We start from the raw sequence: 45,540 nt of genomic DNA on the forward strand, positions 1-45,540 counted from the left end.
GGGCCGGTCGCGTCCAGCATCCGGGCCATCGCCGCGGACGCGATGTTCTGGCTGTAGGCCAGCGCGTCCGACGGCGCGTAGGTGGAGAACGCGTCCGCCCGGCCGGTGGCGTCGCGCAGCGCGCCGACATCCACCAGCCACTGCAGATCCGGCCGGTCCACACACGCGCCCATGGCCACACCCATGTCCGCGCCGTCGTAGGTGTCCTTGTCCACGCCCGCGTCGCGCAGCGCCTCCCAGGCCGCGCCCACCCCGAAGGTCCCCGGCCGCAGCAGATGCCGCAGACCCACCGAGCCGGGCACCGCGTCCTCGAGGCGGAAGTCCTTCACCTCACCGGCGATCGTCACATCGAAACCGGTGGTGTCGATCGTCGTCAGCCGGCCTACCCCGCTGCGCCCCTCGACCAGTCCCCGCCAGGTGCTCGGCGCGTCGTTGCCCAGCGGCGTGACGGCGCCCACGCCGGTGATGACCACCCTGCGGCTCATCGCGGCGCCTCCGTCTCGTCAGGCCTCATGCCGTTTCGTCTCCTTCTGCTCGTGCCGTGTCCGTGGTGTGGGCGGGTGCGGTGGACGGGCCGGCCGGCCCGCACACCATGACGGCGTGCGCGACGGCCAGACCTCCGCTGTGACTCAGCGAGATGTCGATGGAGGCCATGCCCAGGGACCGGGCGACCGCCTCGACCTCTCCGTACAGCCGCACCCGGGGACGGCCGGCACGGTCGTTGACGACCTCGATGTCCGTCCACTCCATGCGCGGCCCCATGCCGGTCCCCAGGCTCTTGAGCACCGCCTCCTTGGCGGCCCAGCGGCCGGCCAGATGCTCACCGACCCGCTTGCGCCGATAGCAGTAGGCCAGCTCACGAGCGGTGAACACCCGCTCGCGCAGCTCGGGCTGAGAGCCCATCAGCTCCTCCACCCGCGACACCTCGGCCAGGTCCATACCGGTGCGCACCCGCAGCGGCGGCGGGGCGGCACTGTCCGGTGACCGCCCCGCGCCCTGCCTACGCGGCGGCCGCGGCGAGGGCGGCACGCTCGGTCACCAGGTCCGTCAGGTTCTGCACGGTGAACAGGGACAGCACCTCGTCGGCCGTGATCTTCCCGGCCAGCTCCTCCACGTCGATCTGCGGCAGCGACTTCTTCAGCTGCGCCAGGCCGACCTCGTTGATGATGTCGTTCTCGTCGGCGAACTCCTCGTCCGGTATCCCGCCCTGCAGCAGCTCGGCGATGTCCGCGACCTTGATCTTCACGTCCGCGGCCTTCTCGATCCGAAACAGCACATCGAGCAGGTCGATCGACTCCGCGTCCAGGTCGCCCAGCAGCGTGGCGTCGGGAACGACCTCCTCGAGGTCGATGCCCAGCGCGTCGGCGACCGCCTCCTGGACGATGGAGCCGAAGTCCTTGTCGTCGTACGACATGTCTCTTTCACCCTTCGTAGAATTGCTGGAGAGGAACGAACCGGGGCCCCGCGGCCCCCGGTTCGCGCGACGTCAGGACGCCACCGGCTCCGGCCACGCCTGCGGGGCCAGTTCGCCGTACAGCGCCGTGAGCCGGCGCGGGTCTCCGGTGGAGCGGGTGCGGGCCTCTTCGAGCGTGCGGCGGGCCAGCCCGCTGAGCACCCGGCCGGGCCCGATCTCGGTGTACGCGCCCACCGGGTGCCGGGCCGCCGTCCGCAGCACCTCGACCCAGCGGACCGGGCCGGTGAGCTGACGCCGCAGCAGCTCCCTGGCCTCCTCGCCCGACCCGATGTAGGTGCCGGTGACCGAACTGATCACCGGCAGCACCGGATCGGCGAACGGATGGACGGCGAGCGCCTCGGTGAACTCCTCCTCCACCGCCGACATCAGCGAGCAGTGGAACGGCGCCCCCACGTCCAGCTTCACGACCTTCTCGGCGCCGGCCTCCAGCGCCGTGCGGCCCGCCGCCTCGACGGCCCGCGCATGCCCGGAGATGACCGTCTGCAGCGGCTCGTTGTAGTTCGCGACCTGCACCAGGCCCAGCTCCCCGGCACTGCCGCAGGCCGCCAGCACCTCCTCCGCGGGCAGCCCCAGCACCGCGGCCATCGCGCCGGGCACCTCACGGGCCACCTCGCCCATCAGCCGGCCGCGCAGCCGCACCAGCTCCAGGGCCGACTCCAAGGACAGCACCCCGGCGGCCACCAGCGCCGGATACTCGCCCAGGCTGTGGCCCGCCGTCGCCGCCGGCCGGTAGCCGGCCGACCGCAAAAGCTCCCACACCGCCAGGCTGGTGACGGCGATCGCGGGCTGGGTGATCTCGGTACGGCCGAGCTCCTCGGCGCTGCCGGTCACACAGATCTGCGACAGCGGCAGCCCCAGGATCTCGTCGGCCCGGGCGAACAGCCGCCGGGCCGAGGGATGGGCGTCCAGCAGATGCCCGGCCATGCCGGGCCGCTGCGATCCCTGTCCGGGGAACATGGCCAGGCAGCCGGTGTCAGCGCCGGGGCCGGTCCAACCGGTCATCGGGCAGTCCTTTCATGGGTCGGTGCGGGGGTGCGCTGCCAGCCGGCCGCGTCCGGCGCGGCGACCTGGGGCAGCGCGCTGTGCCAGCCGGCCGGCCGGCCCCAGCGGCGCGCGGCGACCGGCAGCGGATCCTGCTCCAGGCGGGCGCCGCGCAGCGCCGCGAGCACCACCAGCAGCCCCGCCAGCTCCTCCGGTGTCGGGTTGCCCCGCAGCACCGTCAGCCCCGCGGCCTCCGGCCCGCTCACAGCGGCTCGTTCCCGTGCTTGCGCAGCGGCTGCCGGGCCCGCTTGGTCCGCAGCATGTCCAGCGACTTGATCAGCACCCGCCGGGTGTCCGCCGGGTCGATGACATCGTCGACGTGCCCGCGCTGCGCGGCCACGAACGGGTTCATCAACTGCTCGGTGTACTCGGCGATCAGCTCCTTGCGCAGCTTCTCCGGGTCCACCGCCTCACGCAGCTGACGACGGAAGATGATGTTCGCCGCGCCGTCCGCGCCCATCACGGCCGTCTGGTTCGACGGCCAGGCGAACGACAGGTCCGAACCGATCGACTTGGAGTCCATCACGATGTACGCGCCGCCGAACGCCTTGCGCAGGATCACCTGCACCCGCGGCACGGTCGCCTCGCAGTACGCGTACAGCAGCTTCGCCCCGCGCCGGATGATCGCGTTGTGCTCCTGGTCGGTCCCGGGCATGAACCCCGGCACGTCCACCAGCGTCACCAGCGGGATGTTGAACGCGTCGCAGGTGCGCACGAACCGGGCGGCCTTCTCCGAGGAGTCGATGTCCAGCACCCCCGCCATCGCGGCCGGCTGGTTGCCCACGATGCCCACCGTGTGACCGTCCAGACGCGCCAGCGCGCACACGATGTTCTGCGCCCAGTTCTCCTGGACCTCCAGGTAGTCGCCGTCGTCGACGATGTGCCCGATGACCGTCCTGATGTCGTACGGCGTCCGGTCGTCGACCGGCACCAGCTTCAACAGCTCCTCGCACCGCCGGTCCGGATCGTCCGCCGGCCGGACGTAGGGAGCCGTCTCGGCGTTGTTCGACGGCAGGTACGACAGCAGCTCGCGCACGCTCTCGAAGCAGAACTCCTCGTCCGGCGCCACGAAACTCGCCACACCGGTGCGGTTGCCGTGCGTGTACGCCCCGCCGAGCTCCTCGTGCGTGACCTTCTCGCCCGTCACCGCCTGCACCACGTCCGGCCCGGTGATGAACATGTTGGCCATGCCCTCCACCATGAACGTGAAGTCGGTCAGCGCCGGCGAGTACACCGCGCCGCCCGCACACGAGCCGAGCACCACACTGATCTGCGGCACCACGCCCGAGGCACGCACGTTGCGGGCGAACAGCTTCCCGAAACCGGCCAGCGCGTCGATGCCCTCCTGGATCCGGGCACCGCCGCCGTCGTTGAGACCGACGACCGGCGCGCCGACGGAGTCGGCGAAGTCGAGCAGCTGATGGATCTTCGCGGCGAACGTCGCACCCAGCGCGCCGCCACGGACCCGGGCGTCATGGGCGAAGACGAAGACCGTACGGCCGTCGATCTCGCCCCAGCCCGTGATCACACCGTCGCCCTCGGGATGCGAGTCCTCCATCCCGAAGCCCACCGCCCGGTGCTCGGCGAACAGCCCCAGCTCGGTGAACGTGCCCGGGTCGAGCAGTTTCTCGATCCGCTGGCGGGCCAGCAGCTTTCCCTTGGAGAGATGCCGGGCGTCGGCGTCCGGGTCATGCCCGAAGTGTGCCTGCGCCCTGCGGGTGGCGAGCTCGTCGGCCAGTTCGGCCATCGTCGGTGCGCGCGCCGGTACCGGGGGACGGCGTTCCATGTCGGTCCTGCCGAGGTCCGGCAGCACGGCCTGGGGAGTGTCCGGAGGCGTCATTGCGGTCCCACTCCTTCCTGCCCTGTCGCGTAGGTGGCTTCGGATACGACTCTCCGCCACCCCCATGGGCGCGGGACTGGAGCGCGTCTTGACCGAGGGTGTAACCCCAGGTGAGCCCCCTCAGACCGACAGGTGCACGGCCGCCTCCAGCACGCCCGACCGCCCGGCGTCCAGCTCCTGGGCGAAGCTGCGCTGCAGCCCGTCGAGCCGGTAACGCGTGGGCAGATCGGCCCTCGCCGGCGCGGCCACACTCAGGAAATGCGCCTCCACCAGCTGCTCACAGGCGTCCTCGACGGCCGCGAAGTCCTTCCCCAGCACCGGGCACGCCCGGTGCGCGTCGAACTCGGCCACCGGCAGGTGCCCCAGACACCGCAACGCCTCCCGGGCGTCCTCGGGCAGCGCGTTGTACGAGGCGGTGAAACTGGCCCGCACGCTCAGCGAACTGTGCGCCAGCTCGTCCAGCCGCCGCCCCTGGTCGCTCAGCCGCTCCGCGTACCGGCTCAGCGACCAGTGCGGGCGGGTGTTGAGCCGCGCGGCCGCGGCCCGCAGCGCCAGCGGCAGCCCCCCGCAGTACCGGGCGATCGCGGCCGCCGCGGCCGGCTCCCGCTCCACCCGCTCCGCCCCCAGCATCCGGGCCAGCAGCCGCACGCTGTGACCGTGCGGCAGATCCGGCAGATGCAGCGCCCGGGCGCCCAGCGGCGTACTGAGCCGGCCCCGGCTGGTGACCAGCACCGCCACCTCCGCACTGCCCGGCAGCAACGGCAGCACCTGCGCGTCGTCGACCGCGTCGTCCAGCGTCAGCAGCAGCCGCCGCCCCGCCAGCGCCAGCCGGTACACCTCGCCGCGCTCGTCGGGATCGGCCGGAAGCCGGTCGGGATCCGTCCCCAGCACCCGCAGCAGCCGGCCCATCACCGCGTACGGATCCGCCGCCCGCGCACCACTGCCCCGCAGCGCCGCGTACAACTGCCCGTCGGGGAACGCCGACCGCAGCCGGTGCCCCAGCCGCACCGCCAGCGCCGTCTTGCCGACCCCGCCCCCGCCCACCACCACGACCGCCGGCGGCTGCGAGGCCGTGGGCTGCGTCAACGCCCGCTGCACCACGTCGAGTTCACGCTCACGCCCGGTGAAATCGGGCAGATCCAGCGGCAGCATCTGCGGCACCGGCACACCGGGCCGCTCACGCTCGACCACCCGCACCGCACCGGCACCGGACCCGGCCGCACCCTGCGGCCCACCGCCGCCCCGCTCGGCCGGCAACACCGGATCGGCCACCTCACCGCGCAGGATCGTCTCGTACAGCCGCTGCAGCCGCCGCGACGGATCCGTCCCCAGCTCCTTGGCGATCAGCCGCCGCATCGACTGGTAGTACTCCAGCGCGTCGACACTGCGCCCCTCCCGGTACAGCGCCAGCATCAGACGCTCGCACAGCTGCTCGGACAGCGGATCGGTCAGCAGCGCGGCCCGCAGCTCCGCGAGCACCACACCGGGACGCCCCAGCCGGATCTCGGCATCGGCCCACTGACTGAGCGCCTCGTGATGCGACTGCCGCAGCGTCTCGCGCAACCGGGCCGCCCAGTCGCCCTGCATCCCGCCCAGCGCGTCGCCCCGCCACATGTGCAGCGCCTGCTGCAGCAGCGCACTGCGTTCCTGATCGCCAAGACCCTCCTGCTGCGCACGCTTCACCAGCCGCCGGAACCGCACCAGGTCCACCGTGCCCGGATCGGCCGAAACCTGATACCCGGCCGGGGTCCGCACCAGACCGATCGGCTCGGCAAGACCGGCCGACGCACGGGCCAGCGCCCGCCGCAGCCGGGTGATGTACGTGTGGACCACATTGCGGACCCCCGCCGGCGGCTGGTCCCCCCACACCCGGTCCACCAGGGCCTCCAGCGGCACCGGCCGTTCCGGATCGACCAGCAGGACACCGAGAATGCTGCGTTGTCGTGCGGGGCCCAGATCGGCCAGGGCACTGCCCGTCCAGAGTTCTATCGATCCCAGTATCCGGAGCTCCATCGAAGATCACCCGTATCCCTTCAGTGTCCGGAAAACTAACCCCGCCCGGTGCAGCGCCCCTTGATTCCCGCTCTGCCGCCGCCGGCCCCCCACCGGCACGACCACGCACGTCACCCGCCCCGCGGAACACTCCACGGGGCGGGTGAGGGGGCAGCGCGTTTCGCACCGGCTGGAACCCGCCGCCGGGCCCCCGCCTCCGGCAGGCCCGTACGGCGCACCGGTCGCCCTACGCGGGCTGGGGCGCCGTCCAGCCGGCGAGGAGCCGCAGGGAGCGGGCGGTGGGGGAGCCGGGCTCGACGTTGTAGACGCACAGCGTCTGGTCGGTGTCGCCGGGGACCTGGAAGGACTCGTAGGAGAAGGACAGGTCGCCGACGAGGGGATGGCGGTAGTGCTTGGCGCCGTACGTCCGGCGCAGCACCCGGTGATCGTTCCACCAGGTGGAGAACTCCGGCGACTTCACGGTCAGTTCACCGATGAGGTCGGCGAGCCGGCGGTCGTGGGCCTCGCGCCCGGCCTCCAGCCGCAGGACGGCGACGGTCTCGGCGGCGATCCGCTCCCAGTCGCCGACACGTGAGCGGACCTCGGGGTCCAGCAGGTAGTAGCGGGCCAGGTTGCGCCGCGGCGCGGGCAGCGCCTCGAAGTCGGTCAGGACCTCACGGGCCAGCCGGTTGGAGGCCAGGACGTCGGTACGGCGGCCGAGGACGAAGGCGGGCACGTGTTCCAGGGTCTGCAGCATCAGGTGCAGGCCGGGGCGCACCCGCTGCGGCCCGGCCGGGGCGCGCCGGACCCGCGCGGGCCGGTCCAGCAGATCGGTGAAGTGCTCGCGCTCGGCGGCATCCAGCCGCAGGGCGCGGACGAGGGCCTCGCGGACCTCCGGGGAGGGATTCTGCGCCCGGCCCTGTTCGAGCCGGGTGTAGTACTCGATGCTGACCCCGGCCAGCCCGGCGACCTCGGCACGGCGCAGCCCGGGCACACGCCGCGCGCGCCCGTCGTCGGGCAGCCCGGCCTGGGAGGGCGTCACCCGGGCCCGGCGGGTGCGCAGGAAATCGGCGAGCTCGCGACCACGGTCGTCCATGCCTCCCAGTGTGACGGCCGGGGGCGGGCCCCACGGGGGCGAAGGTGGTACCGCCGGTACCTCCCCCGGCGGTACCCGCCCGGTCAGGGCCTGCTGCGGCGCCCCGGAAGACGCCTGCGGCTGGTGTTCTGGTGAAGGGCCGCGGCACCGGGCCGCCCCCGCCCCATCCCACCTGCCTCGAAAGGCACTTCACATGACCACGCACCTTCCCGCCCACACCCTCTCCCGCCCCCTCGCCGGCCGTGTCGCGGTCGTCACCGGCGCCTCCAGCGGCATCGGCGAGGCCTCGGCCGCACACCTCGCCGCCCTGGGCGCCCGGGTGGTCCTCATGGCCCGGCGCGCGGAACGCCTGGAGCGGCTGGCCGCCCGGATCGGGAAGGACGGCGGCGAGGCACGGGCCCTGGCCGTCGACGTGACCGACCGGCCGGCGGTGCAGGCCGCGGCGGACGGGATCGCGTCCGAGTTCGGCACCGTGGACCTGCTGTTCAACAACGCGGGCGTGATGCTGCCGGCACCCGTGACGCAACGGGCGGCCGACCAGTGGCAGCACCAGATCGACCTCAACATCACCGGGCTGATGAACGTGATCGGCGCCTTCACCCCGCAGCTGGTCGAGGCGGCCGGCGAGCGCGGCGTCGCGGATCTGATCAACACCTCGTCGATCGCGGCGCAGAACATCTTCCCGAACTTCGCCGTCTACTCCGCGACCAAGGCGTACGTCACCCACCTCTCGCGCCACCTGCGGGCCGAACTGGGCGCCAGGAACGTCAGGGTCTCGGCGATCGAACCGGGCATCGTCGGCACCGAACTGCAGAGCCACGTCACCGACGAGGGCGCCCTGGCGTGGCTGGAAGGATCCAAGCGGACCATGGAGTGGCTCACCCCCGAGGACGTCGCGCGGACCGTCGGCTTCGTCGCGACCCTCCCGCCGCGCGCCAACCTCCAGCAGGTCACCCTCATGCCCACCGCCCAGCCCAACTGACCCGAGCACCACAGCCCCCGCCCCACCTCCACAAGTCCGCCTCCCCGCCCGCCGGACACACCGGACACGGCCGCGAAGCCCCGGCACTCGTGCCCCGGGCACGGACGCCCCCGGCCGCACCGGCCGGGGCGCGGACCCGGTCCGGGGCGGTCCGGGGCGGGCCGGACGGCTCCCCGGCCCCCGGCCGGGTGGCCACGGCCGGAGGCCCGTGACCACCCGGCGGGGGGCGCGCCCAGGCGTACCGGAGGTCCTCAGCGGTGGTCCGCGAAGCCCCGGTCCTCGGCGCTGAGGACGATCTTGCCCTGCAGATGGCCCCGTTCGGCGCGGAGGTGGGCGGCGGCCGCGTCGCGCAGGGGGAAGACGCTGTCGATGCCGACGCGCACCTTCCCGGCGTCGACGAGGGCGGCCAGCCCGGCGAGGTCCGGGCCGCTGGAACGCACCTGCCACCCCTCGGTGAGGGTGATCCCCAGCTCGGCCGCGCGCGTGCGGTGGTAGTCGCCGGGGAAGACGGGCGCGATTTGGCCGCCGCGCCGCATGACGGGCAGCAGGCGGTGCGCATGCGGGCCGCCGACCGTGTCGATCAGCAGGTCGACATCGCGGACGGCCTCCTCGGCCGGTGTGCGGGTGTAGTCGACGAACCGGTCCACGCCCAGGCCCCGCAGGAACTCCTCGTGCCGCCCGGAGGCCACCGCGACCACGCGGCGCGCGCCGGCCGCCCTGGCCAGCTGCACGGCGAAGTGGCCGACCCCGCCGGCCGCGCCGTTGACCAGGACGGTGCCGCCGACGCGGTCGCGCAGGTGGGTGAAGAGGTACTGGTAGGCGGTGAGGCCGGCCATCGGCACGGCGGCGGCCTCCACGTGCCCGAGCGCGGCCGGCCGGGAGGCCAGGTGGGCGGCGGGGGAGACCACGTACTCGGCGTACGCGGACCCGCGGCCGGGGAAGTTGACCAGGCCGAAGACCTCGTCGCCGGGCCGCCACCCGGTGACGTCCGGGCCGAGGGCCACGACCACCCCGGAGATGTCGCTGCCCAGGATCAGCGGCGGCGTCCAGTTCGGCCGGAGCTCCGCGGGGATGTTCCGAAATCCGCGCCGCGCGTACCAGTCCGGGGGGTTGACGCCCGCCGCGCACACCCGCACCAGCACCTCGCCCGGTCCGGGCTCGGGCCGGGCCACCTCTTCGTAGACCAGCTGCTCGGGCTCGCCGAAGGCGTGCAGCCGGACGGCCCGCATCGTCGCCGTATGCATGTGTCCCTCCCCGGGTTCCATGGCGGAGCACCCCGGATAAAATCCGGAGCACTGCTCCGGAACAGGAAAGCGGAGCAGTGCTCCGGTTGTCAAAGACGAGGTTTCGCATGTCCATCGAGTCGCGCCCCGACCACCCCCGCGCGCCCCGCGCCGACGCCCGGCGCAACCGCGACCGGATCCTGGAGGTCGCGGCACAGGTCGTCGCCGAACAGGGCACCGCGGCCTCCCTGCGGGACATCGCCCGCCGCGCCGGCATCGGCCTCGGCACGCTCTACCGCCACTTCCCCCACCGGGACGACCTGCTGGAGGCCCTGCTGCGCCGCCGCTTCACCCGCCTCGCCGAACGGGCCGACGCCCTGGCCGCCACCCCGCCCGAGCGCGCGCTGACCGAGTGGCTGTACGAGTTCACCCTCGGCGCGGGCGCCTACCAGGGCCTCCCGGCGACCCTGATGGCCACCCTGCACGATCCGCAGTCCCCCCTGCACGCCGCCTGCCTGACGATGCGCCAGGCCGGCGGCCGGCTGCTGGCCGCGGCCCAGGAATCCGGCACCATCCGCCCCGACGTGACCCCCGTCGACCTGTTCGCCCTGACCAACGCCCTCGGCTGGATCGCCGACCAGGCCCCGACCCTCGCCGAACGCCAGGAACACCTGTTCCGCCTGGTGATGGACGGCCTGAGGCCGCCGACACACCAGGCCTGACCCCCCGCGCGGCGGCCGGACACCGCCCTCCAGGCCCGGCGGCCGCCGCGAGCGCCCCCCGCCCCTCCGCGGCGGCCAGGCGCCGCCCCGCCGGTCCGGCGGGTCACCGTGAGCGACCCGCCCCGCGCGGCGGTCAGGCCGCCGCCCCACCGGTCCGGTGGGCCATCGCGAGCGCCATCCGCCCCCGCGCGGCGGCCGGACACCACCCACCGGCCCGGCGGGCCCCCGCGAGCCCCGCGCGGCCCGGGCGCGCGGGGCGGACGAGCCGGCCGCGGCCCTCGGCACGCGGCCCCGGCCGGCACACCCGCACCACACCCCCCGGCCCCCCGTCTCACTCCAGCCAGGCCCCGTCGCGCATCACGACCCTGCCCCGCAGTTCCGGCACCCCGCGCCAGGCGCGCACGGTCCGCGGCACGACGCGCAGGTACAGGTGGGGGGCCTCTTCCGTGCGCGGATCCCAGCCGAACTTGGCCAGGTACGCCTCCGCGGCGTCTTGCGGCACCTCCCGCGCGGGGTGGCACGTCGCCTCGCCCTGCAGCAGCACCACGTCCAGGGCGTCCGGCAGCGCCAGCCGCACCCGCGGCTCCGCGGCCGCGTTGCGCGCGGTCGCGGAGTTCGCGCCGGTGCACATCCACACCGCCCGCCCGTCCCACCAGAACCACAGGGGCACCTGGTGCGGGCCGTGGTCGGGGTGGGCCGTCGACACCCAGATGTCGCGCTCCGAGCCGAGCCGCTCCAGGGTGTCGCGCCTGCGCTGCGCCGTGGTCCGCCGGATGATCTTCGTATCTCGCATGGGCGCCGACCCTAGCCAGCGGGTGCACGGCGCGCCTGGGGCGCAGGTCCTAGGCCCGCAGACGGACCCGCCCCGCAGGCCCCCGCGGGACGGCCCCCCCGAGGAGGCCTAACTCCCGCTGACCTGGCGGGAATCGGGCACCGGCGAGGGCGCGACGAGCGCGGGCGCGAGCTCGCGCCACTCCCGCTCCGGCAGCGCGGCCGGATCGGCGCTCAGCACCTGCACGCAGACGTGGTCGGCTCCCGCGTCGAGGTGCTCCCGCACGCGGCGGCAAACCGCCTCGGTGTCGCCGTACGCGACGATCGCGTCCACCAGCCGGCGGCTGGGGCCGCCGGTAAGGTCCGCGTCGCCGAAGCCGAGCCGCCGGACGTTCGCCCGCTGGTGCGCCGCCGCCGCGACGTAGCCGGCGACGTGCGCCGTGGCCACCTCCCGGGCCCGGCCGAGGTCGGTGTCCAGGACGACGGCCTGCTCGACCCCGAGGAAGGCGTCCGGTCCCATGATCGCGCGGGCCCGCGCGGTGTGCTCGACGGGCACGAAGTAGGGGTGGGCGCCCCAGGCGCGCTCGGCGGCCAGCGCGAGCATCTTCGGGCCGAGGGCGGCCAGGACGCGGCGGGGGGCCGGATCGGGGACGGGGCCGTGGGCGGGGACGGCGTCCATGGCGTCGAGGTAGGCGCGCATCGTGGCGAGCGCCCTGCCCCGGGCCGGGACGGGGTAGCCGTCCACCTCGTGCACCGTGTCGTCGACCCGGTGCCCGCCCAGGCCGAGCAGATAGCGTCCGGGGAACGCCTCGCCGAGCGTGCGGGTCGCGCCGGCCATGGCGATCGGGTCGCGGAAGGCGATGTTGGCGATGCCGGAGGCGACGGTGATCCGGCGGGTCGCCGACAGCAGCAACCACGCCTGGCCCACCGTGTCGCGGCCGAACGCCTCGCCGTGCCAGATCGCCCCGTACCCCAGCTCCTCCAGTTCCGCGGCCGATTCCCGTACGCGTCCGGCGGGTTGGCCCTCGTAGGCGAAGGTCCAGATCCCGACCCGGCCGAGCCCGGTCCGCGCGTCGTCACTCATCGGTACTCCTCCAGGCGGCGTTCCGGAGAGGTTCTCCGTTTCTCGTCGGCTAGAATACGGAGAACCTCTCCGGTTTTCCATGGCGGGAGCCGACCGAAGGACGGGACGATGACGGACAGGCGGGCGCACCCCCCGCGGCGCACGGACGCCCGCCTCAACCGGGCACGGCTGGTGGCGGCGGCGCGCGAGGTGTTCGCCGAAGCCGGGCCCGGCGCCTCCCTCAACGAGATCGCCCGCCGGGCGGGGGTGGGCCCCGGCACCCTGTACCGTCACTTCCCCCACCGCTCGGACCTGCTGACCGCGGTGCTCGAGGACCGGATCGAGACCCTGTCCGCCCACGCGCGGCGGCTGCTCGCCGCGGAGGACGCCGACGAGGCCCTGGAGCAGTGGCTGCGGGCCTTCCTCGCCCACGCCCGCGTCAACCAGGGGATGGGCAGCGCCCTGCTGATGGAACCGGCCGGCGCGTCGGGCCCCGACTGCCACCGCCGCATCCTGGACATGGCGGCCGGCCTGCTCGCCCGGGCCCAACGGCACGGAACGGCCCGCGCCGACCTGACCGCCGACGACCTCCTGCAACTCGTCGTCGGCATCGCGCTGTCCACCGCCCACGGCGATGACCGGCCCGGACGGCCCGAGCTGCTGCTGGACCTCGTCCTGGACGCCGTGCACGCCCCACCACGCCGCAGGACCTGACCCCGCCCCGCCCGCCGACCGACGGGACGACGGGACGACGGGCCGGCGGCGCACCGGCCCCGCCCCGAAGAACCCCGGCGGAGCCGTCCGTTCAGCCCGGCACGCTCATTCCATGGGCCGGCTGGTGACGAAGACGGTCCGCAGGACGATGGCGGCGGACAGCAGCAGCAGGTTGCAGCCCATCAGCCCGTACAGCCCGAGGTTCTCGCTCACCCGCGGCCCGCCCTTCATCCCCAGCAGCTCAAGTCCCGCGAACCCCAGGAAGATCCCCACGAAGGCGTGCACCACCCGCCCGACCAGCTCGCCGACGACCCGCCGGTCACGGGCGTCGGCGAAGAGCCGCACGTTGACCCCGAGCCGCCCCTCCTCGAGCGCCCCGCCCAGGCGGTCGAGCCGGCGCGGCAGCCGCCGCAGCACGGGCAGCAGCGCGATCAGCTCGTCGCGGGCCGTGTCCCGGACGCTGCGCGGCCCCAGCCGGTCGACGAGCCGGGCCGAGGCGTAGGTACGGGACGCCTCCAGCATGTTGAAGCCGGGGGAGAGGCGCACCAGCGTGCCCTCCAGGGTGGCCAGGGCCCGGAAGACGGCCGCGATCTCCGGCAGCACCGCCAGCCGGAAGTCCGCCACGAGCCGGAACAGGTCGCCGAACATCTCCACGTCGGGCGCGGACCCGTGCCCCAGGTGGCGGGCGCTGAACTGCCCCAGCGCACGCAGCAGCCGCTGTTCGTCGATGTCCTCGGGACGGTCGGTGATCTCCAGCAGGGCCTCGCGCAGGGCGAGCGGATCCCCCCGGTCCACGGCGAGGAACAGGCCCCCCATCGCCTCGCGCAGCGAGGGGTCGATCCTGCCGACGGACCCGAAGTCGAGCAGGGCGGCCGTGCCGTCGGGCTGCAGCAGGATGTTGCCGGGGTGCGGATCGGCGTGGAAGACACCGTCCAGCATGATCTGGTCGAGCAGCGTGGTCAGCAGGGTCTGCGCCAGCCGGGTGCCGTGGTGCCGGTCGTCGGGGACGGCCTTGCCCAGCGAGGCGCCCTCGACCCGGCTCATGACGAGCACCCGCTCCGTGCTGAACTGCCCGTACAGCACGGGGACGGCGACACGGGAATCGCCGCGGGCCTCGGCCGCCCGGCGCACCGCGGTCATGTTCCGGGCCTCGACCCGGAAGTCCAGCTCCTCGCGCAGCGCGACGGCGAAGCCCTGCGCCAGCTCGTTCAGCCCGAGCCCGCGCCCCCAGGCGGTACGGTCGCTCAGCACGGCGGCCAGCCGCCCGACGATGTCCAGGTCCCGCTCCACCAGCTCCGGTATCCCCGGCCGCTGCACCTTGACGATGACCTCGGTGCCGTCGTGCAGGACGGCCGCGTGCACCTGCGCGATGGAGGCCGCCGCCAGCGGAACCCGCTCGAACGAGGCGAACACGTCCCCCACCGGCGCCCCCAGGCCCTCGCGCAGCTGCGCCTCGACCTGACTCCACGGCGCGGGCGGCACCTGGTCCTGCAGCAGGCTGAGCTCCTCGACGTACACCTCGGGCAGCAGGTCCCGCCGGGTCGACATCAGCTGACCCAGCTTCACGAACGTGGTCCCGCCGGCCTGCAGCGCCTGCCGCAGCTCCCGCGCCAGCAACTCGTGCCGCACCCCCGGCGCCCGCCGGCGCCCCCGCAGATACGGCCCCAGCCCGTGCCGCGTGGCGATGCGCACCACCGCGGAGTAGCGCCGCGCCCGCCCGATCCGGGCCCGCGCCGACTGCACCCATCCCAGCGGCCGCACGGCCCCCACGGGCACCAGGACGTCCAGGGTGACGAGCACGACCATCGCGCCGAGCATCGCCACCCCGACCATCAAGGACAGCAGCGGCGCGAGCTGTCCCGACTCCTCCAGCCGGGGTGCCAGCAGCGCCGCGGACACCGACAGTCCGCACACCCCCGCGGCCCCGACCCGCACCGCACCCGCCCGCACCCCCAGCAGCCGCCGCCCCACCACCGCGGGCGCCACCATCACCAGCAGGAAGACCAGCGCCCCGACCAACACCCCCGTGATCCACATGCCGCCATTCAACAGCACCCGCACACCGGCGGCCGCGCCCACGGCAACGAACAGCACGCCCACGGCACTTGACGCTCCTGCACCTCCCGCTGCCGACCCCGGGGCGGGGGAGCGGCGCCGTCCGTCAGGGACGCTCGCGGACGGCCTGCGCGACGTCCTGCGGGTGGGTGAGCTGGGGATGGTGTCCCGCGCCGTCGATCACCGTCACGGTGGCGCGGGGGAGGGCCTCCAGCAGGGCCTGTCCGCCGGCGGTGAGGGGATCGTCGGAGCCGATGACCAGGTGGACGCGCCCCGGGTACTCCCGCAGCCGGGCCCGCAGGCCCGCGCGCCAGAGCGGGTCCGCGGTGGCGGCGAGCAGGCGGGCGGTGGTGGCCGCGACGGTGCCGCGGCGAAGGTCCGCGACGGCCGGGAGGAGCGCGGGCGCGTGCTCCGCGGTGCCGGTCAGGCGCCCGGCCAGCGCGGTGGGGGTGATCCGGCGCAGGACCCGGCGCGTCAGGGGCGTCCACGTCGCGGTGCGGGGCGGGGGAGCCTGGAGGAAGAACGGCGACACCAGCGTGAGCCGGTCCACCGCGCCGGGGTGGGCGGCCGCGGCCTCCAGCGCGGCGGCGGCGCCGAGGGAGTGGCCCACCAGGTGCCGGGCGCCGCCCCCGGTCACCAGCGCGGCCGACCAGGACGCCCAGTCCTCGCGGCCCCCGGCGCTCATGCCCAGGCCCGGCAGGTCGACGGCGCGGGCGTCGCCGAGGGCCGTGACCACCGGGGCCCAGGTGTCGGCGTTGACCGGCAGGCCGGGCAGCACCACCGTGGCCGCGCCCGCCGCGCCCAGTTCGAAGGTCCGTATGCCGCCGGTCGTGGTGAACCGCCGGTCGGGGGCCGGGGCGTCGCCGAAGCGGTGGGCCGCCAGGTGGTCGGCCCAGCGGCGGATCGTCGTGGCGGTGTCCGGCGCGGCCAGGCCGTGCCGGGCGGCGAAGGCGTGGGCCGACGCGGTCGGGTAGCGGTCGGCCGACAGGAACGTCAGGGTCTCCGGATCGGCCCGGGTGAGCCGGCGGGGAAGCCGCTTGAGCAGGGGCACCGGGATCCGCGCCCGGGGCGCCTCGACGCCGTAGTGCCCGGCCACGAGCGTGAGCAGGTCGGGCAGCGCGGGCGTGCCGTCGTCCAGCAGCCAGTACGCGGTGTTCTCGGCGGCCGGGTCCGTCGGCAGCAGGGCCATGAACCGGGCGAGGTGGTCGACCGCGACCACGGGGACGAACGTCCTCGCATTGCCCGGCAGCGCGGGCAGCGAGCCCCGCCACAGGTCCCTCAGGCTGGAGGCGAGCCCGAGGTACTGGTCGGATTCCCCGGTGGCGCTGTCCCCGATGACGCTGGCCGGGTTCACGATGGACCACGCGACGCCCGCCCGCGCCGCCAGCTCCTGGAAGACGGCGTCCGCCTCCACCCGGGAGGCCTCGTAGGCGCCCAGCGCCCGGTAGGTCGCCCGCCGCTGCTCCTCGCTCCAGGGGGTGGGGTCCTGCCCGCCCACCCGGTACCCGGAGATCTGCACCAGGCGGCGCAGGCGGGGCAGCCGGGCCGCGAACCCGACGACCGCGCGCACGCTGTCGACGTTGGCCCGCCGCGCCTCCTCCACCGACATCCCGAACCGGAAGGCGCCGGCGCAGTTGTAGATCTCGGTGACGTCCTCGCACGCGCCCTGGACCAGCGACGCCGTGGCGAAGTCGACCCGCAGGTCGGCCGGGGCCCCCTCGTACCCGCGTTCGGCCAGCCACCGGGCCAGCCGCCGGTGGGACTCGCGGCTGCGGTTGCCCGTACTGACGCGGACGCCGGCCCGGCCGAGCGCGAGCACCACGTGCCGTCCGATGAAACCGCTCGCGCCCAGCACCAGCGCATGCCGCTGCTCCGCACCCCTCATGCCGAGGCCTCCGCACCCTCCGCCAGCAGCACGTCGATCGCCCGGGCGGCGCAGTGCAGCGGCTCGGTGGACCGCTGGGCGCGCGCCATGATGACCGCCCCCTCCACCATGCCGACCACGGCGGTCGCCAGAGCCCGCGCGGTACGACGGGACCGGCCCCGCGCCACGAGCAGTTCACCCACCGGCGCCACCCACGACTCGAAGGCCTCGGCGCAGGCCTCGCGCAGCCGTTCGCTCTGCCCGCCCATCTCCAGCGTCACCACCGAGACCGGGCAGCCCAGCTGGAAGTCGCTGCCCTCCAGCATCCCGGCCAGTTCCCCGATCACCTGGCCCAGCACCTCACCCGCCGCGGCCGGATCCGCCGCCGCCCCGGCCACCAGCGCGCCGAACCGCGCGGCCGCGAGCTCGACGGCCTTCTGCCCCAACGCCTCCTTCCCCTGCGGGTAGTGGAAGTAGAGCGACCCCTTCGGGGCCCCCGCATGCTCCACCACCGCGTTGAGCCCCGTACCGCTGTACCCGTGCCGCTGGATCAGCTCCAGCATCGACTCCGCCAGCCGCGAGCTGGTCTCGGCTCCCTTGGTTCCCCTGGTTCCCGTCATACCCGAACAATAGACCGGTCTACATATTTTTCAAGGTGGCGGACCACCACGACGACCGCGCCCCCTAGGATCGGCCGGACAGGGACACGACGGCGAACGGCCGAGACGACGACGGGCGGGACGATGAGCGGCACGGTCACAGCGGTCAGCCGCAACGCCACCTACGCGTTCAGCAAGCCCAACCACCCCACGATCAACCTCCTCGCCGGACTGGGCGTCGAGGACGACGTCCACGCGGGGCCGACGATCCGCCACCAGTTCCGCATGACCTACGAACCGGACCTGCCCAACCTGCGCCAGGTCCACCTGATGCACGCGGAACTCTTCGACGAACTCGCCCGCAAAGGCTTCGACGTCTCGGCCGGTCGGCTCGGGGAGAACATCACCACCCGCGGCGTCGACCTGCTCGCCCTGCCCACCGGAACCCTGCTGCGGCTGGGCGGCCAGGCGGTGGTCGAGGTGACGGGGCTGCGCAACCCGTGCGCGAAGATCAACGACTTCCGGCCGGGACTGCTCGGCGAGATGTTCTTCCTCGATCCCGACGCGGAGGAATTCACCTTCAAAGCAGGCGTGATGGCGATCGTCCGCCACGGCGGCCCCGTGACCCCCGGCGACACCGTCACGGTCGAACTCCCGCCGACCCCCCACCGGCGACTGGAACGCGTCTGAACAAACCGGGACGACCGACGACCGGCCCGCCCCGCTTCCCGCCCTGACCTGCACCGCTGTCAACTCCCCGGCTGAGTACGCGTACTCAGGTGCCGTCCGCCGGACTCCTCCATGCTGGGGCGCGAACGCCGGACCGCCTCAAGGGGACACACGCATGGACCACGCCCTGCAACTGCGCACCGCCACACCCAGCGATCACGACTGGATCCACGAACTGCGCCACCGGGTGTACGCGCGGGAGCTCGGCCAGCATCCCCCGGACCCGTCCGGAAGGCTCAGCGACAGCCTCGACGGCGACAACGTCTATCTCGTGGCCGCGCGCGGCGACACACGCATCGGGTTCGTCAGCCTCACCCCGCCGTGGGCCGGCCGCTACTCCCTCGACAAGTACCTCACGCGCGAGGAACTCCCGCTCCTGACCGAGGAGGAGCCGTTCGAGATCCGCGTCCTGACCGTCGAGGAACGCTGGCGGTCCACCGCGGCGGCCCCGCTGCTGATGTACGCGGCGCTGCGCTGGGCCGCGGCCCGCGGCGGCCGCCGGGTGGTGGCGATGGGACGCACACAACTGCTCGACATGTACCTCGCCACCGGGCTGCGGCCGGTGGGCCGCACGATCCGCTCGGGCGCGGTCTCCTTCGAGGTCCTCAGCGGCTCCGTCGCCGAACTGACCAGGACGGTCACCGAGCGCCACGGCCGGACCCTGCGCCGACTGCGGACCGGCCTGGACTGGCAGCTCGACGTGCCCTTCGCACCGCGCGCGGACGGCTGCGAGCACGGCGGCGCGTTCTTCTCCGCGATCGGCACGGACTTCCGGACCCTGACCCGCCGTCACGAGGTCGTCGCGGCCGACGTACTGGACGCCTGGTTCCCGCCGTCCCCGAAGGTCCGCGCGGTCCTCGCCGAGGACCCGGGATGGGCGGCCCGGACCTCACCGCCCACCGGCGCGGAAGGACTGCTCGCGCAGATCGCCGAGGTCCGCGGCCTGCCGCAGTCCTCGCTGGTCGTCGGGGCGGGCTCCTCCGACCTCATCTTCCGCGCCTTCGGCCGATGGCTGACACCGGACAGCCGGGTGCTCCTGCTCGACCCGGGCTACGGGGAGTACGCCCACGTCACCGAGCGGGTCATCGGCTGCCGGGTCGACCGGCTCCCGCTGCGCCGGCAGGACGGCTGGCTGCTCGACCCCGCCCGGCTCGCCGCCGCCACCGGCGACGGACGCTACGACCTCGTGGTGGTGGTCAACCCCAACAACCCCACCGGCCGCCACGCCCCCGCCGACGCCCTGCGCGCGGTCATCGAGGCCACGCCCGCACGGACCCGCTGGTGGATCGACGAGGCGTACCTCGCCTACGCCGACCCGGCCGACTCCCTCGCCCCCCTCGCCTCCACCGACCCCCGCGTCGTGGTCTGCACCTCGCTGTCGAAGATGTACGCCCTGTCGGGGATGCGGGCCGCCTACCTGGTGGCCGACCCGGACACCGCCGGACAGCTGCGCCGCTGGACACCGCCGTGGCCCGTGAGCCTGCCGGCCCAACTGGCCGCCGTGACGGCCCTGCGCGACCCCGCCTACTACACGCAACGCTGGGCCCGCACCCACACCCTGCGCCGCGAACTGGCCGACAGCCTGCGCAAGTTGGACGGCTTCACCTCGGTCGACGAAGGGGTGGCGAACTTCCTCACGGTGACCCTGCCACCGGACGGACCGAGCGCGGCCCGCCTGGTGCGCGCATGCCGGCGCCACGACGTGTTCCTGCGCGACCTGTCACCGATGTCCCCCGCGTACGAGGGCCGGACCGTGCGCATCGCCGTCCGCGACACGGCGGAGAACACCCGGATCGTGGCAGCGTGCCGCAGCGCCCTGGAGGAACTGCGCACCCCGGCCGCGACGGGGCGGGCCTCCCGGTGACGACGGTCGCCGCCCTCGTGCCGTACCTCGGCGGGGCCCTGGCGGCCGGAGGCGTCGCGGTGGCGGCGAGCCGACGCCGCGAACTGATGGTCCGCTGGTGCGTGTGGGCGCTCGCCGTACCCCTGGTGACAGCCGCGTTCTGGCTCGGCCCGCCGGGCATCGCGGCACTCACGGCCGTGGCCGGAGCGGTCGCGGTGGCGGAGTTCGGCGGACTGCTCCGGCTGGGCCCGGTCGACCGGACGGTCCTCGGCGCCGCGGTCCTCGCCCTCGTCCTGACCACCTGGCTGGCCCCGGCACAGGTACCACGGGCGGCGGCGGCCGGAGCCCTCGCGATCGCCGGGGTCCCGCTGCTCACGGGCGACGCGGAACACGGACTGCGCCGCCTGACGGCGGGCCTGCTGGGACTGGCGTGGCTGGGCACCCTGGCCGCCCTCGTACCGTCCGGCGCCCTGGGCCTCGTACTGTTCGTGGCCGTCTCGATCGCCGACATCGTCGCGTACGCGGCAGGCCGCCACCTGGGCGGCCCCCGGCTCTCCCCGCTGTCACCCGCCAAGCGCTGGAGCGGCACCCTGGCCGGAGCCGCCGCCGGCCTGCTCACCCTGACCCTGCTCTCCTGCCTGACCTGGCAGACAGCGGTGGCCGTCGCGATCGGCGGCCCACTCGGCGACCTGCTGGAATCGATGATCAAACGAGGCGCCCACGCCAAGGACGCCGGCCGTTGGCTCCCCGGCTCCGGCGGCCTCCTCGACCGCATCGACTCCCTCCTGATCGCCCTGGCGGTCCTGCTGGTCCTGGGCTGAACCCCGGCACACCGCCCGCCCCGTGCCGCCAGACCGGCCGGGGGGCGACCCGGGCACCGGCTCCCTCCCCTACCCACGAGGGGCGGGACGCGCCGACCCGCCCACCACGCCGTCCGCCACGGCGCGCAGCACCCAAAGTCCGTGAACCCCCCCGCACCACCACCGACCGGTACCCCCGGCCGCCGTCAGGCACGCAACCGGTCCAGCTCACGGCCGATCGCCTCCCTCACCCCATCGTGCTGAGGCCCCAGGGCGAACCGCCCCTCGCTCCACCGGTCGCGGGGATAGCGCCACACCGGAGCACCCGCGACCTCGGCCGGCTCCCACGCGAACCTCGGCCACACATGCGCATGCAGGAACGGGTCCTTGTTCCCCAGGATCTCCAGATTGACCCGCCGGAACGCCGGATCCAGTTGCCGGCAGGCCCGCTCGACCGCCTCACCGAGCCGATCCATGTCGGACAAGAACGCCAACCGCCGCCCGCGCGGCAGATCCGACAACCGCTCCACACCCGGCTCGTCCACCAGGAGAACCGAATACCCCGGCAGGAACTGCACATCACCGATCACCGCGAACCCCGCCGCCAGCCGCCGCAACACGGTCGGGTTCTCACCCCTCAAAGCCGCCCCGACCCGGTCCCTACGCCACCCCTCGGCCATGACCCCAACCTACGCCGCCGCCACCCCACCGCCCGGCCGCTTCGCCGTCAGCCACCTGGAACGGCGGCGCACCACGCCAGGGCCCCGTGGCGCGCGCCGCCCAGGAACGCCTCCAGGCCGTGCCGTGGAACAGCACCATCGGCCTTGCCCCTCTCGGCCACGACCTCCCCGCGGACCTGACCGCGGTGCCGCTGCCCGCCATGCCGCCCAGCCGGGTGGCGGCAGCGCACAACGAAGCCGACACCCACCCACTGATCCGCTCCTTCACCGACACCGCGGCCGCCGCCTACCGCCACGGAACACCGACCACCCCCGCTGCCGCCCCGCCCCCACGGGCCCGCCCGTCCGCGCCCCGACGCAAAAGCCCACCACGGGGAACCACCACCCCCTCATTCGCCCTCTGTCTGAGCGACAGCAGAGCATCGTGAACGGAGGCCGCCATGAACCGGCGCACCCTGCTCGCAGCGGGTACCGGCTACACGGCAGCGGCCATCGCCTCGACGGCAGGCCCAGGCAGCACCCAGGCAAAGACCACCACCCCCGGCGGGCACCGCCCCCCAGGCCCCACATCCCCTACGGCCACCACGGCCGGCAGCCCCCCGGCCGCACCCCGCCCCGCCGACTGGTCCGCACTCGGCAGGGGCCTCCAGGGCCGTCTGATACGCCCGGGCGACGCCGACTACGCCACCGCCCGCCAGCTGTACAACACCCGCTTCGACACGCTGCGCCCCGCCGCCGTCGCCTACGTCGCCAACACCGCGGACATCGCCGAGTGCCTGGCCTTCGCACGCCGCAACCACACCCCCGTCGCCATCCGCAACGGCGGCCACTCCTACGCCGGCTGGTCCAGCGGCACCGGACGCCTGGTCATCGACGTCTCCGCGCTGAAGTCCATCCGCAGCGACTCCGGCAGCGCCGTCATCGGAGCCGGCGCCAAACTCATCGACGTCTACACCCAGCTCGGCGCACGAGGCGTCACCATCCCCGGCGGCTCCTGCCCCACCGTCGGCATCTCCGGCCTGACCCTCGGCGGCGGCCACGGCGTGGTCTCGCGCGCCTACGGCCTCACCTCCGACAACCTCACCGGAGCCCGCATCGTCACCGCCGACGGCAGGACCCTGGAGGTGTCCAAGGACCGGGAGCCCGACCTGTTCTGGGCACTGCGCGGCGCGGGAAACGGAAACTTCGGCGTCGTCACCGAACTCCGGTTCCGCACCCACAGGGCCGCCGACGGCGTCACCGCGCACATGACCTGGCCCTGGTCCAAGGCCGCCGCCGCCCTGCGCTCCTGGCAGGAATGGGGCCCCGCCCAGCCCGACGAGATCTGGTCGGCACTGCACCTGTCCGCCGTCGCCGGCCGGACGCCCACCGTCTCCATCAGCTGCTTCTCCCTCGGCACCTACGGCGCTCTGCAGAACGCCGTCGACCGACTGGCCGACCGCCCCGGCGGCCCCGGCGCCGCCTCCCGCATCACCCTGCGCCGCCGCGGCTACCTCGACACCATGCGGATGTACGCGGGCTGCGCGACGACACCCACCGCCCAGTGCCACCTGCCCGGCACCACCCCGGGCCGGCAGCCCACCGGCGTACTCCAGCGAGAGACCTACGCCGCACGCTCGGACTTCTTCAACCACTCACTGAACACCACCGCCATCCGCTCCCTGCTCGACCAGCTCGAACGCCACGGACGCAGCCACAACGCCGGCGCCGTCTCCATCGCACTCACCGCCCTGGGCGGCGCCGTCAACCGCGTCTCCCCCCAGGCCACCGCCTTCGTCCACCGCACCTCACGCTTCCTGGCCCAGTACACCGCCTCCTGGCCCGCCGGCCACGCCCCCGGCCCGGCGACCACCTGGCTGGACACCACCCACACCGCGATGCGCCGCCACGCCTCCGGCGCGGCCTACCAGAACTACACGGACGCAACCCTGACCAACTGGCGCTCCGCCTACTACGGCCCGGCCGCTGCCCGGCTGACCGAACTGAAGCGGCGCTACGACCCGAACAGACTCTTCGACTTCCCCCAGGCCCTGTGACCCGACGCGAGCCGCCGTCACGGGATCCCGCCGGTGCCGCGACCGCACACGACCACCGGCACGGTGCGACGGCCGGATACCGCCCGGACCAGCCGAAGACGACGCCCCAGCCCGCCAGCCACCTCCCCGGGGTCGCCGACATGGCTGAGCCCTCCTTCCTGACCGCCGTCCGCGAGTCGTACGACACGGTCGCCGCCGACTACGTCGAACGCGTCCCGCCACCGGCCGAGATGGACCCGCTCTCACGCGCGATGCTGGCGGCGTTCGCCGAACTCGTCCGCACGGCCGACCGGGGCCCGGTCGCCGACCTGGGGTGCGGCCCCGGCCGCGTGACGGCGCACCTGGCCGGCCTGGGAGTGTCCGCCTTCGGCGTCGACCTGTCACCGAAGATGATCGAGCTGGCCCGGCACGCCCACCCCAACCTGCGGTTCACCCAGGGCTCGATGACCGCACTGGAGACGAGGAACGACGAACTCGGCGGCATCCTGGCCTGGTACTCCACCCACCACACACCCCCGCGGTGGCTGCCGGCGGTGTTCGCCGAGTTCCACCGCACGCTTGCCCCCGGCGGCCACCTGCTCTGGGGAGACTACGTCGGCGACGAACGGCTGCGCCCGACCCACGGCTACGGCCGTCCGGTGTCCTACGAGTCCTACCTCCTGCCCCTGGACCGCACGGCCGGCCTGCTGGAACAGGCCGGGCTCGTCATCACCGCGCAACTGCAACAAGAGCCCGGCGGCCGCGCGAACAGACCCCACGCCTGCCTCCTGGCCCGCAAACCCCCAACGCCCTGACACGGGACGCGTCCTGCACCCCTCGCAGGAAAGAGAGGCACCGGGCTCCCCGGTCCCCACGAAAGCGGCCCGGCCGAACGCCCGCAGCACACCGCCACAGGCCACGAACGCTCCTCCCCGCACCTGCGCCGGACCGGCCGGCCGGCAGGCGAAAGCCGCATGCCCCTCCCCGCGCCACCGGCGACACTGACACCATGACCGGTACCGCGCCACCCCACCTGCTTCGCCCGCGCGCCCTGAGGCCAGGAGACCTCGTCGTCATCGCCTCGCTGTCCGGCCCACTGCCGGCCGCCCACGACCCCCACGTCGCGCAGACGGCAGCGGTGTTCCAGCGAATGGGATTCCGCGTGCGGCGGGCTCCACTGCTCGAAGCAGGACGCCACCACTGGTGGAGCGCGGCCACCCCGGCCGAGATCGCCGGGGAACTCAACGCTCTCCTGCGCGATCCCGAGGTCCGCGCGATCGTCGCCAGCGACGGCGGCCAGGCGGCGCTCGGCTACCTCGACCTGATCGACATCGAGGCGATCAGAGCCGACCCCAAACCGATCCTCGGCTACAGCGACATCTCCCTGCTGCACCTGGTACTCCACGCCCGCACGGGTCTGGTCGGGTTCCACGCCGACATGGCCGTCCCCGGCTTCGGCGGACACTGGCAGTCCGCGCCCGCCGCCCGCCAAGCGGAACTCGAGAAGCTCTACTCCAGCCTGCTGACCGGCACCGAGGCGATCGGCACACTGCCCACGAGCCCCTCATGGGAGTGCTGGCGCCCCGGCCGCACCGAAGGCCCGCTGATCGGCGGAGTGATCAACCGCATCGTGCTGGCACAGGCGACACCTTTCGCGCTGCCACCCGAACGGTTCGACGGCGCGGTGCTGTTCTGGGAAGAGACAGGCGGCCTGGCCTCGTACGTATGGAGCTATCTGCAGGTGATGCGACACAGCGGCATCCTCGACCGGATCTCCGGCATGATCGTGGGCCTTCCCCACCAGATCAACGGCCTCGAACCCGGCGCTTCCCCCACCCTCCCCGAGATCGTCCTCGACGTCCTCGGCAACCGCGACATCCCCGTCCTGGGCAACGTCGACTTCGGCCACGCCGGCCCGAACCTACCGATGCCGGTCGGCATCCACGTCGCCCTCGACGCACAACAGCGGACGCTGTCGCTCCTCGAACCGACAACAGCACCGCACCCCATGCCCGAACCGACCAACTGACTGAACCCCACACATCAGCGAGCCGACGCCCCCCCGCAACCGGGACCGCTACCGACGAAGGGCATACCACCCCGTGCACGACGAAACACCCTTCCACCGCATCAAGATCCGCGTCGCGGCACTCATCGACAACGGCGACGAGGTCGCCCTCATCAAACGATCCAAGAACGGCACCGAGCAGTACACCGTGCCCGGCGGCAACGTCGATCCAGGCGAACCGATCCCGGCTGCCCTCGCCCGCGAACTCAAGGAAGAACTCAACCTCGACATCGAGCAGGCCGACGCCGCTCCCCGCTTCACATGGCTGATCGACGCCATGGTCAGCCGCCCGGGAAACACCCCTCCCCGCAAACTCCACCTGGTCTTCCGCCTGACCATCAGCGACCACGTCCGAGCGACCCTGAACCCGACGGAACACGACGACACCGCCGGTGCCGGCGAACTGGTCTGGCTCCGCCGCCAGGAAACCCACAACATCACCCTCTTCCCGCCCGTGCCCCTCGCGGACCTCGCCACCCCAGCCGCCGACCTCGAGGCCGCCGCCGCTCTCCTACCGGCACTCGACGACTCCAACTACCGCTGGATCTGACCCCGCGAAAGACAGCGCGGCCAGATACCCGGCCGTGGCAGGACGGCCCCATGCCGAACCGAAAGGGCGATGCCGCGTAGGCGCCCCAAAGCCGTCCGCGCAGAGCGATGGCGCCCACGACGGCACTACCCGGTCCTGAAGGTCCACAGCGTCTCCGCGCGGACCCGTGCAGCGATCCGCAGGATCGAAGACCAGGAGATGTGGCCCAACGCCGTCGCCCATGCGCTCCGCCACATCGAGTGGGCCTTCACACAACCCGGCCGCTACCTGGACGCCTCCGCGTTCTGCCCACCCGGGATAAACGATGCCCGTGACGACCTGGAGCAGGCGATGCGGCACCTTCCCCCGGGCGCCCAACGGGACCTGGGCCGACTGATCGCACACATCGACGAAGAACTGCAGCGCCGTACCCTGCCAGAGCCACACCACACCGAGTTGGCGCCGTTCGGCTGGTGGTGGACCAGAATGCGGGAACGCTGACGGACCGGACGCGCACACCTCCCTTTCAGCCGAACGAAACCGTCACCCTCCACGACCGCTCCCCAAGATCCGTACCAGAACCCCGCCCTCACCCCTTCTCGGTGGGCTCCTCGTCGGCCTGTCCGGGGATCGGTCTTGATCGTTCAGCAGAGAAAGCGGCCGCGAGGCGCGCGGGGAAGGCGACATCATGCGGTGGCATGGCAGACGACAGCAGCAGCGCGTTTCATACAGGCCAGACGGGTCTCATCATCCAGATCCCGGAGGCGGAGCCAGCCGTCCGCAGGTGGCGTGAACGGCTCGACCCCTCGGCCCGGGCCGGGGTGCCGGCCCACGTCACCGTGCTCTTCCCGTTCCTCGACGAGAGCCGGACAGACGCGCTCGTCCACTCCGCCCTCGCGCACGTCCTGGGAAGCCACCCGTCCTTCGACCTGCGGTTCGAAAGATGCGGACGGCTCCCGGGAGTCTCGCATCTCGTTCCCGAGCCCGACACGCAGCTGCGGCAGCTCACAGAGGCGATCGCTGACCGATGGCCCGAGGCCCCGCCCTACGGGGGCCGGTTCACTGAGATCGTGCCGCACCTGACCATCGCCCAAGGCCAGGAAGACGCCGTCCTGGAAGACATCGAGACCGACCTGGCAGGCAGCCTCCCCTTCACCTCCCACGTCTCGTCGGTGGAACTCATCGTGTACGACGGCACGAAGTGGCAGGAACGAGCTTCGTTCGCACTCGGGGAACGAAGCCGCTCATGAGGCTCGGCTGGTCCGCCGCCCGTCAGCTGCGGACTCCAGCCAGCCGACCGACCTCGTCTTCGCCGGGTTGCAGAGCACGAAACCGCCCTCGGTGACGCGGTCCGCCCCGTAGCAGCGGCAGCGCAACCGTTCGCGGATCATGCGGAAAGCTCCCCCAGGCTGTCTGTTCCCCGTGCCTACGGGGGGCCTCTGCACTGTATGGGCGACGAAGACCGGGCACTGCGGCTATGAAGAAAAGAGGGGGCGTCTGCGGCTTGGCGCGGAGAGCAGCGCCTCCTCGCGGCACCGCACATGGCGGGCGAGCTCCGGGAGCCCCCTTCCGGCGTGTCGGTTCGCGCGGTCAGCGCGGACCGAGGAACAGGTTGTCGAGCTCGGGAAAGGCGATGGCGCCGGCGAGCGGGCGGTAGTCGCCGGTGTCGTACAGCCGCTGCGCGGCGTGACGGGCGGCGGTGTAGGCGGTCCGGGCGACGCCCGGACCCAGGCTGACGCGGGCGACGCCCAGGCGGCCCAGCTCGGCGACGTCCGGTGCTCCGGGGCCGGCCATGATGTTGACCGGGACGGGGATGCGCGAGGCCAGTTCCGCGATGGTGGCGGGATCGGCGACACCGGGCACGAAGATGCCGTCGGCGCCCGCGTCCACATACCCGCGTGCTCGCTCCACCGTGTCCTCCAGCCGAGCGGCGGGGTCACCGAGACCGAACAGGTACGTGTCGGTACGGGCGTTGAGGAAGAGGGCCACGCCCGCTCGTTCCCCCACGGCCCGGGCGGCAGTCAGCCGTGCCCTGAGTTCGGCCGGTGGACGAGTGCCGTCCTCGACGTTGATGCCCACGGCACCTGCTTCCACCACCCGTACAACGATGCCGGCCACGCCGGCCGCGTCCTGCGCGTATCCGCCTTCGACGTCGGCGCTGACCGGCACGTCGACCGCCGCGACAACGCGGGCGATCAGGTCCACCACCCGGTCGGGAGAAAGGGCTTCCCCGTCGGGACGACCGAGCGCCCACGCGATCCCGGCGCTGGTGGTGGCGATCACGGGCGCCCCCGCAGCCTCGATGACACGGGCACTCGCCACGTCCCAGGCGTTGGCGAGCGCGAGAGGACGCGCGGAGTCGTGGAGGGAGCGGAAGAGCAGGGCCTTGTCCACGCGCGCTGCGATCATGCGGTCAGCCAACCAACGACCCACGCCTCCTGTCCGGCAGGAACCCGACATCGACATCACCCGGCCCTGGCACCCCTCTGCCCAAGGCGCTCCGCAACCCACCCCCCCATGCGCCGCACAGCGACCACCCCGAAACAAGCCCCCAAGCGCTCCCAAGACCCGGCAGCATCACTTCCCTGCGAAACGGGCGTTCTCGTCGTTCAGCAACAAACGTCCTCGCCTCCAGAAGCGCGGTGGTGGACCACGGCGATGTCGCGGATGGCGGTGACCGCTTCGGGGGCGAGGCGGGGCAGGATCGGGATCGCGTGATGCCAGCCGGCAGTGGTGAGGGCATGTCGGAGGGGGTTAACGGCGGCTTGGGTGGCGGGAGGTGTTGCCGGGGTTGTTTTCAGGGCCAGGTGCTGGATGGTGCGGGTGAAGAGGCCTGCTCCGCTCGGGTCGGGGACAGGACAGGGACGGACCGGGACGCGGGTGAGGTGCGATGCCATGGCGGTCAGCGCTATCGCTCGGTGTTGCGGGGCGGCGGGTAGTGCGGCTACCCGCTCGGCGCTGACTGTGTCGCCCAGGGCCGCGTGGAGTACTGCTAGTGCGGCGATGGGGAAGTGCTCGGTGGTGCGGTTGGCCATGTCATGTGCCAACCAGTCCAGTTGACGACCGGGGTCTTCTCCGGACCCGATGCGCAGGAAAGCCTGCACGAGGACGTCTTCAGGTTGCCAGGATTGCGGGCTGCTTCGCGTAGCCTGCGCACGCGCTTCCTCCCACGCCGTGTCGAAGAGCTGCCGCTGCTCGGGGGGCAGGCGGTCAGCGGCAGGGAGGAGTTCGACCAGGCGGGTCAGCAGTCCCTGGCTGCGGATTGCGTGCCGGGTGGCGGCCAGGCGCTTCAGCAGCGGATGGATCAGTTCGCCGGCTGTTTCAGGGGCGAGCGCGGCGAGGTCGGTGGCGATGGCGATGCGTGCGGCTCGGTCGGTCTTTCGCCATGCGGCTCGTTTGCCGGCATCGTCTGGCCGGCCGTGCTGCGCGATGAGGTCCAGGACAGGTTCTACTTCGCCTGCGCAGGCCAGCGCCTGGGCCGCGTAAGGCCAGTTCGTGGCGGAAATGGCGGGGGATGCGGCCGCACGGGATGCTTCTTGTGCATGGTGGCGCGCCGTCTCCGCCTGGTGGCAGTCGGCATAGGCCATGGCCAGGGCGGCGTGTACGCGCAGCCGGTCGGTGGGGTGCTGCACCAGGTCGAGCAGCGGTTCGGCGTCGGCAGCCGGGTCGGTGCGGATGAGTGCGCCCGCCAGGTCCGGCAGCCACACAGGACCGCGCCCCTTGCCAGGGCCTGACATGGCCAGGAGAGCCAGAGCCTGCTCCAGATGGTGCTCTGCCTCATCGTTGGCACCGCGGTCGGCCAGGCGGAAGGCCTGCTCGGCGATTTCGGCGGCTTCGGCGAAGACGTGATCCTCGTCCCCGCCGGGAAGGGGGTGCCCCGACTCGTCTGCGGACTCTGAGGGAAGGAACCGGTGTCCGAGCTCCCGTACACGGGCGATGGTCTTTGGCGATGCCCCGACATCGGTCAGGGCCTGGGAGAAGACAGCAAGCGTGTGCCGGAAACCGAACTCGGCATGAAAGGCGTCTGCCGCCGACAGCCGACCAGGATCCACGGACAGGACGTGCTCGAGCTGCCGGCATGCTGCGGCCACGAGTTGCTGGGCCTCCACCGGCCGGGACTGCGCCACGAACGGGGCCGCAGCCGCGACCACGGAGACATTCTCCAGCGTGGGCGCTGCCTCCCACACCTCCCTCACGTGTGCCAGGACGCGGGCATGAAGGCGCTCGGCGCGGTCGGGGGCCGCGGAGGCCACCGTCTGCCAGAGCTGGACGGCACCGGCCGCGGCGGACCCGTCGACCGGGTCCTCGCAGGCGAGCTGCTCAGCTTGGTCCTCCAGCTCCGCCAGAAGCTCTTCAGCCTGCTCGGGATGGTCCGGTGTCAGCAGGAGGGCCGCCCGCGCCCAGGCCTCGTTGCGGGCCGAACCCGTCCCCCGTGTGGAACGCAGCAGAGCGAGGCCCCCCGCATGCTGCCGGAGGCTGTCGGGCTGCGGGGAGCCGCTGCTTCTGCCAGGACGGCCAAAGACCCCGGAAGCAGGCCCGCCACCCGTCCCTGGAACTCGTCGGCCGGCGGTGCCCCGGACATCACGGTGGCCCGGTGCCTGGGCGGTCTCCAGCATCACGAGCGCCACGTGCGCGGCTGCGGCCTCTGCTTCGTCGACGGCCCAGCCGAAGGATCCTGCCTCCCTCAGAGCGGTACGCGCCCACTTTTCGGCCTCCCGGACGGTGTCGGCGGCCTGCTCGTCGCCTGCGGCCTGCAGTACGCGCGCCACGTCGGCCAGGTTCAGGGCCCTGTCGACGGCGCTTCCCGACGCACCTGCCAGAGCACGGGCCCGTCGCGGGTCGCCGAGCCGGGCGACGGCCCGCGCCACGGGTGCGGGTAGCGGCCGTACGTGTGGCAGCAGCAGCTCCCGGGACATTGCGGTCTCTGCGGCCCGGCTCGGCGAGGACGCGATCGCGCCGGGCGGCGTGAGTAGATCGAGGTCGCGGAGGGCGACATCGGGCCCGGACCGCTGGGCGAGCCGGAGCTGACGTCGAGGGTCGAGGACCAGCGTCGCGAGCCTGTCGGGAGCCTTCTCTTGTACGAGACGGGTGTAGCCGGTGAGGAGGTAGTTCGGAGTGTTCTCGGGCCATTGCTTCTCCTGCCAATGCCGGGCCCAGCGGTGCAGGTCGTCGACGCATTCGTCCAGGAAGGGCTCTCCGAGCTCGTCGCCCGCTGCCGCGAGCAGTTCGGCATGGGCCAGCACGAAGGTCTGCCTGCCCACCTCCGCCTCCGCATGGGTCCGTACGTCCAAGGGAAGGAGATCGGCCCGGGTGGGCGTCACGGAACGCCGGGCCACTGTGCGGAGGTTCTTCTTCACCTCACGCGGCGTGCAGCCGACGAGATGGCCCAGGTCCGCCCCGCTGAGGGCGCCTCGCGCCGAGACGAGCAGGCCCAGAAGGCGCTGACCGATGCCGGGATCGTCGAGCAGTGCGTCCAGTTCCGTCAGTGCGGTGTCGCGGATGATCCGTGCGTCGGGCGAGTCGGTCAGCCACCGAACGACGGCGGGGTTCCGCAGGGGATGGTCGGCCACCAGTTTCGTCGGAATGCGCGGGTGGGGCCGCCCCGAGACGATGACACGCATGCCGTGCGGCGGGGCCTTGGGCAGCAGTCCGGCGATTCCGTGACCGTCCAGTGCGGCGTCGGCATCTTCGTCGAGCCCGTCGACGATCAGCACCAGACGGCGACCACGTTTCTCGCACTCCTGCGCTGCCACTTCGTACCACGGGTCGAGAGTCGGCTGTCCGGGATCCAGCGGAGGGCGGCGCCGCTTCCCTGATGCGACCGCCAGCTGCTCGCCGATCACCCGGATGAAGTCTTCACGGCGATCGGTGCCCAGACGCCCCGAGACGAAGTGGTGAGCGAAGTCGACTCCTGCCAGCATCTGGTAGCGGCTGGCGAACCAGGCCAGCAGTGCGGTCTTCCCCGCCCAAGGCCCCGCCTGGTACCACAGATAGTCGCCTTCATCCCGATGGCCCGTCACGAATTCTGTCAGTTCGCCCAGTTCCCGCTCCCGCCCCACGAACTCGCGGGGGAGAACGTCCCTGAGGGCCGGTGACGGCCCGCCCAGCAGCCGCCCCGGAGACGTGTCGTTGACCCGGGTGCCGTTGCCGCCCTGTTTCCTCTTGCTGACGTCCTGGGCGGCACGGAGTCGTGCCGCCCAGGTGCCCTTCTTCAGCCCGGCGTAGCCGGGCAACCGGAGAGCCGCGTGGCGTTCCAGCTCGGGGATCAGGACCTGCAGTACGAAGGCCACGTGCTCCGGCTTGCGGGGGACCCTCTCGCCCCGAAGCCACGGGCTCAGGCTGGAGATGCCCACTTTCCTCTCGATGCCTTCCGGCTTCCCGCGGAGCGCAGCCAGTTCGCCGAGCGTCAGCGCTTTCCCGCCTGCGGCTTCGTACAGCTCCCTGAGGTCGTCCTCGAAGGTGGGCGTTGCGGAACAGTTCTCTGGAATTTTTCTCATCTTCCTTCTGACCTGCACTTATGTAGCCGCTTGGGTTCGTCGCCCGGTTCTGGAAGCGGCACGGAAGGCGGATACCTGTGGGACCGAGCCCGGTGGAGAAGACCACCGGGCGACCATCCCAAGGGGATCCCCATGTCCGTCGTGCTGACCGTCCTGGAGTCCGTGTTTCAGGAAGCTGCCACGCTTTCCGCCGCCACCGGCCTCGCCTACACCAGTGCCGTCGTGACGGTGGCGGCCTCCTCGGTCCTCTTCCGCAACCCGCAGCGCCGACGCGACGCTCGGGCGACGTTGACGATCCTGATGCGGCGCGGCGGGAAGCGGTAACACCTGGGGACCTGGTCCTGGAGGGGCGGATGGGCTTATTTTTGGCCCTTGTCGAGTCTTCCCGCATGCGCGGGGATGGACCTCGTTAGGAGCAGATGCTCCGTGGCTCCCGCATGTGCGGGAATGACTTTCCAACCGGCGTCCGTCTCCTGGAGCAGCTGCTGTTCCTCAAGACAGGGCCGGCCGGAGGTGCACCCTGCTGCGGGGGCCGGGGTTGTCCATAGACAACTCCGGCCCCCGCAGACGTTTCCTGCCGAGATCCACTTCAGCGGGTCAGTATCAGCCCGCAGCTGTAGGCGCGGGCGTGACCCAGGCCGTTGGACAGGACTCCCACAAGGGTGTCCGGGTCGGTGACGGTGAGGGAGCCGCGGACCTCGGCGCGGCCGATGCGGACCGGTTTGCTGCGGTGGGCACTGGAGACCGTCGGCAGCATACGGATGCCCAGCGCCTTGGGGTCGGCGGTGGCGCCGATGCGGGCGACGCCGTCCTCGGCGTTCGCCGCCTCTCCATCGGCCTGGAGGCGGCGGATGAACCAGCGCTTGACGTGCTCCGGTGTCGTGTGCGCGGTGCGGGTGCCACGCGTCTTCTCCGGGGCGGGTCCGCCCGACGGCCTGCTGCGGGTCGGGTTGACGACCGCACGGAAGCCGACGACTTCGCCGGCTTTGAAGGTGCGGTCGACGGTGATGAGGTGGGGCGCGGTGGTGAACGCATCACGCGGGATCCGGGACCAGTCTCCCGGCACCCTGGACTGCACGACCAGAACGAGGGCCGCCGCCCTCAGGTCCACCGACCATGTCGACAGGACGCCCATCTGGGCGCGTGCCTGCGGGTCGCCGTCCTCGACCCAGCCGCGGAAGCCGCTCATGACGGTGCGGTGCATCTCCTGGGCATCGACCAGGGATTTGGCGACCAGCGGATGGCGGGCGTCGAGGGAGAGGACGGAGTGGGTGGCGACGAAGCGGGCCGTCGAGGCCCGTGCGCTGTTCACGGAATGATGTCCCATCCGGTCGCGGTCGGGGCAATGGTGATGCGTGTACGGGTCTCCCAGCGCGTGGCATGAGCCCGGCGGGCGGGATCGAAGCTGACCGGCTGGTCGTTCACCTGCAGCGCACCGCGGGTGCCCGGCGGTGCCTGGATCCACGCCCAGGGGCGCCGGCCCGAGGTGTCGGGTCCTTCGGGGCCGGGGAGCAGGAGTTTGGCGGCGAATGCCGTGGCGATCGTGCCGGGCAGGATCTCGACGGCCAGGGTGCCGGAGGGCGGGCAGGATTTCCTGCCGAGCCACAGCAGCTGCTTGGGGTGCTCCAGGGCATGGGCGATGTCCTCCAGCAGCGCCTGGTCCTGGTGCTGGAGGCCGACGACGAACGCGGCGTCCGACAGGTACCAGCGTTCGGTGACCATCGCCGTGCGCGACAGCTCGGCCGAGACGAGCGTCCCGGAGAGGGGGTCGGCCGTGATCTTCTTCGGTGCCCCGTACCAGCCGGCCAGCTCGTGGTGTCCGAAGCTCGGCCCACTGGCCGCTTCCATGCTCGCGGCGACGGCCGCGGCACGCCGGTGGTCGGTGATGACGTCCCGGGGCCGCAGCGGAAACCTGCCGGCGCCGACCGTGTGGTAGTCGCGTACCGGGGTGCCCGGGTGGTCGGCGCGGACGCCGAAGACGAGCGCGGCGAGGTCGTCCACCGGGTCGGTCCGGTCCCGGCCGAGGGCTGCTGCGCACAGGCCGACGACCGCCGACTTGGTGGGGCGGACGTGGCTGTCGCGGTGGGCGAACCGGGACGCCACCCCCCAGGACTGCAAGGGGGCGGCGAGCCGCACGAGCAGGACGTGCGTGGTCACGCCGTCAGCTCCTCGGCGGAGGACACGATCATCGCGCCGGTGTCTTCGAGGGTGCCGAGGAGTTCGTCGATCTGCGGGTCATAGGTGAGGACGCGTCCGGCTTTGATGTCGGGGCGGCGCCGGCTGACGAACGCGTGATGCTTCAGCAGCCGCTTGACCGCGGCCGGGCCGGCGGGGCCCTCGCCGTCCTTGTCCACGGGGTTCTCGTCGATGGGGGCCTGGAAGGCGGCCGCGTAGTTGTACGGGCGTTCGCCCTCGAAGGCGAGGACCAGCGCGGGCAGCGAGCCGGTGGAGGCGGTCGAGTTCTTCTTCGCTTCGGGGAAGGCGTCGACGAATGCGGTGACGAACTCCGCCTCGGCCGCGACGGACGCCTCCTCGGCTTCCTGCGCGGTCATCCCGGCCGCCTGCAGGTTCCTGCGCAGCTTCAGGCGGTCGAGGACCGCATGCCGGTAGAAGGTTCCGGTGATCAGGGACTGATAGCCGGTCATGCCGGCGCCGGCGTCGTCCGCCGCATCGAGGAAGTCCAGCGCGTTCTTCTTGCGGTCGAGCTTTGCGTCGTCGGCGGCGGCGTAGAAGTCGTCGACCTGTTCCGCCTCGTGAACGGTGAAGGCGTGGCTGCTCTGGACCGCACCGTCGACATTGGGCGAGTCCGCGATCTCGGCGAGGAAGCGCCCGTACAGGGCGATGTCGATGGCGTCGCGCGGAGCGAGGGCGGTGAGGACCGCGGCGCGGGTCGCGCTCGGCACTGCGGGCAGCTTGGCACCGGGCGCGGAGGTCTCGGCGGCTTCGTCCGCATCCGGCTCGTCCTGCCCGGCGCTCTTACGAGCGCCCTTCTTTCCCTTGGCCGCAGCGGCCGCAGCCTGCACCGCCAGGTACTCCTCGGTCCAGGACCGGACTGCCTCGGCCTGCTCGTTGATATGAGCGGCAATGCGCGTACCGGCGTCCGCGGGGGCGAACAGCAGCACCTTGGTCAGGTTCGCGACGGTCTTCTTGGCGGGGTCCCCGAACTTCAGGCCGGTGGCCTCGATGACGGCGCGTGCGGTGCGGATGGCTTCGTCCGCCTCCCACCCGTACTCGGAGGTGAGGGCGCGTGCGGTGATCAGCGCCCACTCGCGGGTGCGGACACCGGTGCTGCGGCCGGCCAGGGCGCCGATGCCGGCGTTGGCCCGGTCACGGGTGTGGACGCGCTCGGCCCTGCGCCGGGCCTGGCTTGTGATCATGTGCCGTTCGGTGCCGCCGTAGACGATCGACTTGGGCGCCCCGTTCTCGTCACGCACGGGGAGAACGGCCACCAGGGTCTCCAGGAGGTGCAGGGAGAGGAACTGGCCGCCGGTGGAAGAGACGTTGCTGGTCACGTGGTGGAATCCTTCTGAAGAGAGGCGGCGGCGGTCGGGAGGCTGGGGCGGGCGGCGGCAGCCCGGGCGGCAGGCATGTGGAAGGCCACCCCCCACTCGTAGGGCACACGGGCCTTGCGGTCGTGCCACCGGTTCAGGTCGTCGACGAGTCCGGCCCAGGAGGGGGGCTGTTGGTCACAGGCCCGCAGGCGCGCGATGGCGTGCTGCAGATGGCGCCACGGGATGCGGCGACTGGACACGATGCGGTCGACGAGCCGCGCTGCGCCCGGGTCGTCGGGTCCCCGTCCGGTTCCGCCGCCGATGCGGCGGGCGGCTTCACCGAGACTGCCGTAACCGAAGGCGGGCTTCGACCGCCCCTGGTGGTAGACGGCGAACAGGAAGGCGACCTGACCGTAGACCTCGCGCTGGGCTTCGGTGGGGCTGTACCAGAGGGCCCGGAAGTGGGGCTCCCGCCGGATGCGGGGGCGCCGAAGCTCGGCGAGGCTCGCGTAATCGTGGTTGTGGACGAGACTGGCGAGCCACGCCGTGAGCGCGGCGCTGCTCTCACTGGTAGCGGCGCCTGCGCCGGCGTTGGTGGTCATGAGGTCTCCCCTCGGAGTTCGGCCGGGGCCTTCGCCGTGGTCAGCTCGTCGTCGAACCGCCTCAGCGCAGCAGCCCGGGTCTTCGCCCCTTGCGAGTTCCTGGGCAGTGAGTCGAGGCATTCGGTGAGGAACCTGCGGGCGGCGGTGGCGACGGTGGCCGCGTACTCGTGGAGGGAAGCCTGAACGTCCTCTCCCAGGGTGGTTTCCTCCATCAGCAAATCGAACGGCTCCCGCGTCGCCGCCCAGTGCTGACCGCGGGCGTCGAAGCGCGCGATCTGGTTGTTCTTGTCCGCCGGTTTGGGATTCGGGTACGCCACGTTCCAGGCCGCGTAAGCCGCCTTGTACAGGGCGCTCGCCACGAACTCGGCGATGTCCGAGCCTCGATAGGAGGCCAGATACAACCTGGCCTCCAGGCCGGGGGCGAACGGGAAAGTGCCGTCGACCCACGCGATGGCCGTGGTCTGTTTGGCCACGAGCCCGACGGTCCACAGCTCGATGCGTCGCGCGGGCTGCTGGCCGGGCTCGGGAGCGACGTCCTCGGCCGGGAACAGCGCGAGCCTTCGGTACAGGGTGCTCCCGTCGTTCCCGCCCGCTGCGGAGCGCGCCTCGGCCACGGCCGCGTAGAGGGCATGGGCCTGCCGCCAGACGGCTCGGGTCGCCGAAGCCCACAGCGGCTTGCTGGTGCCGTCCGCCCTCTTGGCGTACACGGCGTCCTGCAGGTGCTCCTTCGTCAGCGAGAGCAGCTCTCCCGCGCCGAGCAGCACCCGGTCCACATGATCCCCCGAGGGGGTCGGACGGAGCAGGACCGACCGACCGAGACAGCTGTGCAGGTCTGCCGGACCGGTGACCGGACGGCCGCTCGGTTTGGCCTTGAACCCCCGCCTCTCCATGCCGGAGGTCCAGGTGCGATTCAGCCGTCCGGAGGGCCCGGAAACCGGAGCCAGATTGAGGCGCAGCGTCTCGCCCAGGCTGTCCCCGAGCGCGAGTACCCGGATCCGGGTGCCGAGGCGGGTGGCGGCAAGGTTGGTGATGGTGGCGCCGAGGGTCTCCTTGCCGGAGATCCTGGCACGGCCGGCCGGCCCGTACACGTGCTGGGTGAGCATGGCCCGGAACGCCTGGGCGACCGGGAGCGGGCTGGGATGCTCCAGATGATGGTGGTCGAAGAACTGGTTGTAATCCCCGACCCGCTCGATCACCAGCTGCGCAGGTCCCGCCCCGTGCTCGTCGAGGAACGGAGCGAGCAGAGAGTTCTGCCCCAGCGGCTCCACGGGATGGAACAGGTCCCAGACCTCGTCTGCGGGGCGCTGAGCGAGCCACTCGGCGGCAGGCCGGAGAGCGTTCTTCTGATCCACCCAGGCAGGCCACTGCGCAGCCGACTTCGGATACGTGCCGGAGGCGTAACAGATGGCCAGCAGGAACTCGATGACCGCGATCTTCTCTCCCGGCGTGGCGCCTTCCACGCTCCGCAAGTCATCGGCATCGTGGAGCAGATCCACCAGACTCAGGTCGACAAGCCGGTCCTCCAGAGTCAGTACCGGGATGCAGGGGGACTCCCGGGGATCCCATCGAGGGCGTAGGCCCTCGTCGTGCAGGGCCCTTAATTCAGACACGCTACTGTCGTTCTCCTCTTGCTCATAACGGTTGCCTGCTCGAACGCGACAGGACGCTAGCACCCCGGATCCGCCAGAGTGACAGCTTCGACGAATCTCTAGAACGCTGCCCACAAAGGCAGTTGGAGGACGCTCCGCCGCTGCGCCCCTGGACGGTCTCACCTGCCCCCACGCGCTGGGCCAACTCGTCCTGCGAGCCTGAGCCGGCACCGCACCGGCCCGGACTCCTCCCGCACATGCGGAAGGGATGCCCCCCGCCCGCCCCAAAGGGAGGACCCCACCTGGACTGCTCCCCGCGCCCGCGGAGACAGCCCCTCAGGCGTGGCCGCGAACAGGGGAACGCGGCACTGCTTCCTGCCCCCGCGGGAACGGCCCCGGCATCTACGAGACGGCCCGCCAGTACGCCGCTGCTCCCCGCTCACGTGGGGATGGGCTCGAGCCTCGGGCGATGGCGGCGATGGCACTGTACGTGCGGTACTGCTCCTCGCACCTGCGCGGGGACGGCCGTGCTCTCTGTCGGCCTCGGTGGGCGTCGTGCCTGGTTGCCGGTGGCTGGGGTTGTGGTGGGTGTTGCCCGGGTCGGGGAGGCTCTCGGCCCGCTGTCCCAGGCGAGGGGCATTGCTGGGAGGGGCATGGCGAGTATGGGGGAGGGGCCTTTCGAACCTTCAATCCCTGTTTCCGGCATCTGAGGGGATGGTTCGGATGGCGAGAGAGGATGCCGATGGCCCGCCACTGCCCCCTGCCCGCGCGGGGATGGCCTGGGGGACTGTCCGGCCGCCGGCCGCCACGCCGACTCAGACCGCCAGGGGCGCGCGGGCAGGAATCGCCAGTCCGACCCCCAGCACGCTGCCGACAAGAAGGCCCACGCCGTGGTTGTCGGCAAGAAGGCAAAGGACAAGACCCGCGGCGGGGACGAGGAGAGCCACCCGCCGCAGGGCGACGACGCTGCCGCGCACCGCGTACCAAGTGGCGAGCGCGCCCACGAGACCGCAGATCGCCACGGAGTCCCCGCCTCCTTGAAGGCTCCAGCCGCCCATGCTCACCGCCTGCGCCGCCACGCCACTTGCCATGAAGACCAGCAACGTCCGCCAGGAACCGAACTGCCGCTCGGCGAGCGGAGCGACAACCGCGAGCGCGGCCAGGTTGAACAGGAGCTGGAACCAGCCTGACGACTGCACCATCAAGGCGGTCACGGCTCGCCACCACTCACCATGAGGATGCCGCCCGAACGCATCGATCATGGCAGGGACAGCCGTCTGGACCACACCGAGCACCACCATGACGACCACCAGCCCCGCGGCCGCTCTCGGAACGGGCTGCCGCCACGCCCGCAGCAACGCCAGGGGCGGAGACATCCCCTCGCCGCCCTTCGTGGCGAACATCGCCAGGAGCTGGAACCCCGACACGATGACCACCACCGCGCACCCATAGAGCAACACACTGTGCATGTTCATGACCGAACCCTGCCAGACGATGCAGCTGCCCGACAGCCACTGCCATGCGAGTGACAACCGCACCGCCCCTGCCCGGACAGCGTCGCGATCTCGGACGAGAGCACGGAACTCCGCTTCGTGGACCGGCCGAACCGGCTTCCCTGCCCATACACCACACCCAACGCCTGCGCATTCAGCACTCCTTGGAGAGCCGCCCCGCCCCTCACCTCGGCTAAACACTCTCCGACCACTCCCAACAGAGCCCTACACGGGTACGGGGCGGTTTCGGGAGGGGCTGGTCCCCTCGGAGCATCCAGCACGAGACGGGAGCGCAGGTCGTGGAATCTGCTCCCCCTTCGCGCGGGGATGATCCCACGCGCCGAGCCGGAGGAATTCCCCCGAATTCCTGCTCCCCGCCTGCGTGGGAACGGTCGGCGTTTCGGTCGCTCTGGCCGCTGTGTTGCGTGGGGCGCGGTGAGTGCTGCCGGTGCACTGACCATGCCTGCGGTTTGCTTACCACCGCACGTACCATGGCTGTTCCCCGCACCCGCGGAGGTGTTCCCTCGGACCGAGCCGCCCGCCAGACCACCGGACACTGCTCCCCGCGTCCGCGGGGATGGTCCCCACGCTGCGGTCACCCACCACGCGTCACGCACCTGCTCCCCGCGTCCGCGGGGATGGCCCCCGTCGAGGTCTGTGAAGGCACCGAATACGAGCCTGCTCCCTGCACCCGCGGGGATGGCCCCCGCGACGGTGTCGCCCCCGAGACCCGCCTCACCTGCTCTCCGCACCCGCGGGGATGGTCCCGACACTAGGAACAAGCCGATTATCGGCCCGTTCTACTCCCCGTATCTGCGGGGGATGGTCCCATCATTGCGTACAACGCTGCGGACTCCATCGACTGCTCCCCGCACCCGCGTGGGATAGCCTCACCACCAGGTTGCCCGTGGTGATCTCGATGAGCTGCTCCCCGTGTCGGCGGGGATGATCCCCGGGGCGACACGGCTGGCGGGCAGACCCGCACCTGTTCCCCACGCTTGTGGGGATGGCCCCTCGACGGCGCCCCTCAAGGTCGGTGACACCGCCTGCTCGCTGCACCAGCGGGGGATTGTCCCCAGTCCAAGTACGTCGCCTTCGAGGTCGACAGCTGTTCCCCGCGCCTGCGGGGAAGGTTCGCCAGCCCTGCTCGCGGGCCATGCGAGCGGTATCTATCCCCGCCCTGGGGGGGTAGTCCTCAGGTTGGGTTCCGGGGTCTGTTGTTTCTGCTGCTGTCGAGTGGCGTGAAGTGTACAGTTCTGTACATGAGTGAGATTTTGCCGATCACCGAGGCGCGGGCGAGGTTCGGGTCCCTGGTACGCCGTGCTTCTCATGCGCGGGAGCGGATCACGATCACCGATCATGGTCAGCCGGCGGCTGTGCTCATCAATCCTCAGGAGCTTGCCGATCTGGAGGACGCTCTGGCTCTGGCCCGGTACCGCGAGCGCCAGGCGGCTGGGCAGGCCGGTGCCGGTGTGCCTCATGACGAGGTTCGTGCCCGGCTCGGGCTGGAGCGTGGGTGACGTACGAGATCGTCTGGGACGAGGCCGCGATCGACGCGGCCGCACGGTTCCTCAAGGATGACCCGGACGGCCTGCAGCAGCTGATGGACTCCATCGACCTGCTTGCTGATCAGCCGCGTCCGGAGGGCAGCGCCGAGTACGGTTCCCCGGACCTGCGCCGGATGCACGTGGGCCGGTACTGGGTCCTGTATGAGATCACCGAGGCCACTATTACCGTGGTGGTCATCCATATCGGCCGTGTCGGCTGACACGGACACAACGGCAACGACTCCCCACGCTGCACGGGCGTTTTAGGCGCAGGTCCTCCATACAGCCTGGCCGGCGTTCCGCCTCCTCCGCGCTCGGGGGGCGGGGTGCTACGCCTGCTTCCGGCCCTCGCGTGACTGGTCCTCTTGGGCGGTCTGGTCTGCTGAGGGCGCCGTGGGGGTTCAGCGTAGGGGAGCGGTGCCTGGTTTGCTGGTTTCTGTGAAAGTGGTTCAAGTGACTTTGCATGTGGGGTAAAACTGCAGGTCACTGAGTCTGCTCCCCGCTCCTGCGGGGAGGGTCCCAGCTCGAAGCAGAGCATCACCCAGCCCCTCCGTTTCGTTGGTCGGTGGCGGGAGCAGCTGTTCTTGGTCTTGGTCTTGGTGTTGGTGCGGTGCGGTGCGGTGCGGTGCGGTGCGGTTGTTGTGGGCTGGTTTTGGGTGTCGGCGGGTTTCTACCGGCGGTAGAATCGGTGTATGAGCAAGCCGACGAGCATTAAGACCAGTGAGGCTGTCCGTGACCGGCTGCGGCTGCTGGCGGAGGAACGCGGTACGACGATCACCGATCTGATCGAGGATCTCGCGTCGAAGGAGCTGACCGCGGCCGAGCGGGAGCAGCGCGCGGCTGAGGCGGCGCGGGAGCTGGGCGTGGAGTTCTCCGAGGAGGTCCGGCGGGCCGGGCAGGACGCTTGGGCGAGGGTCCGTGCTCATCAGGGCCGGGCCGCGTGAATCTGACCGCGGTTCTCGACCACTCCGCGCTGATCGCCCTGTACAAGGCGGATCCGTTCTTCACCGGGTTGTACATCGAGGCATCCCGCGGCACCGGACGCATCCTCGTGCCCTCCCTGGCCGCGCTCGCCGCCGAGCGGCGGGCCCCGGGGGCCGGCAAGCACGCCACCCGGCTCCGTTTCTCCGAGAGTGTCGCCTTCACCGCGGAACACGCAACCGAAGCCATGGCATGGCCCGACGTGGAATGGCCGGTCGCGCACGCGGCGGCCATCGCATGGAGGGCGGCTCGTGAGGGCGAGCCCGTCACCGTCCTGTCGCTGGTCCCGGGCCTGTACACGGCCACGGGGATCGTCCCGCTCGATCCCACGGCATAGCCGCACCGGGGATGGTCCGCGCATTACCGGGGACATCCTCGTTCAGGGTGTCTCCTTCCCGCACATGTGGGGATGGTCTCGTTCCGTGCGACCCGAAGGGCGAGTGGACGACCTGTTCCCCGCGTCTGCGGGGATGGCCCTGGCCGGGGCTACGCCGAGCTGACCTTCCCGGACTGCTCCCCGCGCCCACGGAGATGGTCCCGGCAACTCCGCACGGCTCGACGCCTACCTGGGCTGTTCCCCGCGCCTGCGGGGGATGTTCCCTCCGCCAGAGCAGAAGCCACTTCGAAGCCACCCTGCTACCCGTGTCTGCGGGGATGTTCCTGTGACAGGCCTCAAGTACGGCCGAGTAGAGGTCTGCTCCCCGTTCGCGCGGGGATGACCCCGACAATCAGGTCTCCGTCGTCGAGAAGGTTTTCTGCTCCCTGCTTGTCCGGCGTGTACGCCTGTTGTTCCCTGTCGGCGGAGTCGGTCACTTTCGGGAATCGACTGTTCCCTGCCTGCGCGGGGATGGCCCCACTGATATCGAGGGCGGTGACGGCAAGGGAGGCTGCTCCCCGCACCTGCGGGGATGGCCCCCGGTTCTCCGGCCCCGGCTACTACAACTGCTCCCCGTGCCCGTGGGGATGGTCTTTGGTTGCCGGTGTTGGCGGCGGCCGACCCGGACTGCTCCTGCGTCTGTGTGTGGGGCCGGTCGTTTCGGTTGCTGTGTTCTGCAGTGGGTGGTGAGTATCGACGGGTGTACTGACCGTGCCTGCGGGGATGGTTTTGTCACCCTGTCCGCGTGGCAGGGCAACGGTTCCTGCTCCCCGCACCCGCGGGGATGGCCCCACGATGGACCGGCGCTGGAATCGTCTCGAACACTGCTCCCCGCACCCGGGGGGATGGTCCCCACCGCGGCTGCGGTGTCTACATGGCGTGGCAGGCTGTCGCACTGGCCGGCGCTCGCGCTGCTCCCCGCCTGCATGGGGAGGGTCCCATCTCGTGGCGCCAGAGGTTCCGTGAGTACGCCTGCTCCCCGTCTACGCGGGGATGTCCCCATCCCGGCAGTGAGCCCGGCAGCAATCGGTATCTGATCCCCGCGTACGCGGGAATGGTCCGATGGCTTTGTTCACGGGTGGCGACAGCGGTTGTTCATGGGTTTGGGAGGCACCCCGATCCACGGTCGGGTGATGTTCACGAGTTTTGGGTTCTGGCACAGATTTTGGGGAGCCGTCGCGGCGGGTGACGGTGTCGTTCGATTTGCATGGGTGATCGCGAACCCGCCAGCCCGGTTTGATTCGACGAAGACCTTCACAGGTCCCCGTCTCTGCGTGGCCATCGGCGACGCTTCAACGCCTGGCCGGCAACCGCTGAAGACCGGCCAGGCCGACGTCATCCGAGCGGGACCCGCCCTGGGGCCAAGGGCCCGCCCTTCAGATGAGCCGCGATGCGCGTGACGGTCCGGGTGTTGTCCTCGAACAGATGCGCCTGCATGCCCGCCGCCTGGGCGGCCTCAACGTTGATTGCGACATCGTCGATGAACAGGCAGTTTTCCGGCCGCACGTCCAAGCTGGCGCATGCGGCCTCAAAGGCCCGCAGGTCGGGCTTCTCGATGCCGATTTCGTGCGAGTAGACGATCTGCTCCACCAGTTCGTCGAAGCGATACAGCTTCGTCTCCCGCTCCCGGGCGCCGACGAAGCTGTTGCTCAGGATGCCCAGCCTGCAGTTTCCGCGCAGCCCTCGCACATAGTCGATCAACTCCTCGTTCGGCGTCCCTAGATACTCCGTCCAGAGATCAGCCATGAAGTCTTCAACCTGGGGGGCGTTGAGTCCCAATCGGGCCGCCACCTGTTCGTGCACCTCGCGCTCGCTGATGCTCCCGACGCTCCCCGCCCGCCACACGTCGTGCATTCGTTCGCGGACAGTGCCCAGCGGCAGTTCCAGCCGCTCTTCCCACCGTCGCACCCATCCCGTTTCCGGCGTGATCTCCAGCACGCCCCCGATGTCGAGAATGACGCAGGTCGCGGTCACGCGAACTCCCCCCTCTTCGTCCTGGTCTGACCAGCAGGCACAGACCGCCCGCTCATGTGATCGACTCAGACACTGTCGCCTTTCCCTCTGGGGCAAGGTCAAGCGATCTTCGAAGCTGTGACAGCCCTGTCGCAAGCCGCCGACCCGACTCGCTTGAATGAGCGGGTGCCTTCAAAATGTCGGTCTGCCACAGATCTTGGGGAGCCGTCCCTGACCGTCACTGGAGGAGGATCATCTTGCGGAGTAGTTCGAATCCGGCTCGGCCGTAGAGCTGCCGCTTGATCTTCTTGATGCGGTTGACGGCGCCCTCGACGCTGCCCGAGCTCCAGTCGAGAGTGAGCCCGGCGGTCACGGCGTCGAGATCTCGGAGCAGGTGGAGCGCGAAGCCGGTGAGACCGGGGAGCTGGCTGGCTTCGACCGCGTCGATCCAGACAGGGAGTGTGGCGCCGAGGCGGCCCGTGAGAATCTCGCCGAAGTCGCGGACATGTCCGGCGGCCGCGTCCAGTTCGGGACAGCGGGCCAGGACCTCCTTCAGACCGACCCGGTCTTCCTCGGCCAAGGTCGCGGGGTGCCGGGTGAGCCAGCCGGTCACCTGCCGCACCGTCGGCGGCCGGGGCGGCGCCTCGGACGGAGCGCCGCGCAAGGTGGCGATGTAGGCGCGGACCATGCCGTAGGTGACGGGAGCCTGTTCGGCGACCAGCTCGCCGTGGAGCCGGGTGACGCTGGTGCATCCCTCGGCGAATCGTCGTTCCAGGTAGGGCTTGTAGGGGTCCAGCCTGCTGGGCCGGGGCAGGTTCTCGCGGATGGTGTCCTGCCAGCGTGCGGCGTTCGCGTACCGGAGGACGGTGTTGAGGCCCCAGCCCAGGTGCCGGGCGATCGCCCGGCGTGAG

General features: G+C 71.9%; 42 protein-coding genes and 2 pseudogenes (1 of these 44 running past the window's edge). 18 read left to right on the forward strand and 26 right to left on the reverse strand.

What is annotated here, in order from left to right; genetic code table 11:
- From ACH4TP_RS32045 to ACH4TP_RS32080, 8 genes are all read right to left on the reverse strand, one after another.
- A protein-coding gene (locus ACH4TP_RS32045; protein WP_398439882.1) for a beta-ketoacyl-[acyl-carrier-protein] synthase family protein crosses the window boundary here: on the reverse strand, positions 1 to 473 show its 5' portion. It extends 787 nt beyond the left edge of the window; the window shows 473 of its 1,260 coding nt (coding positions 1-473); it begins with the start codon at positions 471 to 473; the stop codon falls past the left edge of the window.
- A gap of 37 nt (positions 474 to 510) precedes the next feature.
- Positions 511 to 939, reverse strand: coding sequence for a holo-ACP synthase (acpS, locus tag ACH4TP_RS32050; RefSeq protein WP_398190591.1), 429 nt, complete (start codon positions 937 to 939; stop codon positions 511 to 513).
- Between the two features lie 61 nt (positions 940 to 1,000).
- On the reverse strand, positions 1,001 to 1,414 hold the full coding sequence (locus ACH4TP_RS32055) for an acyl carrier protein (protein WP_389234864.1): 414 nt from the start codon (positions 1,412 to 1,414) through the stop codon (positions 1,001 to 1,003).
- Between the two features lie 72 nt (positions 1,415 to 1,486).
- Entirely contained in the window at positions 1,487 to 2,476 is a 990-nt protein-coding gene (fabD, locus tag ACH4TP_RS32060; RefSeq protein WP_389234867.1) for an ACP S-malonyltransferase, read from the reverse strand.
- Entirely contained in the window at positions 2,473 to 2,721 is a 249-nt protein-coding gene (locus ACH4TP_RS32065) for an acyl-CoA carboxylase subunit epsilon (protein ID WP_398439883.1), read from the reverse strand. The genes fabD and ACH4TP_RS32065 overlap by 4 nt, the downstream gene beginning before the upstream one ends.
- Complete coding sequence (locus ACH4TP_RS32070) at positions 2,718 to 4,301, reverse strand: acyl-CoA carboxylase subunit beta (RefSeq protein WP_398439913.1); 1,584 nt, start codon at positions 4,299 to 4,301, stop codon at positions 2,718 to 2,720. The genes ACH4TP_RS32065 and ACH4TP_RS32070 overlap by 4 nt, the downstream gene beginning before the upstream one ends.
- A 174-nt stretch (positions 4,302 to 4,475) precedes the next feature.
- A complete protein-coding gene (locus tag ACH4TP_RS32075; protein WP_398439884.1) occupies positions 4,476 to 6,368 on the reverse strand; it encodes a BTAD domain-containing putative transcriptional regulator in 1,893 nt (630 codons plus the stop codon).
- Positions 6,369 to 6,594: 226 nt separating this feature from the next.
- Entirely contained in the window at positions 6,595 to 7,443 is an 849-nt protein-coding gene (locus ACH4TP_RS32080) for a helix-turn-helix transcriptional regulator (RefSeq protein WP_398439885.1), read from the reverse strand.
- A gap of 193 nt (positions 7,444 to 7,636) precedes the next feature.
- On the opposite strand from ACH4TP_RS32080, the gene ACH4TP_RS32085 reads away from it, so the two are divergent.
- Complete coding sequence (locus ACH4TP_RS32085) at positions 7,637 to 8,425, forward strand: SDR family oxidoreductase (protein ID WP_398439886.1); 789 nt, start codon at positions 7,637 to 7,639, stop codon at positions 8,423 to 8,425.
- A 251-nt stretch (positions 8,426 to 8,676) separates the two neighbouring features.
- On the opposite strand, the gene ACH4TP_RS32090 is transcribed toward ACH4TP_RS32085, so the two are convergent.
- On the reverse strand, positions 8,677 to 9,669 hold the full coding sequence (locus ACH4TP_RS32090) for an NADP-dependent oxidoreductase (RefSeq protein WP_398439887.1): 993 nt from the start codon (positions 9,667 to 9,669) through the stop codon (positions 8,677 to 8,679).
- 107 nt (positions 9,670 to 9,776) lie between these two features.
- Between ACH4TP_RS32090 and ACH4TP_RS32095 the strand changes: the two genes are divergently transcribed.
- Positions 9,777 to 10,370: a TetR/AcrR family transcriptional regulator gene (locus ACH4TP_RS32095; protein WP_398190608.1), complete on the forward strand. Its 594-nt coding sequence runs from the start codon at positions 9,777 to 9,779 to the stop codon at positions 10,368 to 10,370.
- Positions 10,371 to 10,701: 331 nt separating this feature from the next.
- Here ACH4TP_RS32095 and ACH4TP_RS32100 read toward each other — a convergent pair whose 3' ends face one another.
- On the reverse strand, positions 10,702 to 11,163 hold the full coding sequence (locus ACH4TP_RS32100) for a pyridoxamine 5'-phosphate oxidase family protein (protein ID WP_398190611.1): 462 nt from the start codon (positions 11,161 to 11,163) through the stop codon (positions 10,702 to 10,704).
- Positions 11,164 to 11,271: 108 nt separating this feature from the next.
- Positions 11,272 to 12,225, reverse strand: a complete 954-nt coding sequence (locus tag ACH4TP_RS32105; RefSeq protein WP_398439888.1) for a TIGR03620 family F420-dependent LLM class oxidoreductase — start codon at positions 12,223 to 12,225, stop codon at positions 11,272 to 11,274.
- A gap of 108 nt (positions 12,226 to 12,333) precedes the next feature.
- On the opposite strand from ACH4TP_RS32105, the gene ACH4TP_RS32110 reads away from it, so the two are divergent.
- Complete coding sequence (locus tag ACH4TP_RS32110; RefSeq protein WP_398439889.1) at positions 12,334 to 12,918, forward strand: TetR/AcrR family transcriptional regulator; 585 nt, start codon at positions 12,334 to 12,336, stop codon at positions 12,916 to 12,918.
- 105 nt (positions 12,919 to 13,023) lie between these two features.
- Here ACH4TP_RS32110 and ACH4TP_RS32115 read toward each other — a convergent pair whose 3' ends face one another.
- The 3 genes from ACH4TP_RS32115 to ACH4TP_RS32125 all read right to left on the reverse strand — a co-directional run bounded on the left by ACH4TP_RS32115 (position 13,024) and on the right by ACH4TP_RS32125 (position 17,457).
- Positions 13,024 to 15,012, reverse strand: a complete 1,989-nt coding sequence (locus ACH4TP_RS32115; RefSeq protein ID WP_398439890.1) for an ABC1 kinase family protein — start codon at positions 15,010 to 15,012, stop codon at positions 13,024 to 13,026.
- A 67-nt stretch (positions 15,013 to 15,079) separates the two neighbouring features.
- Complete coding sequence (locus ACH4TP_RS32120) at positions 15,080 to 16,858, reverse strand: alpha/beta fold hydrolase (RefSeq protein ID WP_398439891.1); 1,779 nt, start codon at positions 16,856 to 16,858, stop codon at positions 15,080 to 15,082.
- Entirely contained in the window at positions 16,855 to 17,457 is a 603-nt protein-coding gene (locus tag ACH4TP_RS32125) for a TetR/AcrR family transcriptional regulator (RefSeq protein ID WP_398439892.1), read from the reverse strand. The genes ACH4TP_RS32120 and ACH4TP_RS32125 overlap by 4 nt, the downstream gene beginning before the upstream one ends.
- Positions 17,458 to 17,580: 123 nt before the next feature.
- Here ACH4TP_RS32125 and ACH4TP_RS32130 point away from each other — a divergent pair, with 123 nt between their 5' ends.
- The 3 genes from ACH4TP_RS32130 to ACH4TP_RS32140 all read left to right on the forward strand — a co-directional run bounded on the left by ACH4TP_RS32130 (position 17,581) and on the right by ACH4TP_RS32140 (position 20,829).
- Complete coding sequence (locus ACH4TP_RS32130) at positions 17,581 to 18,126, forward strand: MOSC domain-containing protein (RefSeq protein WP_398439893.1); 546 nt, start codon at positions 17,581 to 17,583, stop codon at positions 18,124 to 18,126.
- A gap of 154 nt (positions 18,127 to 18,280) precedes the next feature.
- On the forward strand, positions 18,281 to 20,029 hold the full coding sequence (locus tag ACH4TP_RS32135; protein WP_398439894.1) for an aminotransferase class I/II-fold pyridoxal phosphate-dependent enzyme: 1,749 nt from the start codon (positions 18,281 to 18,283) through the stop codon (positions 20,027 to 20,029).
- A complete protein-coding gene (locus tag ACH4TP_RS32140) occupies positions 20,026 to 20,829 on the forward strand; it encodes a phosphatidate cytidylyltransferase (protein ID WP_398190633.1) in 804 nt (267 codons plus the stop codon). Before ACH4TP_RS32135 ends, ACH4TP_RS32140 begins: the two co-directional genes overlap by 4 nt.
- Before the next feature lie 185 nt (positions 20,830 to 21,014).
- On the opposite strand, the gene ACH4TP_RS32145 is transcribed toward ACH4TP_RS32140, so the two are convergent.
- Positions 21,015 to 21,488 carry a diadenosine tetraphosphate hydrolase gene (locus ACH4TP_RS32145; RefSeq protein WP_398439895.1) on the reverse strand — a complete coding sequence of 158 codons (474 nt, stop codon included), beginning with the start codon at positions 21,486 to 21,488 and terminating at the stop codon, positions 21,015 to 21,017.
- A gap of 56 nt (positions 21,489 to 21,544) precedes the next feature.
- Between ACH4TP_RS32145 and ACH4TP_RS32150 the strand changes: the two are divergent.
- The 6 genes and pseudogenes from ACH4TP_RS32150 to ACH4TP_RS32175 all read left to right on the forward strand — a co-directional run.
- Positions 21,545 to 21,781 (forward strand): annotated as a pseudogene (locus ACH4TP_RS32150) (LysR family transcriptional regulator); the annotation flags it as partial.
- A 147-nt stretch (positions 21,782 to 21,928) separates the two neighbouring features.
- Positions 21,929 to 23,524, forward strand: coding sequence for an FAD-binding oxidoreductase (locus ACH4TP_RS32155; RefSeq protein WP_398190639.1), 1,596 nt, complete (start codon positions 21,929 to 21,931; stop codon positions 23,522 to 23,524).
- Between the two features lie 140 nt (positions 23,525 to 23,664).
- Positions 23,665 to 24,318: a class I SAM-dependent methyltransferase gene (locus ACH4TP_RS32160; RefSeq protein WP_398439896.1), complete on the forward strand. Its 654-nt coding sequence runs from the start codon at positions 23,665 to 23,667 to the stop codon at positions 24,316 to 24,318.
- Between the two features lie 194 nt (positions 24,319 to 24,512).
- The gene (locus ACH4TP_RS32165) at positions 24,513 to 25,532 is read left to right on the forward strand and encodes an LD-carboxypeptidase (RefSeq protein WP_398190645.1); all 1,020 of its coding nucleotides are present in this window, start codon (positions 24,513 to 24,515) and stop codon (positions 25,530 to 25,532) included.
- Between the two features lie 73 nt (positions 25,533 to 25,605).
- The gene (locus tag ACH4TP_RS32170; protein ID WP_398190648.1) at positions 25,606 to 26,121 is read left to right on the forward strand and encodes an NUDIX hydrolase; all 516 of its coding nucleotides are present in this window, start codon (positions 25,606 to 25,608) and stop codon (positions 26,119 to 26,121) included.
- A 677-nt stretch (positions 26,122 to 26,798) separates the two neighbouring features.
- The gene (locus tag ACH4TP_RS32175) at positions 26,799 to 27,350 is read left to right on the forward strand and encodes a 2'-5' RNA ligase family protein (RefSeq protein WP_398439898.1); all 552 of its coding nucleotides are present in this window, start codon (positions 26,799 to 26,801) and stop codon (positions 27,348 to 27,350) included.
- Here ACH4TP_RS32175 and ACH4TP_RS32180 read toward each other — a convergent pair.
- The 3 genes from ACH4TP_RS32180 to ACH4TP_RS32190 all read right to left on the reverse strand — a co-directional run bounded on the left by ACH4TP_RS32180 (position 27,345) and on the right by ACH4TP_RS32190 (position 32,597).
- Entirely contained in the window at positions 27,345 to 27,491 is a 147-nt protein-coding gene (locus ACH4TP_RS32180) for a hypothetical protein (RefSeq protein ID WP_398439899.1), read from the reverse strand. The two genes, ACH4TP_RS32175 and ACH4TP_RS32180, sit on opposite strands and share 6 nt — an antisense overlap.
- A gap of 199 nt (positions 27,492 to 27,690) precedes the next feature.
- Positions 27,691 to 28,509, reverse strand: coding sequence for an isocitrate lyase/phosphoenolpyruvate mutase family protein (locus ACH4TP_RS32185; RefSeq protein ID WP_398439900.1), 819 nt, complete (start codon positions 28,507 to 28,509; stop codon positions 27,691 to 27,693).
- Positions 28,510 to 28,709: 200 nt separating this feature from the next.
- Positions 28,710 to 32,597, reverse strand: a complete 3,888-nt coding sequence (locus tag ACH4TP_RS32190; RefSeq protein ID WP_398439901.1) for a hypothetical protein — start codon at positions 32,595 to 32,597, stop codon at positions 28,710 to 28,712.
- 132 nt (positions 32,598 to 32,729) lie between these two features.
- Between ACH4TP_RS32190 and ACH4TP_RS32195 the strand changes: the two genes are divergently transcribed.
- Positions 32,730 to 32,921, forward strand: a complete 192-nt coding sequence (locus ACH4TP_RS32195; protein ID WP_398190659.1) for a hypothetical protein — start codon at positions 32,730 to 32,732, stop codon at positions 32,919 to 32,921.
- A 265-nt stretch (positions 32,922 to 33,186) separates the two neighbouring features.
- Here ACH4TP_RS32195 and ACH4TP_RS32200 read toward each other — a convergent pair whose 3' ends face one another.
- The 6 genes from ACH4TP_RS32200 to ACH4TP_RS32225 form a co-directional block, all read right to left on the reverse strand.
- Positions 33,187 to 33,909 carry a type I-E CRISPR-associated protein Cas6/Cse3/CasE gene (locus tag ACH4TP_RS32200; protein WP_398439902.1) on the reverse strand — a complete coding sequence of 241 codons (723 nt, stop codon included), beginning with the start codon at positions 33,907 to 33,909 and terminating at the stop codon, positions 33,187 to 33,189.
- The gene (cas5e, locus tag ACH4TP_RS32205; RefSeq protein WP_398190665.1) at positions 33,906 to 34,754 is read right to left on the reverse strand and encodes a type I-E CRISPR-associated protein Cas5/CasD; all 849 of its coding nucleotides are present in this window, start codon (positions 34,752 to 34,754) and stop codon (positions 33,906 to 33,908) included. The genes ACH4TP_RS32200 and cas5e overlap by 4 nt, the downstream gene beginning before the upstream one ends.
- A complete protein-coding gene (locus tag ACH4TP_RS32210) occupies positions 34,751 to 36,109 on the reverse strand; it encodes a type I-E CRISPR-associated protein Cas7/Cse4/CasC (protein ID WP_398190668.1) in 1,359 nt (452 codons plus the stop codon). The genes cas5e and ACH4TP_RS32210 overlap by 4 nt, the downstream gene beginning before the upstream one ends.
- Complete coding sequence (casB, locus tag ACH4TP_RS32215) at positions 36,106 to 36,690, reverse strand: type I-E CRISPR-associated protein Cse2/CasB (RefSeq protein ID WP_398439903.1); 585 nt, start codon at positions 36,688 to 36,690, stop codon at positions 36,106 to 36,108. Before casB ends, ACH4TP_RS32210 begins: the two co-directional genes overlap by 4 nt.
- On the reverse strand, positions 36,687 to 38,300 hold the full coding sequence (locus ACH4TP_RS32220; protein WP_398439914.1) for a type I-E CRISPR-associated protein Cse1/CasA: 1,614 nt from the start codon (positions 38,298 to 38,300) through the stop codon (positions 36,687 to 36,689). Before ACH4TP_RS32220 ends, casB begins: the two co-directional genes overlap by 4 nt.
- A 794-nt stretch (positions 38,301 to 39,094) precedes the next feature.
- Entirely contained in the window at positions 39,095 to 39,754 is a 660-nt protein-coding gene (locus ACH4TP_RS32225) for a rhomboid family intramembrane serine protease (RefSeq protein WP_398439904.1), read from the reverse strand.
- A gap of 87 nt (positions 39,755 to 39,841) precedes the next feature.
- On the opposite strand from ACH4TP_RS32225, the pseudogene ACH4TP_RS32230 reads away from it, so the two are divergent.
- From ACH4TP_RS32230 to ACH4TP_RS32250, 5 genes and pseudogenes are all read left to right on the forward strand, one after another.
- Positions 39,842 to 39,969, forward strand: a pseudogene (locus ACH4TP_RS32230) (DNA mismatch repair protein MutT); the annotation flags it as partial.
- A gap of 1,065 nt (positions 39,970 to 41,034) precedes the next feature.
- Positions 41,035 to 41,292, forward strand: coding sequence for a type II toxin-antitoxin system Phd/YefM family antitoxin (locus tag ACH4TP_RS32235; protein WP_389234959.1), 258 nt, complete (start codon positions 41,035 to 41,037; stop codon positions 41,290 to 41,292).
- Entirely contained in the window at positions 41,289 to 41,540 is a 252-nt protein-coding gene (locus ACH4TP_RS32240) for a type II toxin-antitoxin system RelE/ParE family toxin (RefSeq protein ID WP_398439905.1), read from the forward strand. Before ACH4TP_RS32235 ends, ACH4TP_RS32240 begins: the two co-directional genes overlap by 4 nt.
- Before the next feature lie 471 nt (positions 41,541 to 42,011).
- Positions 42,012 to 42,263 (forward strand): hypothetical protein, encoded by a 252-nt coding sequence (locus ACH4TP_RS32245; RefSeq protein WP_389234968.1) that lies wholly within the window; start codon positions 42,012 to 42,014, stop codon positions 42,261 to 42,263.
- A complete protein-coding gene (locus tag ACH4TP_RS32250; protein WP_398439906.1) occupies positions 42,260 to 42,637 on the forward strand; it encodes a hypothetical protein in 378 nt (125 codons plus the stop codon). Before ACH4TP_RS32245 ends, ACH4TP_RS32250 begins: the two co-directional genes overlap by 4 nt.
- Before the next feature lie 1,374 nt (positions 42,638 to 44,011).
- Here the strand turns inward: ACH4TP_RS32250 and ACH4TP_RS32255 are convergent.
- Together ACH4TP_RS32255 and ACH4TP_RS32260 are read right to left on the reverse strand one after the other, a co-directional pair.
- Positions 44,012 to 44,650 (reverse strand): HAD family hydrolase, encoded by a 639-nt coding sequence (locus tag ACH4TP_RS32255; protein WP_398439907.1) that lies wholly within the window; start codon positions 44,648 to 44,650, stop codon positions 44,012 to 44,014.
- 217 nt (positions 44,651 to 44,867) lie between these two features.
- A partial coding sequence (locus ACH4TP_RS32260; protein ID WP_398439908.1) for a transposase occupies positions 44,868 to 45,540 on the reverse strand: 673 nt, incomplete at its 5' end.

This window comes from Streptomyces sp. NPDC021012 (genome assembly GCF_044333355.1).
In the GTDB taxonomy this organism is placed as follows: Bacteria; Actinomycetota; Actinomycetes; order Streptomycetales; family Streptomycetaceae; genus Streptomyces.

Coding starts and splice junctions, on each gene's coding strand:
- ACH4TP_RS32055 (WP_389234864.1), bottom strand. CDS start 1,414: ATGTCGTACGACGACAAGGACTTCGGCTCCATCGTCCAGGAGGCGGTC.
- ACH4TP_RS32120 (WP_398439891.1), bottom strand. CDS start 16,858: ATGAGGGGTGCGGAGCAGCGGCATGCGCTGGTGCTGGGCGCGAGCGGT.
- ACH4TP_RS32175 (WP_398439898.1), top strand. CDS start 26,799: ATGGCAGACGACAGCAGCAGCGCGTTTCATACAGGCCAGACGGGTCTC.
- ACH4TP_RS32180 (WP_398439899.1), bottom strand. CDS start 27,491: ATGATCCGCGAACGGTTGCGCTGCCGCTGCTACGGGGCGGACCGCGTC.
- ACH4TP_RS32095 (WP_398190608.1), top strand. CDS start 9,777: ATGTCCATCGAGTCGCGCCCCGACCACCCCCGCGCGCCCCGCGCCGAC.
- ACH4TP_RS32145 (WP_398439895.1), bottom strand. CDS start 21,488: ATGGCCGAGGGGTGGCGTAGGGACCGGGTCGGGGCGGCTTTGAGGGGT.
- ACH4TP_RS32090 (WP_398439887.1), bottom strand. CDS start 9,669: ATGCATACGGCGACGATGCGGGCCGTCCGGCTGCACGCCTTCGGCGAG.
- ACH4TP_RS32160 (WP_398439896.1), top strand. CDS start 23,665: ATGGCTGAGCCCTCCTTCCTGACCGCCGTCCGCGAGTCGTACGACACG.
- ACH4TP_RS32070 (WP_398439913.1), bottom strand. CDS start 4,301: ATGGAACGCCGTCCCCCGGTACCGGCGCGCGCACCGACGATGGCCGAA.
- ACH4TP_RS32195 (WP_398190659.1), top strand. CDS start 32,730: ATGTCCGTCGTGCTGACCGTCCTGGAGTCCGTGTTTCAGGAAGCTGCC.
- ACH4TP_RS32085 (WP_398439886.1), top strand. CDS start 7,637: ATGACCACGCACCTTCCCGCCCACACCCTCTCCCGCCCCCTCGCCGGC.
- ACH4TP_RS32190 (WP_398439901.1), bottom strand. CDS start 32,597: ATGAGAAAAATTCCAGAGAACTGTTCCGCAACGCCCACCTTCGAGGAC.
- ACH4TP_RS32100 (WP_398190611.1), bottom strand. CDS start 11,163: ATGCGAGATACGAAGATCATCCGGCGGACCACGGCGCAGCGCAGGCGC.
- ACH4TP_RS32125 (WP_398439892.1), bottom strand. CDS start 17,457: ATGACGGGAACCAGGGGAACCAAGGGAGCCGAGACCAGCTCGCGGCTG.
- ACH4TP_RS32130 (WP_398439893.1), top strand. CDS start 17,581: ATGAGCGGCACGGTCACAGCGGTCAGCCGCAACGCCACCTACGCGTTC.
- ACH4TP_RS32245 (WP_389234968.1), top strand. CDS start 42,012: ATGAGCAAGCCGACGAGCATTAAGACCAGTGAGGCTGTCCGTGACCGG.
- ACH4TP_RS32110 (WP_398439889.1), top strand. CDS start 12,334: ATGACGGACAGGCGGGCGCACCCCCCGCGGCGCACGGACGCCCGCCTC.
- ACH4TP_RS32225 (WP_398439904.1), bottom strand. CDS start 39,754: ATGAACATGCACAGTGTGTTGCTCTATGGGTGCGCGGTGGTGGTCATC.
- ACH4TP_RS32185 (WP_398439900.1), bottom strand. CDS start 28,509: ATGATCGCAGCGCGCGTGGACAAGGCCCTGCTCTTCCGCTCCCTCCAC.
- ACH4TP_RS32235 (WP_389234959.1), top strand. CDS start 41,035: ATGAGTGAGATTTTGCCGATCACCGAGGCGCGGGCGAGGTTCGGGTCC.
- casB (WP_398439903.1), bottom strand. CDS start 36,690: ATGACCACCAACGCCGGCGCAGGCGCCGCTACCAGTGAGAGCAGCGCC.
- fabD (WP_389234867.1), bottom strand. CDS start 2,476: ATGACCGGTTGGACCGGCCCCGGCGCTGACACCGGCTGCCTGGCCATG.
- ACH4TP_RS32135 (WP_398439894.1), top strand. CDS start 18,281: ATGGACCACGCCCTGCAACTGCGCACCGCCACACCCAGCGATCACGAC.
- ACH4TP_RS32075 (WP_398439884.1), bottom strand. CDS start 6,368: ATGGAGCTCCGGATACTGGGATCGATAGAACTCTGGACGGGCAGTGCC.
- ACH4TP_RS32165 (WP_398190645.1), top strand. CDS start 24,513: ATGACCGGTACCGCGCCACCCCACCTGCTTCGCCCGCGCGCCCTGAGG.
- ACH4TP_RS32105 (WP_398439888.1), bottom strand. CDS start 12,225: ATGAGTGACGACGCGCGGACCGGGCTCGGCCGGGTCGGGATCTGGACC.
- acpS (WP_398190591.1), bottom strand. CDS start 939: ATGGACCTGGCCGAGGTGTCGCGGGTGGAGGAGCTGATGGGCTCTCAG.
- ACH4TP_RS32155 (WP_398190639.1), top strand. CDS start 21,929: ATGAACCGGCGCACCCTGCTCGCAGCGGGTACCGGCTACACGGCAGCG.
- ACH4TP_RS32080 (WP_398439885.1), bottom strand. CDS start 7,443: ATGGACGACCGTGGTCGCGAGCTCGCCGATTTCCTGCGCACCCGCCGG.